General features: G+C 68.9%; 52 protein-coding genes (2 of these 52 only partly in view). 20 read left to right on the top strand and 32 right to left on the bottom strand.

What is annotated here, in order from left to right:
* From groES to WS54_RS17065, 10 genes are all read right to left on the bottom strand, one after another.
* A protein-coding gene (gene groES, locus WS54_RS17115; protein WP_004186661.1) for a co-chaperone GroES crosses the window boundary here: on the bottom strand, positions 1 to 174 show its 5' portion. It extends 120 nt beyond the left edge of the window; the window shows 174 of its 294 coding nt (coding positions 1-174); it begins with the start codon at positions 172 to 174; the stop codon falls past the left edge of the window.
* A gap of 402 nt (positions 175 to 576) precedes the next feature.
* The gene (locus WS54_RS17110) at positions 577 to 1,089 is read right to left on the bottom strand and encodes an SRPBCC family protein (RefSeq protein ID WP_059779430.1); all 513 of its coding nucleotides are present in this window, start codon (positions 1,087 to 1,089) and stop codon (positions 577 to 579) included.
* 43 nt (positions 1,090 to 1,132) lie between these two features.
* The gene (locus tag WS54_RS17105; protein WP_059499820.1) at positions 1,133 to 1,765 is read right to left on the bottom strand and encodes a LolA family protein; all 633 of its coding nucleotides are present in this window, start codon (positions 1,763 to 1,765) and stop codon (positions 1,133 to 1,135) included.
* The gene (locus tag WS54_RS17100) at positions 1,762 to 2,181 is read right to left on the bottom strand and encodes a hypothetical protein (RefSeq protein ID WP_059779791.1); all 420 of its coding nucleotides are present in this window, start codon (positions 2,179 to 2,181) and stop codon (positions 1,762 to 1,764) included. The genes WS54_RS17105 and WS54_RS17100 overlap by 4 nt, the downstream gene beginning before the upstream one ends.
* 26 nt (positions 2,182 to 2,207) lie before the next feature.
* A complete protein-coding gene (locus tag WS54_RS17095; RefSeq protein ID WP_059779428.1) occupies positions 2,208 to 2,990 on the bottom strand; it encodes an anti-sigma factor family protein in 783 nt (260 codons plus the stop codon).
* Positions 2,987 to 3,502: a sigma-70 family RNA polymerase sigma factor gene (locus tag WS54_RS17090; protein ID WP_034206563.1), complete on the bottom strand. Its 516-nt coding sequence runs from the start codon at positions 3,500 to 3,502 to the stop codon at positions 2,987 to 2,989. Before WS54_RS17090 ends, WS54_RS17095 begins: the two co-directional genes overlap by 4 nt.
* A 27-nt stretch (positions 3,503 to 3,529) precedes the next feature.
* Positions 3,530 to 3,889, bottom strand: coding sequence for a COG4315 family predicted lipoprotein (locus WS54_RS17085; RefSeq protein ID WP_059779425.1), 360 nt, complete (start codon positions 3,887 to 3,889; stop codon positions 3,530 to 3,532).
* A gap of 315 nt (positions 3,890 to 4,204) precedes the next feature.
* A complete protein-coding gene (locus WS54_RS17080; protein ID WP_059779422.1) occupies positions 4,205 to 7,324 on the bottom strand; it encodes a beta strand repeat-containing protein in 3,120 nt (1,039 codons plus the stop codon).
* Between the two features lie 510 nt (positions 7,325 to 7,834).
* Positions 7,835 to 9,079, bottom strand: a complete 1,245-nt coding sequence (locus WS54_RS17070; RefSeq protein ID WP_059779420.1) for an NAD(P)/FAD-dependent oxidoreductase — start codon at positions 9,077 to 9,079, stop codon at positions 7,835 to 7,837.
* Positions 9,080 to 9,146: 67 nt separating this feature from the next.
* Positions 9,147 to 9,926, bottom strand: coding sequence for an ABC transporter substrate-binding protein (locus tag WS54_RS17065; protein WP_059779418.1), 780 nt, complete (start codon positions 9,924 to 9,926; stop codon positions 9,147 to 9,149).
* A 373-nt stretch (positions 9,927 to 10,299) separates the two neighbouring features.
* Here WS54_RS17065 and WS54_RS17060 point away from each other — a divergent pair, with 373 nt between their 5' ends.
* The 5 genes from WS54_RS17060 (at position 10,300) to WS54_RS17040 (ending at position 15,645) form a co-directional block, all read left to right on the top strand.
* Positions 10,300 to 11,274, top strand: a complete 975-nt coding sequence (locus WS54_RS17060; RefSeq protein WP_059779415.1) for an ornithine cyclodeaminase family protein — start codon at positions 10,300 to 10,302, stop codon at positions 11,272 to 11,274.
* A complete protein-coding gene (locus WS54_RS17055) occupies positions 11,271 to 12,065 on the top strand; it encodes a helix-turn-helix transcriptional regulator (protein WP_059779412.1) in 795 nt (264 codons plus the stop codon). Before WS54_RS17060 ends, WS54_RS17055 begins: the two co-directional genes overlap by 4 nt.
* A gap of 185 nt (positions 12,066 to 12,250) precedes the next feature.
* On the top strand, positions 12,251 to 12,982 hold the full coding sequence (locus WS54_RS17050; RefSeq protein WP_059779409.1) for a DsbA family oxidoreductase: 732 nt from the start codon (positions 12,251 to 12,253) through the stop codon (positions 12,980 to 12,982).
* 134 nt (positions 12,983 to 13,116) lie between these two features.
* Entirely contained in the window at positions 13,117 to 14,556 is a 1,440-nt protein-coding gene (locus tag WS54_RS17045) for a DHA2 family efflux MFS transporter permease subunit (RefSeq protein WP_059779407.1), read from the top strand.
* 300 nt (positions 14,557 to 14,856) lie between these two features.
* Positions 14,857 to 15,645 carry a sulfite exporter TauE/SafE family protein gene (locus tag WS54_RS17040; RefSeq protein ID WP_059779789.1) on the top strand — a complete coding sequence of 263 codons (789 nt, stop codon included), beginning with the start codon at positions 14,857 to 14,859 and terminating at the stop codon, positions 15,643 to 15,645.
* 153 nt (positions 15,646 to 15,798) lie between these two features.
* Here WS54_RS17040 and WS54_RS17035 read toward each other — a convergent pair whose 3' ends face one another.
* The 3 genes from WS54_RS17035 to WS54_RS17020 form a co-directional block, all read right to left on the bottom strand.
* Positions 15,799 to 17,634, bottom strand: a complete 1,836-nt coding sequence (locus WS54_RS17035; RefSeq protein WP_059779405.1) for a S10 family peptidase — start codon at positions 17,632 to 17,634, stop codon at positions 15,799 to 15,801.
* A 616-nt stretch (positions 17,635 to 18,250) separates the two neighbouring features.
* The gene (locus WS54_RS17025; RefSeq protein WP_059779403.1) at positions 18,251 to 20,341 is read right to left on the bottom strand and encodes a D-(-)-3-hydroxybutyrate oligomer hydrolase; all 2,091 of its coding nucleotides are present in this window, start codon (positions 20,339 to 20,341) and stop codon (positions 18,251 to 18,253) included.
* Between the two features lie 138 nt (positions 20,342 to 20,479).
* Positions 20,480 to 20,845 (bottom strand): BON domain-containing protein, encoded by a 366-nt coding sequence (locus WS54_RS17020; RefSeq protein WP_059779400.1) that lies wholly within the window; start codon positions 20,843 to 20,845, stop codon positions 20,480 to 20,482.
* Between the two features lie 432 nt (positions 20,846 to 21,277).
* Between WS54_RS17020 and WS54_RS17015 the strand changes: the two genes are divergently transcribed.
* From WS54_RS17015 to WS54_RS17005, 3 genes are all read left to right on the top strand, one after another.
* Positions 21,278 to 22,720, top strand: coding sequence for a TAXI family TRAP transporter solute-binding subunit (locus tag WS54_RS17015; protein WP_059779398.1), 1,443 nt, complete (start codon positions 21,278 to 21,280; stop codon positions 22,718 to 22,720).
* A gap of 94 nt (positions 22,721 to 22,814) precedes the next feature.
* Entirely contained in the window at positions 22,815 to 23,453 is a 639-nt protein-coding gene (locus WS54_RS17010; RefSeq protein WP_059779395.1) for a 2-hydroxychromene-2-carboxylate isomerase, read from the top strand.
* Positions 23,454 to 23,522: 69 nt separating this feature from the next.
* Positions 23,523 to 24,470, top strand: a complete 948-nt coding sequence (locus WS54_RS17005) for a LysR family transcriptional regulator (RefSeq protein ID WP_059779393.1) — start codon at positions 23,523 to 23,525, stop codon at positions 24,468 to 24,470.
* Positions 24,471 to 24,526: 56 nt separating this feature from the next.
* Here the strand turns inward: WS54_RS17005 and WS54_RS17000 are convergent, their stop codons facing one another.
* The 4 genes from WS54_RS17000 to xdhA form a co-directional block, all read right to left on the bottom strand.
* Positions 24,527 to 24,928 carry a nuclear transport factor 2 family protein gene (locus tag WS54_RS17000; RefSeq protein WP_059779390.1) on the bottom strand — a complete coding sequence of 134 codons (402 nt, stop codon included), beginning with the start codon at positions 24,926 to 24,928 and terminating at the stop codon, positions 24,527 to 24,529.
* A 97-nt stretch (positions 24,929 to 25,025) separates the two neighbouring features.
* Entirely contained in the window at positions 25,026 to 25,694 is a 669-nt protein-coding gene (xdhC, locus tag WS54_RS16995) for a xanthine dehydrogenase accessory protein XdhC (protein WP_034206548.1), read from the bottom strand.
* An 87-nt stretch (positions 25,695 to 25,781) separates the two neighbouring features.
* Positions 25,782 to 28,145 carry a xanthine dehydrogenase molybdopterin binding subunit gene (gene xdhB, locus WS54_RS16990; RefSeq protein WP_059779388.1) on the bottom strand — a complete coding sequence of 788 codons (2,364 nt, stop codon included), beginning with the start codon at positions 28,143 to 28,145 and terminating at the stop codon, positions 25,782 to 25,784.
* 18 nt (positions 28,146 to 28,163) lie between these two features.
* A complete protein-coding gene (gene xdhA / locus WS54_RS16985; protein ID WP_059779386.1) occupies positions 28,164 to 29,774 on the bottom strand; it encodes a xanthine dehydrogenase small subunit in 1,611 nt (536 codons plus the stop codon).
* A 334-nt stretch (positions 29,775 to 30,108) separates the two neighbouring features.
* Here xdhA and WS54_RS16975 point away from each other — a divergent pair, with 334 nt between their 5' ends.
* Entirely contained in the window at positions 30,109 to 31,323 is a 1,215-nt protein-coding gene (locus WS54_RS16975; RefSeq protein WP_034206545.1) for an MFS transporter, read from the top strand.
* Between the two features lie 36 nt (positions 31,324 to 31,359).
* On the opposite strand, the gene WS54_RS16970 is transcribed toward WS54_RS16975, so the two are convergent.
* The 3 genes from WS54_RS16970 to WS54_RS16960 form a co-directional block, all read right to left on the bottom strand.
* Complete coding sequence (locus WS54_RS16970; protein WP_059779383.1) at positions 31,360 to 31,953, bottom strand: RES family NAD+ phosphorylase; 594 nt, start codon at positions 31,951 to 31,953, stop codon at positions 31,360 to 31,362.
* Positions 31,954 to 31,962: 9 nt separating this feature from the next.
* Positions 31,963 to 32,646 (bottom strand): hypothetical protein, encoded by a 684-nt coding sequence (locus WS54_RS16965; protein WP_236872796.1) that lies wholly within the window; start codon positions 32,644 to 32,646, stop codon positions 31,963 to 31,965.
* Between the two features lie 97 nt (positions 32,647 to 32,743).
* A complete protein-coding gene (locus WS54_RS16960) occupies positions 32,744 to 33,634 on the bottom strand; it encodes a DMT family transporter (RefSeq protein WP_059779378.1) in 891 nt (296 codons plus the stop codon).
* Positions 33,635 to 33,768: 134 nt separating this feature from the next.
* Here WS54_RS16960 and WS54_RS16955 point away from each other — a divergent pair, with 134 nt between their 5' ends.
* On the top strand, positions 33,769 to 34,704 hold the full coding sequence (locus tag WS54_RS16955) for an AraC family transcriptional regulator (RefSeq protein WP_059779375.1): 936 nt from the start codon (positions 33,769 to 33,771) through the stop codon (positions 34,702 to 34,704).
* 27 nt (positions 34,705 to 34,731) lie between these two features.
* On the opposite strand, the gene WS54_RS16950 is transcribed toward WS54_RS16955, so the two are convergent.
* The gene (locus tag WS54_RS16950) at positions 34,732 to 35,943 is read right to left on the bottom strand and encodes a pyridoxal-phosphate-dependent aminotransferase family protein (RefSeq protein ID WP_059779372.1); all 1,212 of its coding nucleotides are present in this window, start codon (positions 35,941 to 35,943) and stop codon (positions 34,732 to 34,734) included.
* 736 nt (positions 35,944 to 36,679) lie between these two features.
* On the opposite strand from WS54_RS16950, the gene WS54_RS16940 reads away from it, so the two are divergent.
* The 5 genes from WS54_RS16940 to WS54_RS16920 all read left to right on the top strand — a co-directional run bounded on the left by WS54_RS16940 (position 36,680) and on the right by WS54_RS16920 (position 42,249).
* Positions 36,680 to 37,663, top strand: coding sequence for a LysR family transcriptional regulator (locus WS54_RS16940; protein WP_059779369.1), 984 nt, complete (start codon positions 36,680 to 36,682; stop codon positions 37,661 to 37,663).
* Positions 37,664 to 37,693: 30 nt separating this feature from the next.
* The gene (locus tag WS54_RS16935) at positions 37,694 to 38,692 is read left to right on the top strand and encodes a 2-hydroxyacid dehydrogenase (RefSeq protein ID WP_059779366.1); all 999 of its coding nucleotides are present in this window, start codon (positions 37,694 to 37,696) and stop codon (positions 38,690 to 38,692) included.
* A 172-nt stretch (positions 38,693 to 38,864) separates the two neighbouring features.
* Positions 38,865 to 39,602, top strand: coding sequence for a 5,6-dimethylbenzimidazole synthase (bluB, locus tag WS54_RS16930; RefSeq protein WP_059779364.1), 738 nt, complete (start codon positions 38,865 to 38,867; stop codon positions 39,600 to 39,602).
* A 223-nt stretch (positions 39,603 to 39,825) separates the two neighbouring features.
* Entirely contained in the window at positions 39,826 to 40,995 is a 1,170-nt protein-coding gene (locus WS54_RS16925; protein WP_059779362.1) for an MFS transporter, read from the top strand.
* A 93-nt stretch (positions 40,996 to 41,088) separates the two neighbouring features.
* On the top strand, positions 41,089 to 42,249 hold the full coding sequence (locus tag WS54_RS16920) for an MFS transporter (protein WP_059779360.1): 1,161 nt from the start codon (positions 41,089 to 41,091) through the stop codon (positions 42,247 to 42,249).
* Positions 42,250 to 42,485: 236 nt separating this feature from the next.
* On the opposite strand, the gene fahA is transcribed toward WS54_RS16920, so the two are convergent.
* The 5 genes from fahA to WS54_RS16890 are packed head-to-tail and all read right to left on the bottom strand — an operon-like array spanning position 42,486 to position 48,405.
* Positions 42,486 to 43,790 (bottom strand): fumarylacetoacetase, encoded by a 1,305-nt coding sequence (fahA, locus tag WS54_RS16910; RefSeq protein ID WP_059779357.1) that lies wholly within the window; start codon positions 43,788 to 43,790, stop codon positions 42,486 to 42,488.
* Complete coding sequence (gene hmgA / locus WS54_RS16905) at positions 43,787 to 45,121, bottom strand: homogentisate 1,2-dioxygenase (protein ID WP_059779355.1); 1,335 nt, start codon at positions 45,119 to 45,121, stop codon at positions 43,787 to 43,789. Before hmgA ends, fahA begins: the two co-directional genes overlap by 4 nt.
* Positions 45,122 to 45,136: 15 nt before the next feature.
* Complete coding sequence (locus WS54_RS16900; RefSeq protein ID WP_059779353.1) at positions 45,137 to 46,498, bottom strand: MFS transporter; 1,362 nt, start codon at positions 46,496 to 46,498, stop codon at positions 45,137 to 45,139.
* A complete protein-coding gene (locus WS54_RS16895; protein ID WP_059779351.1) occupies positions 46,495 to 46,725 on the bottom strand; it encodes a DUF2783 domain-containing protein in 231 nt (76 codons plus the stop codon). The genes WS54_RS16900 and WS54_RS16895 overlap by 4 nt, the downstream gene beginning before the upstream one ends.
* Positions 46,726 to 46,752: 27 nt before the next feature.
* Positions 46,753 to 48,405, bottom strand: a complete 1,653-nt coding sequence (locus tag WS54_RS16890) for an FAD-dependent oxidoreductase (protein ID WP_059779787.1) — start codon at positions 48,403 to 48,405, stop codon at positions 46,753 to 46,755.
* A gap of 362 nt (positions 48,406 to 48,767) precedes the next feature.
* Here WS54_RS16890 and WS54_RS16880 point away from each other — a divergent pair, with 362 nt between their 5' ends.
* Positions 48,768 to 49,571 carry an EAL domain-containing protein gene (locus WS54_RS16880; protein WP_034206532.1) on the top strand — a complete coding sequence of 268 codons (804 nt, stop codon included), beginning with the start codon at positions 48,768 to 48,770 and terminating at the stop codon, positions 49,569 to 49,571.
* 189 nt (positions 49,572 to 49,760) lie between these two features.
* Here the strand turns inward: WS54_RS16880 and WS54_RS16875 are convergent, their stop codons facing one another.
* Positions 49,761 to 50,171 (bottom strand): GFA family protein, encoded by a 411-nt coding sequence (locus WS54_RS16875; protein WP_059779348.1) that lies wholly within the window; start codon positions 50,169 to 50,171, stop codon positions 49,761 to 49,763.
* Positions 50,172 to 50,330: 159 nt separating this feature from the next.
* Entirely contained in the window at positions 50,331 to 51,122 is a 792-nt protein-coding gene (locus WS54_RS16870) for an IclR family transcriptional regulator (protein ID WP_059779346.1), read from the bottom strand.
* Positions 51,123 to 51,335: 213 nt separating this feature from the next.
* Here WS54_RS16870 and WS54_RS16865 point away from each other — a divergent pair, with 213 nt between their 5' ends.
* Complete coding sequence (locus WS54_RS16865; RefSeq protein ID WP_059779344.1) at positions 51,336 to 52,523, top strand: acyl-CoA dehydrogenase; 1,188 nt, start codon at positions 51,336 to 51,338, stop codon at positions 52,521 to 52,523.
* Between the two features lie 125 nt (positions 52,524 to 52,648).
* Here the strand turns inward: WS54_RS16865 and WS54_RS16860 are convergent, their stop codons facing one another.
* Positions 52,649 to 53,287 (bottom strand): peroxiredoxin, encoded by a 639-nt coding sequence (locus WS54_RS16860; protein ID WP_006476788.1) that lies wholly within the window; start codon positions 53,285 to 53,287, stop codon positions 52,649 to 52,651.
* Positions 53,288 to 53,604: 317 nt separating this feature from the next.
* Between WS54_RS16860 and WS54_RS16855 the strand changes: the two genes are divergently transcribed.
* The 3 genes from WS54_RS16855 (at position 53,605) to WS54_RS16845 (ending at position 54,903) form a co-directional block, all read left to right on the top strand.
* On the top strand, positions 53,605 to 53,907 hold the full coding sequence (locus tag WS54_RS16855; RefSeq protein ID WP_006494044.1) for a DUF883 family protein: 303 nt from the start codon (positions 53,605 to 53,607) through the stop codon (positions 53,905 to 53,907).
* Between the two features lie 119 nt (positions 53,908 to 54,026).
* On the top strand, positions 54,027 to 54,416 hold the full coding sequence (locus WS54_RS16850) for a phage holin family protein (RefSeq protein WP_059501079.1): 390 nt from the start codon (positions 54,027 to 54,029) through the stop codon (positions 54,414 to 54,416).
* Between the two features lie 43 nt (positions 54,417 to 54,459).
* Complete coding sequence (locus WS54_RS16845; RefSeq protein ID WP_034206527.1) at positions 54,460 to 54,903, top strand: DUF3318 domain-containing protein; 444 nt, start codon at positions 54,460 to 54,462, stop codon at positions 54,901 to 54,903.
* A gap of 55 nt (positions 54,904 to 54,958) precedes the next feature.
* Here the strand turns inward: WS54_RS16845 and WS54_RS16840 are convergent, their stop codons facing one another.
* The 3 genes from WS54_RS16840 to WS54_RS16830 all read right to left on the bottom strand — a co-directional run.
* Complete coding sequence (locus WS54_RS16840) at positions 54,959 to 55,405, bottom strand: type IV pilin protein (RefSeq protein ID WP_059779342.1); 447 nt, start codon at positions 55,403 to 55,405, stop codon at positions 54,959 to 54,961.
* On the bottom strand, positions 55,402 to 55,929 hold the full coding sequence (locus WS54_RS16835) for a hypothetical protein (protein WP_179955218.1): 528 nt from the start codon (positions 55,927 to 55,929) through the stop codon (positions 55,402 to 55,404). Before WS54_RS16835 ends, WS54_RS16840 begins: the two co-directional genes overlap by 4 nt.
* Positions 55,930 to 56,072: 143 nt before the next feature.
* A protein-coding gene (locus WS54_RS16830) for a type IV pilus assembly protein (RefSeq protein ID WP_059779340.1) crosses the window boundary here: on the bottom strand, positions 56,073 to 56,454 show its final stretch. It continues 452 nt past the right edge of the window; only the last 382 of its 834 coding nucleotides appear in the window; its start codon lies beyond the right edge, outside the window; the stop codon is at positions 56,073 to 56,075.

Here is a 56,454-nt window from a genome sequence, read left to right as displayed (position 1 = left end):
GTCGAGTGCGATCGGCGCGCCCTTGTCGTCGCGCTTGCCCGGGCCGATGGCCAGGACTTCGCCCTGATCCGGCTTTTCAGCAGCGGCGTCGGGGATCACGATGCCCGAGGCGGTCTTGGTTTCCTGATCCAGGCGCTTGACGATCACGCGATCGTGCAAAGGACGAAGGTTCATATTCACTCCTCTCTTGACTGAGATTGAAGAACGCTTAGGGAAACTGCCCGGCTCGTCGCCCGGCAGAGAATTGTTAGCACTCTCGTGCAGCGAGTGCTAATTATATGGACGGGTTTTGACAAATTCAAGAAGGGGAACCGGGGGAATTTTCGACGCGGCGGGACGGTGGAAAAACACGGAAACACAACAAAAAACCTTTTAAAAACAATAATCTGAAGACCTCAATCGTCGCGACGGACGGCCCCGTGCAACCCGCCAACCTCATCCAGCCCCGATTGGACACCGGGTAAGCCCGGAGTTCCTGAGACCGGCGACATCGCAGCGAAAAAACCGTGCGGGCGCCGATTTCATCCGCCGCGACGCGTTCGTTCGCGTGCGTCGCCGCGTCAATCCTTGCGCGCCTCACGCATCGGCACAGTCCGCGCCCGACAGCGGCCGGAAGGTCCGGCCGTCCGTCTCGACGGCCGCGCCCAGCCGCCGCGCGAGCCCCTTCGCGCCTTCGCGCATCACGACGTCGTGATTCCATCGGAACAGCGGCCGTGCGAGCGGCTCCAGCCAGTTCATCCAGCCGTGCGTGCAAATGTGCCAGTCGTAGCGCACGACGGTGCGCGCGCCGTCGGCGGCGAACGACCAGCGTCCGTCGCCCTCGATCGCGCCGCTCGCACGGCCTTCGAGCACATGCGGCCGCTCGACGCGCCGCACGCGCATGTCGAAGGTCAGCCGGTACGGCAGCGCGCCCTTCCACGTATACCGGTGCAGCGCGCCGACGCCGCGCGCGTCGCCATGCTCGAGCTCGACGGTGCGCACGGCGCCCTTCCACCAGTCGGGCCAGCGATCGACCTGGTAGATCGCATCCCAGACCGCCGCGAGCGGCGCATCCACCCGCCAGATCGTCGAAAACCGGTACTCCGCCATGCAGCCTCCGGCATGCGCGTCAGGAACGCGGATCGGCGCGCCGTCAGGGCGCGAAGAAACGCTCGGGAAACGCGACGTCGATCTCCACGTCGTCGAGCGTCACGGTTTCGAGCGGCACGTCGTCGCCGTCCGCGTAGCTGACGACCTTCAGCGGAAAACCGTCCGCGGCGTCGAGCCACAGCCGGTAGCGATGCACGCCGTCGACCGCGTGCGCAGGCGCGCCCGTGACCAGCACGCGCAGCGCGGTCCGGCCGCCGACGGCCTCCTCGCCTTCGGTCACCGTCGCGCCGCCCTGCTGCAGCGCATGGACGTTGCGCAGCAGTTCGCCGACGTCCGAGCGGTCGACCCGGTGGCCGGTGCGGTCGCGCACGAGCGGATTGGACGGCGACAACGTCAGCGCGGGCGGCGCGTGCGTGCCGAACGGGCGCAACCGCACCTTGCCGTCGCCGGGATCGTACGCGAGCACCGCGCCGCGATGCGGCGACACGAAATCCATCCGGACGAAGCCCGGTTTCAGGTACGCGTAGCGGATTTCGGTGTGCTCGCCGTCGCGCGCCGACGAGCGAATCGTCGCGCGGTACGAGCGGACGTGGTCGAAATGCGCCTGCGCGACGGTCACGGGATCGGCTGTCATGCTCGCTCCTATCAGGCTCGCGGCCAGCAACGCGGCGATCACGGCGCCGCCTCGACATCGAGCACGCCTTCCATCCCGCGCTCGCGATGGCTTCTGAAAAACAGCAGCCGGTGCGTGCAATAGTAGGCGAATCGCCCCGGCTGCAGCGGCGTGAAACGAAACGTCCTCGGCGTCGTGCCGAGCTCGGTGCGTACCGCGATGCCGGCCTGCGGCGCGTCGATTTCGAAGCTGTGCGGCACCACGCCGGGCTCGGCCGACACGGTCAGCTCGACCGGCACGTGCGCGCGCACGATCACGTGGTTCGGCCGGAAGAAATAGCTGCCGCCGACGATCGCCACGCGCTGCACGCCATCGGCGTCGACCGGCACGCGCACGGGCGGGTCGCCTTCCGCTCGTGCAAGCGTCGTGCCCGCCAGGAACGCTGCCAGCCCGAGCGCCTTCATCATCGACCTCTTCATCGCTTGCTCCCTGCGAGCGCCGCGCGTCATCCCTTCCATGCGTCGGTCGGGCCGCCCAGCGCACCGCATGCGTCGATCGCGAGCTCGCGCAGGCGCCGTTCGTCGCCGCGGCCGGACAGCGCATAACCCATGCCGCGATCCGACCAGAAATACGTGTATCGTCCGCCGGCCGACATCGCCTGCGGCGCGAGGCGCCGCGCATCGTATGCGCTCATGTACAGCGTCACGCGCGCGCCGTCCGCGCGCTGGTACATGAGCTGCGCGGCCGGCCCCGCGTCGCCGGGCAGCACCCGGCCGCCCAGCAGCGCGTAACCGTATTCGTCGAGCGACGGTGCGCGCACCGGCCGGCCGACGCGCGCCGACAGCCACGCGGCGAGCCGCGCGGGATCGGCCGCACCGACTTCCACCGGATGCTCGCGGTCGGCGGCGTACACGGCGTATGCGACGTCGGCGCGCGCGGCGAACGCCGGTTCGCGGTCGAACGCCGTCCAGCCGGCATGCAGCGCGACACCGATCAGCAGCCCGGCCGCGAGCCCCGCGAACGCGTGCGTGACGGCGCGCCAGCGCGGCGCGCGGCGCTGCACGAACAACGCCGGCGCGGCCCCCGGCAACGGAAACAGCGCTTTCAACGCATCGCGCTGCGCGCGGTAATGCGCGAATCGTTCGGCTTCCTGCGGATCGGACTGCAGGCGCTCGAGCATCTCGCGCCGCTCGTCCCCGGACAACTCGCCGTCCAGCAGCGCGGACAGCAGTTGCGCCGACGCGTCGTCGTCCCCCCGATTCGAAGGCTTGCGCGGATCGTCCATCATGGCTTCCCGATCACCCGTAACGCGGCCGTGCCGTGCGCCGACGGCGCGTCCGACAGCAAGGCGCGCATCTGCGCACGCGCCCGCGCGAGTCGCGACATCACCGTGCCCACCGGCACGCCGAGCACCTGCGCGGCATCGCGATAGCTCAACTCCTCGAGCGCGACCAGCAACAGCACCTCGCGCTGTTCGACCGGCAGCCGGTACAGCGCGCGCTGCACGTCGCGCAACTCCAGCCCGCCGACCTCGCCCGCCGGCGCGGCCATCGTCTGCCACGGCGCGGTCGCGTCGTCGACCGCGATCTCGTGCCGGGCGCGCAACTGGTCGATGAAGCGGTGCCGCAGCAGCGTCAGCAGCCACGCGCGCAGGTGGGCGCCGTCGCGCGGCGGCCGGTTCAGCGCACGCTCGAGCGTGTCCTGCACGAGATCGTCGGCCCACGCGCGCTCGCCCGTCAGTGCACGCGCATAGCGCGTGAGATGCGGGAGCCACACCAGCAGGTCCGATTCATAGCTCATCGGAGCGCCTCGCGCGTCGCCGCGCGATCACGGCCGCGCGACGTGCCACATGCCGCCGACGCCGTCGCCGCCCGCGTCGCCGGCCTGGTGGTCCATCTTCCAGCGATACAGCGGGCGGCCACGGTACGCCCATTGCTTGTTGCCGTCGTCGCGGGCGACGAGGCTCAGCGCACCCGACGCCTTGTCGTACGCGTCGGCGAGCGCGGGCGGCCAGTTGGCCGCGCATGCGCCGTCGCACATGCTCTTGCCCGGCGCATCGCGATCGAACACGTACAGCGTCATGTGCGCTTCGTCGACCAGCTTCCCGTCGGCGACCTGCGGCGGTTCCGCAGCCGCCGGCCGCACGAACGCCGCCGTCAGCGCGGCGGCGAACAGCATCCGTTTCATTCCCGTTCTCCTTGGCGTCGTCTCGCGACACTGCGCCGCCGAACGGGACGATCGGCTGCGTCGCGATCATTATCCCGCCGGCCGGCCGTGCCGGAACTCGGTATGTAAACGGACGGCGACGGCCGGTTATTCCATCGCACGCCATGCCGTAACGCGGCACGACGAGCGGCGGCGATCCTTCATGCGACGAAAGAAAACGGGAAGCCCGAAATGACGACGCGGCACGACATCGCTGTCATGCCGCGTTGCGCGACCCGCGTTGCGCGACCGTTGCGCACGACGGCCGATGCGGCGCCGTCGTGCGGTTTCGGCCGGTTACCTCGGCAGTGCGCCGGTCAGCGACTGGAGCAGCGTCGTCACCGGTGCGAGCGGGTTGTTCGGCGAACTGTTGCCGGAATGCGGCGTCACCGACAGGCTCGGTGCGGAGCCGAGCACCGTGCCCGCCGACGTGCCGACCGCATTGACGACCGTCGCGGTCGAGTTGGCACCCGTCGTCAGCAGCGACCCCACCGCGCCCGCCGTGCCGCCGGCCGCATTCGCGCCCGAGCCGAGCAGACTGCCGCCTGCCGCTGCCGTCGAACCGGCCGCACCCGACAGCGCGCCGGCCACCTGGCCGAGCGCCGCCGGACCGGACGCGAGCGCGCCCGTCACCGAACCGAGCGCGCCGGTCAGTGCGCCGGCCGGGTTGGCGCCGCCCGTCAGGCCGCTCACGAGGTTCGTGATCGGCGCGATCGGGCTGTTGCCGGCCGCGCCGGACAGCGTGCCGACCACCTGGTTCACGACGCCTTGCACCGGCGCCAGCGGGTTGGAACCGCCGAGGTTGCCGAGAGCGCCCGTCACCGAGTTCAGCGCGCCCGTCAGGGCGCCGGCCGGATTGCCGCTGCCGAGCGTACCGACGACCTGGTTCACGACACCCTGCACCGGCGCCAGCGGGCTCGTGCCGCCGAGGGCGCCGAGCGCGCCCGCCACCGAGCCGACCGCATTGCCGATCGCGCCCGTGGCCGTCCCCACCGCGTTGCTCAGCGTGCCGGCCGCGTTGCTGCCGCCGAGCGTACCGACCACCTGGTTCACGACGCCTTGCACCGGCGCCAGCGGGTTGGTCCCGCCGAGATTGCCGAGCGCGCCCGTCACCGAACCGAGTGCGCCGGTCAGCGCGCCGGCCGGATTGCCGCCCGGCAGGGCGTTCTGCAGACCGTTGACGAGGTTCGTGATCGGCGTGATCGGGCTGCCGCCGCCCGCACCCGACAGCGTGCCGACGACCTGGTTCACGACACCCTGCACCGGCGCCAGCGGGTTCGCGCCGCCGAGCGCGCCCGTCACCGAGTTCAGCGCGTTCGTCAGCGCACCGGCGGGATCGCCGTTGCCGAGCGTGCCGGCGAGTTGCGTGACGGCGCCTTGCACCGGCGCGAGCGGGCCGCCTGCGCCACCGACGTTGCCGAGCGTGCCCGTGATCGTGTTGACCGCGTTGCTCAGTGCGCCGGCCGGGTTGCCGCTGCCGAGCGTGCCCGTGACCTGGTTCACGATGTTCTGGATCGGGGTGATCGGGTTCGCGCCACCGCCGAGGTTGCCCAGGGCGCCGGTTACCGTGCCGAGTGCGCCGGTCAGCGCGCCTGCCGGGTTGCCACCGCCGACGCCGCCCAGTGCGCCCGTTACCGTGCCGAGTGCGCCGGTCAGCGCGCCTGCCGGATTGCCGCCGCCAAGCGCACCCGTAACGCCGTTCACCACGCCCTGCACCGGCGCGAGCGGATTCGAGCCGCTGCCAAGGTTGCCCAGTGCCCCCGTGACCGTGCCAACGACACCGGCCAGTGCACCGGCCGGATCGCCGCCGCCGATCGTGCTCGTGAGGCCGTTCACGACACCCTGAACGGGTGCCAGCGGATTCGAACCACCGCCGAGATTGCCCAGTGCGCCGGTCACCGTGCCCACTGCGCCAGTCAGCGCACTCGCCGGGTTACCGCCACCGAGCGCGCCCGTTACCTGATTCACCACACCTTGCACCGGCGCCAGCGGGTTCGCGCCGCCACCGATTCCGCCCAGTGCGCCCGTTGCCGTGCCGAGCGCGCTGCTCAGCGTGCCGGTTGCCGTGTTCAGCGCGCCCGTCAGTGCACCGGCCGGGTTACCGCCGCTCAACACGCCCGTCACTTGATTCACCACACCCTGTACCGGCGCCAGCGGGTTCGTGCCACCTCCGATACCGCCCAGCGCGCCCGTTGCCGTGCCGAGCGCATTGCTCAGCGTGCCGGTTGCCGTGTTCAATGCACCGGTCAATGCACCGGCCGGGTTGCCGCCACTCAATGCACCGGTCACTTGATTCACCACGCCCTGTACCGGCGCCAGCGGGTTCGCGCCGCCTCCGATTCCGCCCAGTGCGCCCGTCACCGTGCCAAGTGCGCCGGTCAACGCTCCCGCCGGGTTGCCGCCACCGAGCGCGCCCGTTGCCGTGCCGAGCGCATTGCTCAGCGTGCCGGTTGCCGTGTTCAATGCACCGGTCAATGCACCGGCCGGGTTGCCGCCACTCAATGCACCGGTCACTTGATTCACCACGCCCTGTACCGGCGCCAGCGGGTTCGCGCCGCCTCCGATTCCGCCCAGTGCGCCCGTCACCGTGCCAAGTGCGCCGGTCAACGCTCCCGCCGGGTTGCCGCCACCGAGCGCACCCGTTACCTGATTCACCACACCTTGCACCGGCGCCAGCGGGTTCGAACCGCCTCCGATCCCGCCCAGTGCACCCGTTGCCGTGCCGAGTGCATTGCTCAGCGTGCCTGTTGCCGTGTTCAATGCACCGGTCAATGCACCGGCCGGGTTGCCGCCGCTCAACGCGCCGGTCACTTGATTCACCACGCCCTGTACCGGCGCCAGCGGGTTCGCGCCACCGCCGATCCCACCCAGTGCGCCCGTCACCGTGCCGATTGCCCCCGTCAACGCACCCGCCGGATTGCCGCCACCGAGCGCCCCCGTCACTTGATTCACCACGCCCTGTACCGGCGCCAGCGGGTTCGTGCCGCCACCGATCCCGCCCAATGCACCCGTCACCGTGCCGAGTGCGCCGGTCAACGCGCCCGCCGGGTTACCGCCACCGAGCGCCCCCGTCACCTGATTCACCACGCCCTGCACCGGCGCGAGCGGCTGCACCGTGCCGCCGCCACCGCCGAGTGCGCCCGTCACCGCCCCCACGGCGCCCGACAGCACTTGCCCCGGCTCCCCGAGCGACGTCTGGATCGCGCCCGACCCGCCCGCCGTCACGGTCACCGAGCCCAGCGGCGACGTGCCCGTCGCGACCAGCCCGACCGACACGCTGTTCGTCGGTGGATTGACGATCACCTGCGGGATCGGCAGCGCATCGAGGGCGCCCGCCATCGCGGAACCCGAAGCCAGCACCCCGAACACCGTCGCGACCGACAGCGCCACACCCGTCAATTTGAAGTTCTGTCCCATCGTTATTTTCCCCATCTCGGTTGGCACTACGTTGACAAAGCATGGGGACGGATTGCACGAAGCGTGCCAATTCCAAAAACCGGCCGTTTCGCCTATCTGTTGATCGTCAATAAGGCTTTTTTAATTGATTTCAAGCGAAATCGGTGGATTGCAGCGCCTTAATCGTCTGATGAAAAAGGCCTTCGGAACACGGATGTAACGTAACGTTTGCGAGCCCCGCGGTAACGTGTTCCGGTACATGCCGCGTACCGCCGGAGCATGCGGCCGCGATGGGACCTATACCGTCGGAGCCGGCTGCCCATTACGCATTTCAGCAATATGAAAATGCATTGATAAATCGCGAATTTGCTGATTTTCTTTTATCGCGAGATTTTCTTTCTTATCGATTACGCAGGTCATTTCAGATTGCGCGGATTTCGATAATCCGGACGGCAAAATGAAAAACTGTGAACGGCACGCATTGCTACCGATGCATGCCGGTGGCCGAAACCGCATCTGCGCGCCGCGGGTTCAACCGAAGCGTGCGGGCCGGTACGGATGGGGATCGATATAGGTCGGCGCACCCGTCATCATTTCGGCGAGCAGACGGCCGGTCGCGGGCCCAAGCGTGAGCCCGTGATGGCAGTGGCCGAACGCGAACCACAAATGGCGGTGGCGCGGCGCGGGCCCGATCACCGGACGCATGTCGGGCGTGCACGGCCGCATCCCGAGCCACGGCTCCGGATCGAGCCGCTCGCCGATGCCGAACGCGTCGCGCGCCAGCGGTTCGGCGCGTGCGAGTTGCACGCCGGTCGGCGGCGCGTCGCGCGGCGCGATCTCGACGCCGGTCGTGAGCCGCAGGCGGCCGCCCTCCATCGGCGCGACGACGAAGCCCTCCTCGGTATCGCACACGGGCACGTTCAGCAGCGTGCGGGTCGGCAGGTAATGCATGTGATAGCCGCGCTTCGCGCGCAGCGGAATCCGGTAGCCGAGCGGCGCGAACACCCGATCGGACCACGGCCCGAGCGCGACCACGGCCGAGCGCGCCGATATCGGCCCGTGCTCGGACCCGACCTGCCAGCCGTCATCCACCTGCGCGAGCGTCGTCGCGTCGCCGCGCACGAACGTGCCGCCGTCGCGCTCGAACAACCGCGCATAGGCCTTGGTCAGCCCGCCCGGGCTCGACACCGTCTTCGGGTCCTGCCAGTGGAAGGCGCCGCAGAAGGCGCCGCCGATACCGGGCTCGCGCGCACGCAGCGCAGGCGCGTCGAGCACGGTCATCCGCAGCCCGTGCGCGTCGGCCACGCGCTGCTGGGCGCGCGCTTCCGCATCGAACAGCGCGGGCGAACGAAACGCCTCGATCCATCCGCCGTCGTGCACGAGCGGCTGTGCGTCGGTGCGCGCGAGCAGCGCATCGTGCTCGACGACGCTCGCCGCGACGAGCGGCAGCAGGTCGCGCGCGGCGGCCGCGAGCCGCTGCGGCGACGATTCGCGCCAGAAGCGCGCGAGCCAGCCGGCGTACTCGGGCAGCGCCTTGTAGTCCCAATAGAGATCGACCGAACGGTTGCGCGCGTAGCGCAGCAGCGTGCCGAGCCGGCGCGGAAACGCATACGGCACGACCGACGAGCGCTCGATCAGCCCCGCATTGCCGTGGCTGGTTTCCTCGCCGGGCGCGCGCCGGTCGACGAGCGCGACGCGCAGCCCGCGATCCTGCAGATGCAACGCCGACGACACGCCGACGATGCCGGCCCCCAGAACGATGACGTCGAAATCCATGGTTCCCCGCACTGCGTCGAGATGGGAGGCGCCGTGCGCCGGCCCCGCGGCCGACGCACGGCGGCGCTTACTTCGCGATGATGTCGCGCTTGAAGTACTTCCGCGACAGCGCGCTCAGCGTGCCGTCCTGCTTCAGCGCGTCGAGCGCGCCGACGATCTTCGCCTGCAGCGCCTTGTCGTTCTTGCGCATCCCGAAGCCGGTGCCTTCGCCGAGCGTCGCCGGATCCTTCAGCGGCTCGCCGACGATCTGGTAGTCGCGGCCGGCCGGCTTGTCGAGGAACCCGTCCTGCGCGGTCTGCGCTTCCTGCACGGCCGCGTCGAGGCGCCCCGCGACGAGATCGGCGTAGATCTGGTCCTGATCCGCGTACGACACGACGGCCACGCCCGCGTCGGCCCAGTGTGCCTTCAGGAAATCCTCCTGCGACGAGCCTTGCAGCACGCCGACGTGCTTGCCGCGCAGGCTCGCGGCGTCGGGCTTCAGCGGCGAGCCGTGCTTCGCCACCATCACGATCGGCACCACGTAGATCGCCGGCGTGAAGTCGATGCTCTGCTTGCGCTTCGCGGTGATGTTCATCGCAGAGTTGATCGCGTCGAACTTGCGCGCCTGCAGCGCCGGGATCAGCCCGTCGAACGCATTCTCGACCCACACGCATTTCATGTTCAGCTTCGCGCACACCGCGTTGCCGATGTCGACGTCGAACCCCTGCAACCGACCGGCCGGCGTCTTGCTCTCGAACGGCGGATAGGCGGCTTCGATCCCGAAGCGCAGCGTGGTCTGTTCCGCATGGGCCGCGACGGCCGCGCACGCGAGCGCCGCAGCGGCGCAAAGGGAAAGTTTCCAGTTCATGACGGTCCTTCTGTTCCGGATTGAGGCTGAAGATCGGTCGCACGACGCCCTCGACCGGGCGCCAGGGCAGCATCCGACGCACGCAGCCGCGTGGCGGCGTGCCGGATCCTGCACGCGAAATATAGACTTAAAGTCTACTATAGACTATAGGGGATACGAGAATGCCGCGTCGTTTCTCGACGTCGGAATTTCGTCGCCTGCTTCCGGATGCCTTTGATTCCATGGCTTTTTCCATGAACCCGGCAACGACACGACGTCTCGAAAAGAAAAATCCTCCCGACTTCGTTTGTCTATATTAGACTTTTCGTCCATCACGAACCCGCCGGACGCCGTCTTTCGAGACTTTCTGTCCAGCCCGAACCGGAGATGTCCGATGACGCAAACCGTCCCCACCCCGCCGCTGATCGTCGACGAAGCCGCAGTGCGCGCGGCGCTGCCGTCGCTCGACGTGCTCGGCACGCTGCGCCGCATGTTCGCTTCGCTCGCCGCGGCGCGCGCGGTGCAGCCGCCGCAGACGCTCACGCTGTTTCCCGACCGGGCCGGCGACTTCATCACGTATCTCGGCGCGCTCGCCGATGCGCAGGTGTTCGGCGCGAAGCTGTCGCCGTACATCGTGGCGGGCGGCCAACCCGACGGGAGACCGATCGTCACCGCATGGACCGCGCTGATGTCGATGCAAACCGGCCAGCCGCTGATGTGGTGCGACGCGGGGCTCTTGACCGTCGAACGCACGGCCGGCACGACGGCGCTCGCGGTCGACTGCCTCGCGCCGCGCGACGCCCGTCGTCTCGCGATCGTCGGCACGGGGGCGGTCGGCATCGCGCACCTCAGGCACACGGCGGCGCTGCGCGACTGGGACACGATCCGCGTGTACTCGCCCGCGCTCGCCGGCGACGCCGCACAGCAAGCGGCCCTCGCCGCGCTCGACCCGCGCGCCCGCGCGGCGGCGAGCATCGAGGCCTGCGTGCGCGATGCGGACGTGGTGATGCTGTGCACGTCGTCGGGCACGCCCGTACTCGGCGACGGGATGCTCACGCGCCCCGCGCTCGTCACGTCGATCAGCACGAACGTCGCGCGCGCGCACGAAATCCCGCCCGCGTGGCTGCCGGACATGGACGTCTACTGCGACTACCGGCACACGACACCCGCGAGCGCCGGCGAGATGCAGATCGCGGCGGCCGAGCACGGCTGGGATGCCGGCCGGATCGTCGGCGACCTGCCCGCGCTCGTCGCCGGCACCTGCGCGGCGCCGTCGCGCACGCGTCACGCGTTGTTCCGCTCGATCGGCCTCGGGCTCGAAGACATCGCGATCGCGCATGCGCTGTACACGCATCTGACGCACGCATGAACGGCACGCGCACGCGGGGCCGATACAATGGCGCAACCGCCGCGGCGGCCGCGCGCGGGCGCACGGGCATGCCGGCCGACGGTGCGCCGGCTCGCCGCCCCGACACGCTGCCCGGCTTCCGCCCACCCGAGATCGCGACACCGATGCGCAAGAAGAAATCTCCCGTCAAAGACCTGCTGCTCACCCGCTATGCGCCGATCGCCGACGGTATCGCCGCACTGTTCTTCCCGTACGCGGAAGTCGTGATCCACGACCTGCACGACCAGACCGTGCTGTATCTCGCGAACAACCTGTCCAAGCGCGAGGTCGGCGACGATTCCGCGCTCGAGGAAATCGATCATTCGGCGCGCGAGCGCGTGATCGGCCCGTACGAGAAGCTGAACTGGGACGGCCGGCGGATGCGCTGCGTCAGCAACGTGCTGTTCGACGACGACAGCCGGCCGGCCGGGATGATGTGCATCAACTTCAACATCGCGGTGTTCGACGAAGTGCGCGCGACACTCGACCTGTTCATCAAGGGCGCGGGCGTCGTCGCGCAGCCCGACGAGCTGTTCCGCGACGACTGGCAGGAGCGCATCAACACGTTCCTGCACGGCTGGCTGCGCGAGCGGCAGGTCGGGCTGAACGGGCTCACGCGCGAGCACCGGCGCGAGCTCGTCGAGGCGCTGTACGCGGAAGGCGCGTTCCGCGGCAAGAGCGCGGCGAACTACGTCGCGAACGTGCTCGGGATGGGGCGCGCGACGGTCTACAAGCATCTCAAGCACCTGAAGGAAACGCAGGGCGACGCGTGAGCGCGACGCGGCGGGCGCCATCGCGGTAGCCCGGTCGTCGGTACCGGCCGGCAGTTCCACGCCCCTGCTTCGCGACACGCGGGCGCGCCCCTTTCGCACCGTGCCACGCGGTTGCGCGAGCGACGAAGCGTCGAAACATAAAGTGATATAGTCTCGGTTACATTTTTTTGCCGCCCGGACCGCCCATGACGACCGCTCCCGCCCCAACTGCCCGCCCGACCCTGACCGTCGAAATCTGGTCCGACCTGATTTGCCCGTGGTGCTGGATCGGCAAGCGCCGCTTCGACGAGGCGCTGGCCGCGTTCGCGCACGCCGACCGCGTCGACGTCGCGCTGCGCGCGTACCGGCTGATGCCTGGCCAACCCGTCGAGCCGGTCGAGGCGATGCTGGCCGGCAAATACCGGATGGCGCCTGCGCAGGTCGACCAGATGCTGCGCCAGGTGACCGATGCGGCCGCGAGCGTGGGGCTGCGCTACGACCTGCCCGGCACGCTCGTCGGCGACACGCTCGACGGCCACCGGCTCGTGAAGCTCGCGCAAGCGTCGGGCCGCGCGCAAGCGCTGACCGAGCGGCTCTACCGCGCCTATTTCTGCGAGCACGGCTCGCTGTTCGATCATGCCGAGCTGACCGAGCTTGCGGTCGAAGCCGGGCTCGAGCGCTCGGCCGTCGAAGCCGTGTTGCGCAGCGACGCGTATCGCGACGAAGTCGAAGCCGACATCGCGCGCGCCGCACGAATCGGCGGGCGCGGCGTGCCGCTGTTCGTGTTCGGCGACCGCTATGCGGTGTCGGGTGCGCAGCCGGCCGACGCGTTCGCGCAGGCGCTCGACCAGGCGTGGCGCGACGGCATCGTCGAGCCCGGCGGCGGCGACGCGGCCGCCTGCGGCCCCGACGGCTGCGAACTGCCGGCTCGGCCGTAACGCTCATCCCGCTCCACGCGCGCCGCAGCCGCGCGCGCCACTACGCGACGCTCCTGCCACAAACCGGCAGGAAGCGCGCGCCGCCGGCATCTACAATGCATCCTTTCAAATAACTATCGGAAGGCTGCAAGCCCATGACCCACGGGATTCACGGCGAGAAGCGCTGGTACGCGCTGATCGTGCTCTGCCTCGGCGTGCTGATGATCGTGCTCGACAGCACGATCGTGAACGTTGCGCTGCCGTCGATCAGCACCGATCTCCACTTCACCGAAACGGCCCTCGTGTGGGTCGTCAATGCATACCTGCTGACGTTCGGCGGCTGCCTGCTGCTCGGCGGCCGGCTCGGCGACCTGTACGGCCAGCGGCGCATGTTCCTCGCGGGCCTCGTCGCGTTCACGCTCGCGTCGCTCGCGTGCGGCCTCGCGCAATCGCAGGGGATGCTGATCGCCGCACGCGCGGTGCAGGGGTTCGGCGGCGCGGTCGTGTCGGCCGTCTCGCTGTCGCTGATCATGAACCTCTTCACGGAACCCGGCGAACGCGCACGCGCGATGGGCGTCTACGGTTTCGTGTGCGCGGGCGGCGGCAGCATCGGCGTCCTGCTCGGCGGGCTGCTGACAAGCTCGCTGTCGTGGCACTGGATCTTTCTCGTCAACCTGCCGATCGGCGTCGCCGTCTACGCGATGTGCGTCGCGCTGCTGCCGCGCACGCGTGCGCCGGCGGGCACCGCACGGCTCGACGTCGCCGGCGCGATCACCGTGACCGCGTCGCTGATGCTGGCCGTCTACGGCATCGTCGGCGGCAACGAGGCCGGCTGGCTGTCGACGCAGACCGTCGCGCTGATCGGCGCGGCCGTCGTGCTGCTCGTGCTGTTCATCGCGATCGAGTCGCGCGCCGCGCATCCGTTGATGCCGCTCACGCTGTTCGCCGCCCGCAACGTCGCGCTCGCAAACGCGATCGCCGTGCTGTGGGCGGCCGCGATGTTCGCGTGGTTCTTCCTGTCCGCGCTGTACATGCAGCGGGTGCTCGGCTACGGGCCGCTGCAGGTCGGCCTCGCGTTCCTGCCCGCGAACCTGATCATGGCCGCATTCTCGCTCGGGCTGTCGGCGCGCATCGTGATGCGCTTCGGGATCCGCGGCCCGATCGCCGTCGGCCTGCTGATCGCGGCGTGCGGCCTCGCGCTGTTCGCGCGCGCGCCGGTCGACGGCGCTTTCGTGTGGCACGTGCTGCCCGGCATGACGCTACTCGGCATCGGCGCGGGCGTCGCGTTCAATCCGGTGCTGCTCGCCGCGATGAACGACGTCGACCCGGCCGATTCCGGGCTCGCGTCGGGCATCGTCAACACCGCGTTCATGATGGGCGGCGCGCTCGGGCTCGCGGTCCTCGCCAGCCTCGCCGGCGCCCGCACCGACGCGCTCGCGGCGGCGCAAGCCGCGCCGCTCGACGCGCTGAACGCCGGCTACCGCGCGGCATTCGCGTTCGGCGCGGCGTTTGCGGCCGTGGCCGCGCTGATCGGTTTCGCGCTGCGGATCCGGCCGCCACGCGCGGTCGAAGGCGCCGGCCCCGCGATGCACTGACCGTCGGCAGCCGGGCGGGAACCGGCGTCGAATCGGGGCGCGCAGTGTCGCGCCCTTTTTTGCGCATGCCGGATGCGCGGCATACGCACCCGGCTCGTCTTACCGTTCAGGCCGACGATCCTCGGCCCGCCCCTGCTCAAACGCCCGTTTGACGCCCCGCCGGCGGCCGCCGCGTGAGCTCCCCCGCCGATTTTTAACGCAGTCGTACGTTGACGCGTCACTTTTGCGACAATGGCGGACTTTGATGCGCGCGCCGCGGCCGCGCGCCGCCGCCGAACGCCGCATAACCGCCTGCTTCCGATGTCGCTTCCCCATATCGATCTGCTGTACTCCCTGTCCGGCCTGTTCGTCGGCATCCTCGTCGGCCTGACGGGCGTCGGCGGCGGTTCGTTGATGACGCCGATTCTCGTGCTGCTGTTCGGCGTCCACCCCGCGACGGCGGTCGGCACCGACCTGCTGTACGCGGCCGCGACCAAGGCCACCGGCACGCTCGTCCACGGCCTGAAAGGCTCGATCGACTGGCGTATCACGGGCCGGCTCGCGGCGGGCAGCGTGCCGGCCGCGGCGCTCACGCTGTGGTGGCTGCACACGCACGGGATGAACACGCCGGGCACCGCGCGGATGATCCAGCTCGTGCTCGGCGTCGCGCTGCTGCTCACGTCGGTCGCGCTGATCTTCCGGCCGCAGCTCACGGCCTTCGCCGCACGCAACCCGCTCGCGCCGAACCCCGCGCGCACGCTGTGGTCGACCGTGCTGACGGGCGCCGCGCTGGGCGTGCTCGTGTCGATGACGTCGGTCGGCGCCGGCGCGATCGGCGTGACCGTGCTCCTGTTGCTGTATCCGCTGCTCGCGACGACCCGCATCGTCGGCTCCGACATCGCGCATGCGGTGCCGCTCACGCTGGTCGCGGGCATGGGCCACTGGCTGCTCGGCTCGGTCGACTGGTCGATGCTGCTGTCGCTGCTGCTCGGTTCGCTGCCCGGCATCGTGATCGGCAGCCTGCTGTCGGCGCGCGCGCCCGAGCGGCTGCTGCGCAACCTGCTCGCGTCGACGCTCGTCGCGGTCGGCGTGCGGCTCGTGCTGGCGTAAGCGGCGGGGCCGCCCTTTCCTCCGCGGTTACGCCCCTTCCCGTCCGGCGCACGACGCGCCGGCCCAGCGCGCGCCGCACAAGAAAAACAGCCCGACCGGCCTGCGCCGATCGGGCTGTCGTCCATCCGGGGCGGCGCGGGCCGCCCGCGCCGCTTACTGCCCCTGCTGCTGCAGTTTCTGCTGCTTCATCTGCTGCGTGCGCGCCTGCAGCTTCAGCACGCGCTGCAGCGCGGTGCGGTTCGCGAGGATGCCGTCGTAGAAGTTGGCGAGATCGCCCTTCAACGCGGTCCGCGACGCGTCGTTCAGGTAGATCATGTGGCCCGACGGGTAGTTCTTGATCGTCAGGTTCTGCGCCTTGAGCGTCGGATCGAGCGGCATCTGCGCGAGCGTCAGCTCCGTCTGGTGGAACGGCGTGACGGCGTCGAAATAGCCGTTCGCCGACAGCACCTTCAGGTCCGGGTTCACGCTCATCGTCGATGCGAGGTCGCCGGCCGTGTACAGCGTATTGCCGCCGCCCTTGTTCGCGCCGGTCGGATCCGTGTGGCTGAAGTCCCAGTTGTTGAAGACCTGGTCGTTCAGGTCCACGAACGACGACGTCGACGTGTACTTGAGGTCGGTGTTGATGTAGCTGTTCCACAGCACCGTGTACGCGCCGCCGACGTTCGTGATCGACGGATCGTTGCTGCCCGAGTTCGGCAGGATGTACGGCGCGATGCCCTTGCCCGTGAAGTTCGCGCGGCCGTCGTACTGCCCGATCTGCGTGCCCGGCACGAGCGTCAGGAAGAACGTGTACGGCGGGTTGTCGTCCGACGAAGGCACGTTGCCGAGCGCAGCCGGGTTGCCGAAGGTCTGGATCAGCGACGTCGGGTCCGTGCCGATGTACGAACCCATCTGCTGCGCGGTCTGCAGGTTCAGGTTCAGCCGCACGTTCACGAAGCCGCCGTCCTGCGGGTTCGGCTTCTGCGCGAGCGGCGCGAGCGTGTTGTCCGCGTAGTTGCGGGCCTGGACCATGTACGCGTCGAGATCGGTCGGCGTCGGGTTGAGCGTCGTCTTCTTCCAGTAGAACGCGTCGGCCGCGAGCGTCGGGAACGTGCCGACCGCGGACAGCGCGTTCGCGTAGTCGAGGATCGACGACTGCAGCGTGATCCCGTTCAGGTCGATGCCGTCCTCGTGCAGCACCCACGACACGACCGCGCTGCGCGCGGTGCCGTACGACTCGCCGTACAGGAACTTCGGCGAATTCCAGCGCGAGTACTTGGTCAGGTAGCGCTGGATGAAGCGGTCGATCGAGCGCGCATCCTGGTCGGTGCCCCAGAAGTCCTTGTTCTTCGCCGGCGCGATCGCCGTCGAGTAACCGGTGCCGACCGGGTTGATGAACACGAGGTCGGTGCGGTCGAGCAGGCTGTCCGGGTTGTCGAGCAGCTTGTACGGGGCCGGCGGCGTGAAGTTCGGGAACGACGACTGCAGACGCTTCGGCCCGTACGAGCCGAGCAGCAGGTAGACCGACGACGAACCGGGGCCGCCGTTGTAGAAGAACGTGACCGGACGCGGCTTCGACGGGTCCGGATTGTCCTGCGTGTACGCAACGTAGAACATCTTCGCGTTCGGCGCCGACGTGATCGGATCGATCGTCGTCAGGTGGCCCGTGGTGGCCGTGTACTTGATCGTCTTGCCGCCGATCGTCACCTGGCGGTGCACGACTGCCGCGCCTTCGGTCGAATCCGTGACCGCGTCGTTCGGCCCTGTGCCGTACACGTCGGTGTCGACGTACGGCTGGTCGGCCGCGGCGGCGGCCGTTGCGTCGGTATTGACCGACGTGCTGCCGCTCGACGTCGCGGCCGCGGTGGCGGCCGCCGCGCTCGGGCTCGGCCCGTCGTCGCCGCCGCACCCCGTGACGAGCAGCGCCGCGGCCGCTGCCGCGGCGAGCGGTACGCTCAGGGTCGTTCCAAATAGCGCGAAACCGTCTTTCAAGGACTTGCGTGTCGTCATTATTGCCTCTCGAACAGAACGATAAATACCGCCGGCCGCAAAGGATCGTTTGCGCCGGCGCTCCGCACCGGGAATGCATTCGTTATGCGACGCACTCCGAGTTTTTTACCGGATCGGCGAATACCGATCGGCACGATTTACCCCACCCATGTTTTTTTGCAACCGCACAATGGAATCAATTCCATTGCGAACGACCATTCAACGGTTCGCAGCAATACGAATTCATTTCGCGAATTCGCATGCGCACGAAATCGACGACAAGGCGACACCCTGCGAAGCCCGCCAGACAAGGCGCCTTCACTTCGAAAAGACGAACGATTCCGGTCGGCACGACACCGATTAATCGCGAAACGGCGATCAATCGCGGCTCGGGCCAACTGAATAAAATCGAAAGGATCGATTAACTAAAAGGAAAGGAATATTCTCGTATCTGGAATTTATTAAATTAAGTGAAAATACCGGCGCATAATAGGTTCCGGATTTATGGCCGTAAAGTAATAATTTGTTACGGCGCTCGCCATTCGGATAAAAGGCAGTACGGGACCGATTCCAGGCGATGCAAAGAAAAAAGCCGGACGGCTGCCCGGCTTCGTCGGAGGCGGCGCAACGGCCGCCGTCAGAGCGGCACGTCGATCGTGCCGACGCCGACGGAAATCGCGTTCGCGCCCGGCGCGGCCGAGATCGGCGGCAGGTTCGCGCTCGTCAGCGCGGGCGCGGCGCCCGGCGTGCCGCCGCGCGGCACCGTGCGGATCACCTGCGACGGCGGCAGCGGCGCGCCGTTCTTCAGGTGCTTCCACATCAGGTTCAGCGCCTGCACGTTGTAGTAGTGAACCGGCACGAAGCGCGTGTCGAAGCCCGGAACCGACAGGAATGCGTCGAAGTGCTGGCCGTTCGTCACTTCGTAGAACACCAGCTGGCTGCGCCCGGCTTCGCTGATGCCGTTCTGCGCGACGTACGCGCGCGATGCGTGGTTCACGGGCACGAGCGCGTCGCTGCGGCCCTGCACGATGATCGCCGGCTTGCCGTGCAGGTTCGCGTTCACGCGCACCGCGTCGACGTTCGCGGGCATGCCGAGCATCCCGTTCGTCCACAACTGGCGCAGGCACAGCGCGCCCGCGAAGCTCGCGTCGGGCGTCGCGAGCCGGTGGTCGACGCCCGCGCCGTTGTTGAACACGAGATTGATGCCAGCCGTCGGCGGCACGCCGTTGCCGGCGCCGAACACGGCCGGCATCGGCGACGCGGCGGGCGTCGCGACCGCGCCGGTCGCCGGGTTCGTCGTCGCGAAGCTGAAGTTGCACAGGTTGTCGGTCACGCGCGAGCGCGTGTACGCGTTCGCATAGGTGACCGCAATCGCCGGAATCGCCTGCGAATCCCACATCGGCGCCTGCAGCAGGTCGGAATCGGCCAGATAGCCGGCCGCATGGAGCTGCGCGAGCGCGTCGGCCGCCTGGCTCTGCGTGTCGGCGCCCGCCACCAGCCCGGCCGCGGCGAGCGTCGCGCAGCGCTGCGTGCGGATCGACTGCGTGGTCGCGGCCGGCAGCGCGCTCAGGTACGGCGCGGCGGCGAGCGACGCCGACGCGGCCGCGCACGGTTCCAGCAGGTTCGCGAGCGTCGCGTAATCGGCCAGCGGCCGGCCGAACGACGGCACCGGTTGGCCGCCGGCGCGCACGACCGCATTCGGCGCCATCCGCACGTTGATCTGCGGCTCGCCGACCACGACTGCGGTAATCCAGCCGCGGTCGTCCTGTTCGGCCGCCGCGAGCGACGCGCCGCCGCCGTTGCTGACCGACGCGGCGATCGTCGTGATGTCGCCCGCGCGATAGCGCACGCCGTGACGCGCGCCGTCGACCAGCGGTCCGAACTGCTCGTTGAGCGCCCAGTACGCGAACTCGACCGACTGCAGCGTCACGCGCCCCCAGTCCTGCTCGGGATTCTGCTGCGAATGCGCGTGCTTGAACGCATAGCGGTTCGGGAAGCGGCCGTTGAACGCGGCGAGATCGCCGCTCGTCACGTTCGCGGTGAACAGGCTCGCGGTGCCGGCCAACACCGCGTTGGCGAGCGTGCCGTCGATCAGCGTCACGGTGTCGGAGCCGAGCTCGTGCGCGCCGTTGCCGCCGCCCTTGTCGTTGTAGGCCACCGCGCAGCCGCGCTTGAGCGCCCACTCGCCGGCCGCGGAAATCGCGCCGTACACGCCGCGCGAGCCGGACGACGTCGCGGTGACGATGCACGGCTGCGCGGGATCGAAGCGCGCGGGCACCTGCACGAGCAGCGTCACGTTCTTCGCGCCGCTGCCGTCGTCGGCATACGCGAGATATTCGGTGCCGGCGATCTTGCCTTCGCCGAGCGTATCGTTGCCGTCGAGGTCGACGTTCGGCCCCCAGAAGCGCCCGTAGCCGCCGTTCGCGCTCATGTCGACGAGCGCGCGGTAGTTCGACCAGATCGCGAGGCGACGCAATTCGGCGCTCGTCGGCCGCGACGGGTTCGCGAAGCCGGGCGCACTCGCCGCGGCGAGGCCCGTCTTGCCAAGGCCGGCCGTCAGCAGGTCGTCGCTCGCGCCGTCGTAGGCCGTCGTGCGCACGCTGCCGGACACGAAGCCGGGCAACCGGTTGCGCTCGGCCGATTCGTCGCCGTTGCAGGCGCCGAGCATCGCGACCGCGGCCAGCACCGCTCCCCACACCATCCGCCTGCCCCACCCGAGCTTCGTCATCGCCGCCCCCACGATATCGTTATCGGTCCGCCGCCGCGCCGCGCGCGGCGCTCGGTCTCTGAAACGCAAACGGGCCCCGGCATGCCGGGGCCCGCCTGGAAACGGGCGCACGCGGCGCTCGCGCGCCGCCGCCCGGCGTTACTGCTGCTGAACGGTCAGCTTGTTCGTGACCGACGTCACGCCCTTCACGCTCTTGGCTGCCTCTTCCGCCTTGTCGATCTGTGCCTGGTCGGGCACCGTGCCCTCCAGCGAGATCGCGCCGCCCTTCGAACGCACGACGAGGTTCGCCACGTCGATGCCGCCCGCCTTCGTAATGGCCTTGCGCACCGCGTAGCCGAGCTTGCGGTTCGCCTTCTTCGCGGTTTTCGCGGCGGCCTTCGGCGCGCTCGCCGCGGCCGACGGCGCTTCCGTACCCGCTGCGTCGCTCGACTGCGCATACACGCTGCCCGACAGACAGGCCGCCACGGCGGCGACACCCAACGCTCTCAACACGATCGACTTCATGCTATCTCCTTATCACTCCGGAACGGCCGTGCACAGTACGGCCGGATACCCCCAAAAACAGCCGGCCCGCGCGCGAACGGGCGGGACAGCCGGTGTTTTCCACGGCGATACGAGAGAGGCGTCACGGGCCGGCGGCCGGCGCACGCGAAAGCGGGCCGGCCGGGCCGGACAGCCGCCGGCCGGACGCGCCCGGTCTCATGACGTGCCGGGTCGCGCGCGATTCGGGCGCGGCTGCGTCGCACAATGTAATCCAGCGCCCGCGGAAGCGCAAAGCTTTTGACGCGACGGCGCGCGCCGCTGCCGCCGCGCCGCCGTGCCATCCCGCCGCGACTCGCGCATGGGCGGCGAAACCGGGTACCATCGCCGCGAGCATCCGCGTCGTCCGGTGACGACCGTCACCGATGCGTCACGCCAGCGTCACTCGCCGATTCCATGAAGCCTGCCCGCCCTCGCCCGCCGCGCCGTATCCTCGCCCGCTTCGTCGCCGTCTCGTGGCGCGACCTCGCGCTGTCGATCGGCCCGACCGTGCTGCTCGCCGGCGCGGCCGTCTGGCTCGCGGTCAAGCTGATCCAGCCTGCGCCGCCGTCCACGCTCGTGATTTCGTCCGGGCCGCCCGGCAGCACCTACTGGAACGCCGCCCAGAAATACAAGGCGATCCTCGCGAAAAACGGCGTCACGCTCGACGTTCAATCGTCCGAAGGTTCCGCGCAGAACCTCGCGCGGCTGTCGAACCCGAACGCGCCGGTCGACGTCGGCTTCGTGCAGAGCGGCATCGGCCCGAAGGAGCGCGACGAGCATCTCGTGTCGCTCGGCAGCATCGGCTACGTGCCGCTCGCGATCATGTACCGCGGCCCGGTCGTCGGGCGCCTGTCCGACTTCAAGGGCAAGCGGCTCGCGCTCGGCGCGGAAGGCAGCGGCGCGCGCGAACTGAGCCTCGCGCTGCTGAAGATGAACGGCATCGTGCCGGGCGGCCCGACCGAGCTCCTGCCGACGGCCGGCGAGGACGCCGCGACCGCGCTGCTCGACGGCAAGATCGACGCCGCGTTCCTGTCGGGCGACTCGACGCAGATCCCGGTGATGGCGAAGCTGTTCCGCGCGCCGGGCGTGCACGTCTACTCGTTCACGCAGGCCGACGCGTATGCGCGGCGCTTTCCGTACCTGACCGCGATCACGCTGCCGATGGGCGTCTACGATCTCGGCCGCAACCTGCCGCCCGCCGACATCCACACGGTCGCGCCGACGATCGAACTCGTCGCGCGCGACTCGCTGCACCCCGCGCTGTCCGACCTGCTGATCGAGGCGGCGCGCGAAGTGCACGGCCACGCGACGATCCTGCAGCACGCGGGCGAATTCCCGTCGTCCGTCACGCGCGGCTTCCCGCTGTCCGACGATGCCGCCCGCTACTACAAATCAGGCAAGACCTTCTTGTACCGGCGGCTGCCGTTCTGGGTCGCGAGCCTCGTCGACCGGCTGCTGGTCGTCGTCGTGCCGCTGATCGTCGTGCTGATCCCCGGGCTGCGGCTCGTGCCGTCGCTGTACGGCTGGCGCGTGCGCTCGCGCATCTACCGCTGGTACGGCGCGCTGATCGCGCTCGAGCGCAGCGCGCTCGGCGAACATACGGCCGACGAGCGCGTCAAGCTGCTCGACGAGCTGGACGACATCGAGGAAGCCGTGAACCGGATGAAGATGCCGCTCGCGTACGCGGGACAGTTCTACGTGCTGCGCGAGCACATCGGTTTCGTGCGCGAACGGCTCACCGCGCACGACCAGGATGCGCCGGCGGCCCCGCCCGGCGCCGGCCATCCGCCGGCACGCACGGAAACCGACCCGCCGCCGGCCGGCGACGCCCCCCGGGCGACTCCCGGTTCCGCGTAAGCGAACGATCCGCGATCATTGCTGCATGCGCGCGCCGCCGCGTAACATGGAGGCCGCCGCCAGGCGCCGCACGCCCCACCCTCTGGAGAACGACATGACAACCGGCCTCGATACCGCCCAACCCGCCTGGTTCTTCGACTTCGTGTCGCCGTTCTCGTATCTGCTGCTCGAACAGCACGACAAATGGCCGGACGTGCCGTTCAACCCCGTCGCCGTCTCGCTGCCCGACCTGCAGCGCCACTGGGGCCAACGCCCGAGCGCCGACGTGCCGGCCAAACGCGTGTTCACGTACCGGCATGCGCTGTTTCGCGCGGAACAGCTCGGCATCCGCTTCAAGATGCCGCCCGCGCATCCGTTCGATTCCGACAAGGTCCTGCGCCTCGCGATCGCGCTGCGCGCCGATATCGTGACGGTGCTGGAAATGTTCCGCTTCATCTGGCGCGAAGGGAACGACCCGTCGACGCCGGAAGGCTTCGCGGCGCTGTGCGAACGCGTCGGCGTCGGCCACGGCGACGAGCTGATCGAATTCGAGGAAACCGCCGCGCAACTGACCCGCAACACGGCCGACGCGATCGCGCTCGGCGTGTTCGGCGTGCCCACCTTCTGGATGAACAAGCAGCTGTTCTGGGGCGAGGACGCGCTGCCGATGGTGCTGTACTGCGCGCGCACGCCGAACTGGCTCGAATCGCGCGAGGTCAAGCGGATCAGCACGCTGCCGAAGGGCCGCGCGTGATGGCCGGTATCACGCACGGCAACGCGCGGCTGCGGTAAGGTTACGCGTCACCGGACTCACCCCCAATCGATGGAAGACGACGACCGTACCGCCTCGCTCGACATCTGGCTCGTGCGCGTGTTGCGCACGCTGCTGCTCGAGCGCAGCGTCACGCAGGCCGCGCTGCGGCTGAACCAGACCCAGCCCGCGATCAGCACCGCGCTGCGCAAGCTGCGCGAGACGCTGAACGACCCGATCCTCGTGCGCGGCAAATCCGGCATGGTGCCGACCGAGTACGGCGCGTCGCTGCTCGACGCCGCATCGCGCGCGCTGCGCGAGGTCGATTTCATCGCGACGCCGCACGGCGACTTCGATCCGTCGTCCGCGCGGCGCACGTTCCGCGTCGCCGCGCCCGACTACCTGAACGATTTCTTCATGCCGACGCTGATCGAGCGCTTTCGCGATGCGGCGCCGCATGCCCATCTGGAGATCGATTCGCTGAATCCCGCGCTCGACCACGCGGGCGCGCTCGAATCGGGCGCGCTCGATCTCGTGATCGGCAACTGGCCGAAGCCCGACCCGCAGTTCGCGCGCCAGGACCTGTTCTCCGACACGATCGTGTGCCTGATGCGCGACGCGCATCCGCTCGCCCGCGTGCCGCTCACGCGCGACGCGTATGCGTCGGCCGCGCACGTCGCGCCCACCCCGTACACCGGCGACAAACGCAACGCGATCGAGATCGGCCTGGCGCGCGCCCGCCTCACGCGGCGCATCGTGACGACGCTGCCGTACTTCGGGATCGTGCCGCAGGTGCTGCTGCAGTCGGACCTGATCTTCACGACGACGCGCCGCTTCGCGACGCACTATGCGCAACTGCTGCCGCTCGTCGTCGTCGCGCCGCCCGTGCCGTTCCCGCGCATCAAGAGCTACCTGCTCACGCATCCGCAGCCCGATCGGCCGACCGACATCGCGTGGCTGTGCGCGCTGATGCAGAGCGTGTCCGACGAACTGACGGTCGCCCGCGGGCGCAAGCGCTGAAGCGGCGCGACGCGCGACGCGGGACGCCCCCGCGCACGATCACGCCGCGCGGCCGCTCAGGCCGTGCAGAACGTTTCCTGAAGATGGGTCCAGCGCACGACGCCCGCCGCGTCGCGCTCGAACACGGCCGTCGCGCGCCGCGCGGGCAATTCGCCCGAGGCCGCATGCTGCGCTTCGACGTAGGTGAGCGTCACGTGCGACGCGCCGGCGACGAGCACGCGAATGTCCGACAACGCGATCCGCAACCCCGGCTTCGCGCCGCCGAGCTGCGCGAACAGCGCACGTAGGCCATCGCGATCGAGCAGGCGGCCGTCGGTCAGAATCATCGTGAAACCGGTGGAGAAAGACGCGAGCAGCGCATCGAGCGCCGCGGGCGCGGTATCCGCGCCGGACAGCCAGCGCTCGATGGCGACGACGCTCGCATCGAGCGCGTCGAGATAGACCCGGTGATCGGACATGGTGCGTGCACGAAAGACGCGCGGCCCGATGCCGCGCGATCCGTGCAGTGTAGGCAAAAACGCGCCGGCGTGCGCCGGGCGTATCGGCCACGCGTCGTTATCGTGCGCAGCTGACGTCGTCGCGCGCGCGGCCCGCGGCGGCGGCCTTCGCATCGGCCACCGGCATGCCCGAGCGTGCCTGCAGCAGCTCCGCGCAGACGGCCACCGCGATCGCGCCCGGCGCCTTGTCGACGATGCCGGCGACACCGATCGGACACACCATCTCGACGAGCCGCGCCGGGTCGACGCCGCGCGCGGCGAGGCGGCGCTCGAACTTCACGCGCTTGGTGCGCGAGCCGATCATCCCGAAGTACGCGTAGTCGCGCCGCCGCATGATCTGCGCGGCGAGCGAGAAGTCGAGCGCGTGGTTGTGCGTCATCACGAGGAAGTACGCGCCGGGCGGCGCCGCGTCGACGACGGCCTCCGGCGTGTCGGTCGGCTCCGGCTGCACGTTCGGCGGACATTCGTCCGGGAACAGCTCGTCGCGCGTGTCGACCCACTGCACGACGCACGGCAGCGCGCCGAGCAGCGTGACGAGCGCGTGGCCGACGTGCCCGGCGCCGAACAGCACGATGTGCATCGGCGCCGGCGGCGCGGTTGCGCGGTTGCGCTGGCCGGTGCCCGGCGCGAACGGCTGCAGTTGCGACGGCGCGCTGCCGCACACGCCGTCGCATCCCGCGGCGGGTGCCGGCGACGCGGCACGCGGCGAACGAGCGCGGCCGTTCATGCCGGCCTCCCGCGGGCCATCCCGACGGCGTCGACCGCACCGTCGAGCCGAGCGCACGAAGCGAGCGTGGAGCGGCGGTTCATCGTCTCACCCTGCCCGAGCGGCGCTCGCCGCCCGTACCGCCTGCACCGCGCGCAGGATCGACTCGCCGGTGGCCGGCGCGTCGAGCGGCGGATTCACCCGGTAATCGCCGACTGCCGCGATCGCATCGCGCACCGCGAAGAACACCGAGAACGGCAGCAGCAGCGGCGGCTCGCCGACCGCTTTCGAACGGTGGATGCTGTCCTCGACGTTGCGGTTCTGGAACAGCCGCACGTTGAACTCGGGCGGCGTGTCGTTCACCGTCGGAATCTTGTACGTGGAGGGCGCGTGCGTCATCAGCTTGCCGCCCGCGTTCCACCACAGCTCCTCGGTCGTGAGCCAGCCCATCCCCTGAATGAACGCGCCTTCGACCTGACCGATGTCGAGCGCCGGGTTCAACGACGCGCCCACGTCGTGCAGCGCATCGACGCGCAGCGTGCGCATCTCGCCCGTGAGCGTGTCGATCACGACTTCCGATACCGCCGCGCCGTACGAGTAGTAGTAGAACGGGCGGCCCTGCAGCTTCGACTGATCCCAGTGCAGCTTCGGCGTCGCGTAGAAACCGTCGGACCACAGCTGCACGCGCGCGAGATACGCCTTCGCGATCACCTCGCCGAACGGCACGCTCGCGCCGCCGACCCACACGACGTCGTTGCCGAACTTCACGTCGGCCGCCTCGACCTTGCCGTCGCCGAACTGCTTCGCCGCGAACGCCGCGAGCCGCTCGCGCAACTGGCGCGCCGCATCCTGCGCGGCCTTGCCGTTCAGGTCCGAGCCCGTCGACGCGGCGGTCGCGGACGTGTTCGCGACCTTGCTCGTGTCGGTCGCCGTCACGCGGATCCGGCCGAAGCGGATGCCGAGCTCGTGCGCGACCACCTGCGCGACCTTCGTGTTGAGCCCCTGCCCCATCTCCGTGCCGCCGTGGTTCACGAGCACCGAGCCGTCGGTGTAGATGTGCACCAGCGCGCCGGCCTGGTTGAAGTGCGTGACGTTGAACGCGATCCCGAACTTCACCGGCGTGAGCGCGATGCCCTTCTTCAGCACCGTGTTGCGTGCGTTGAATGCGCGCACGCCCGCGCGCCGCGCGCGGTAGTCGCTCGTCGTCTCGAGTTCGCCGAGCAGCTCGTGCAGCACGTTGTCCTCGACCGTCTGCCCGTAAGGCGTCACGTTGCGTTCGGTCTTGCCGTACAGGTTCGCGTAGCGCACGTCGAGCGGATCGCGGCCGAGCGAGCGCGCGATGTCGTCGAGGATGTATTCGATCGCGAACGCGCCCTGCGGGCCGCCGAAGCCGCGGAACGCGGTGTTCGACTGCGTGTTGGTCTTGCCGCAGTAGCCGGCGATGTCGACGTCGCCGAGCCAGTACGCGTTGTCGAAGTGGCACACCGCGCGCGTCATCACCGGGCCCGACAGGTCGGCCGAGAAGCCGCAGCGCGACGTCATGTCGAGTGCGACGCCGTCGATGCGGCCGTCGTCGTCGTAGCCGACGTCGAAGCGGTAATGGAAATCGTGCCGCTTGCCGGTGATCATCATGTCGTCGTCGCGGTCCGGACGCAGCTTCACCGGGCACAGCAGCTTCCACGCGGCAAGCGCCGCGCAGCACGCGAACAGGCCCGACTGCGATTCCTTGCCGCCGAACCCGCCGCCCATCCGGCGGCATTCGACCAGCACGTTGTGCGACGCGACGCCGAGCACGTGCGCGACGAGGTGCTGCATCTCGCTCGGGTGCTGCGTCGAGCAGTACACGTGCATCCCGTCGTCGTCCTTCGGCACCGCATACGCGATCTGCCCTTCCAGGTAGAACTGCTCCTGCCCGCCGAGCAGCATCTCGCCCGACTCGCGGTGCGGCGCGGCAGCGAGCCGCGCGGCCGCGTCGCCGCGCGCGAGCTTCAGCGGCGGAATCACGTAGGTTTCGGCCTTGCGCGCTTCCTGCGCGGTCAGGATCGCGGGCAGTTCCTCGTAGTCGACCTGCGCGCGGCGCGCGGCGAGCCGCGCGGTTTCATGCGACGTCGCGACGACGATGAACATCGGCTGGCCGACGAACTGCACGACGCCCTTCGCGAGCACCGGATCGTCGTGGATGATCGGCCCGCAATCGTTGACGCCCGGGATGTCGTCGGCCGTGAACACGGCGACCACGCCCGGCGTCGCGCGCACCGCGTCGAAGTTCATCGACACGATCTTCGCGTGCGGCTTCGCGGACAACCCGAGCGCCGCATGCAGCGTGCCGGCGACGAGCGGGATGTCGTCGGTGTAGGTGGCGCGCCCGCTCACGTGCAGGTGGGCGGATTCGTGCGCACGCGACACGTGCACTTGCGCGGCGTCGGCCTGCGGGTCGACGGTGCTGAGGAACGGTTCTGCTTGCTGGTTCATGTTCGGTGTTCTCCGTCTTCAGACGCGCGCCGCGTCGTCGGCAACTTCGGCGGCCACTTCGCGCACGTTCAGCGCCTGCGGCGGCAGCGGGTCGTGCGGACGCGTCTCGAGCCAGAAGCGATACATCAGGTTCTTCGCGGTATCGAGACGATACGCGCTCGTCGCGCGCATGTCGGACAGCGGCTGGTAGTCGCGCTCGAGCGCCTGCATCGCGGCCTGCGCGGTGGCTTCGTGCCACTGTGCGCCGTCGAGCACGGCTTCCGTATGCGTGGCGCGCTTCGGCGTCGCCGCCATCCCGCCGAACGCGACGCGCGGCTCGCGGATCGTGTCGCCGTCCGCGATGAACGCGAACGCCGCGCACACGGCCGAGATGTCGGAGTCGAACCGCTTCGACAGCTTGTAGGTGCGGAACTGCAGCTTCGCGCGCGCGCCGGTGCGGGTCGGCACCTTCAGGCCGACGACGAACTCGTGCGGCGCCATGTCCTTTTGCTGATAGCCCGTATAGAGCGCCTCGAGCGGAAGCTCGCGCACCGTGTCGCCGCCGCGCAGCACGACGCGCGCGCCGAGCGCGATCAGGCCCGGCATCGAATCGCCGATCGGCGAGCCGTTCGCGACGTTGCCGCCGATCGTGCCCGCATTGCGGATCGGCAGCGACGCGAAGCGCTTCCACATCTCGGTCAGCTCCGGGTATGTGCGGGCGAGTGCCGCATAGGCCTTCTCGACCGTCACGCCCGCGCCGATCTCGATCCAGTCGTCGCCATCCACGACCTGCTGCAGTTCGGCGATCTGGCCGACGTAGATCAGATCGTCGAGGCGGCGCATCTGCTTGGTGACCCACAGGCCGATGTCGGTGCTGCCCGCGAGCATGCGCGCGTCGGGACGCTCGGACTTCAGCGCGGCCAGCGCGTCGAGCGTGCGCGGCGCGGCGAAGCGCGCGCCGTTGGCCGCCGTGTAGTCGAACGTGTCGTCGCGCTTGAGCGATGCGAGCGTGCGGGCAAGCGCCGCCGTGTCGACCACCGCCGACGCACGTTCGCCGGCCGCGCCTTCGCCGGTCGCACCTTCGCCGGTCGCACCTTCGCCGGTCGCACCTTCGCCGGCCGCGTCGAACATCCGCACCGCCGCATCGACGATCGGGCGATAACCAGTGCAGCGGCACAGGTTGCCGGTCAGCGCATCGGCGATCTCAGTGCGCGTCGGCACGTCCTTCGCCTTCGCGCACGCGTTGCCGCAGCCTTCGTGGCCGTGCTTCTCGTACAGCGCCCACATCGACATCACGAAGCCGGGCGTGCAGAACCCGCATTGCGAACCGTGGCAATCGACCATCGCCTGCTGCACCGGATGGAGCGCGCCGTCCGGCTGGCGCAGGTCCTCGACTGTCAGGAGCGCCTTGCCGTCGAGCGTCGGCAAGAACTGGATACACGCGTTGACGGCCTTGAACTCGACCGCACCGGCGTCGGTCAGTTCGCCGACGACGACCGTGCACGCGCCGCAGTCGCCTTCCGCGCAGCCTTCCTTGGTGCCGGTGCAATGCGCGTCCTCGCGCAGGTATTGCAGCACGGTGCGGGTCACGTCCGCGCCGCTCACTTCGCGGATCGCGTGACGATGGTAGAAGCGGATCGGCTCACTCATGTCTCGGTGTTTCTTCAAATTGGGGGCTAGGCGGCCTGCGCGGAGCGCTCGACCGACGTTTTTCCGACAGTTTGCACGCTATCACCGTCAAATTCCGCAACCCATAGCCCATCGCGCATGCGGCTCATATCACTGCCGCGATATGCGCGCCCGACCGCCCGCGCCCCTTGCCGCACGGTGCGCCGCGCCCGTTTCCGACGCCTGCGACCGCCGGTCGTCTTCACGAACGGCAGGCAGTTAACTAAACGGTACCTGCGTGAAAACCGGTTCCATGGGAAAATCCCGATTCCCTTTTCCGCCGTTTTCCGTTCGATCCGTCATTCGTTCCGACCCCATGTCAACCGATTCCGCCACACCGCCGCACAGCGGGTTCGCAGTCACGCTGCAAATCGTGTCCGTCGTCTGCTTCACGTTCATCTGCTACCTGACCATCGGCCTGCCGCTCGCGGTGCTGCCGGGCTTCGTCCACGACGACCTCGGCTTTTCCGCGATCGTCGCGGGCGGCGCGATCAGCGTCCAGTATTTCGCGACGCTCGCATCGCGGCCGCTCGCCGGGCGGCTCGCCGATACGCTGGGGCCGAAGCAGACGGTGCTGCGCGGGCTGGTCGGCTGCGGCGTGTCGGGCGTGCTGCTGCTCGTCGCGCTGCTGCTCGCGCACTGGCCGGTCGCGAGCCTCGTGCTGCTGATCGCGAGCCGGCTGGTGCTCGGCGTCGGCGAAAGCCTGTGCGGCACCGGCGCGATCCTGTGGGGCATCGGCCGGGTCGGCGTCGCGCACAACGCGAAGGTGATCTCGTGGAACGGCATCGCGACCTACGGCGCGCTCGCGCTCGGCGCACCGGTCGGCGTCGCGATCGCGCATACGCTGAATCCGGCGCTGATCGGCGTGATCGTGATCGCGCTGGCCGCGCTCGGCTTCTACCTCGCCCGCCTGATCGCCGCCGTGCCGCTCGTGCACGGCGAACGGATGTCGTATGCGAGCGTGTTCACGCGCGTGCTGCCGCACGGCCTCGGCCTCGCACTCGGCTCGGCCGGCTTCGGCTCGATCGCCACGTTCGTCACGCTGTACTACGCGGCGCGCCACTGGCCGAACGCCGCGCTGTCGCTGACCGTGTTCGGCACGCTGTTCATCGGCGCGCGCCTGCTGTTCGCGAACACGATCAAGACCCACGGCGGCTTCCGCGTCGCGATCGTGTCGTTCGCGTTCGAATGCGCGGGCCTAGTGCTGTTGTGGCTCGCGCCGGTGCCGCACGTCGCGCTCGTCGGCGCGGCACTGACGGGCTTCGGCTTCGCGCTGATCTTCCCGGCGCTCGGCGTCGAGGCCGTCGCGCTCGTGCCGCCCGCGAGCCGCGGCGCGGCGCTGTCCGCGTATTCGGTGTTCCTCGACCTGTCGCTCGGCATCACCGGCCCGCTCGCCGGCTATGTCGCGGGTGCGTTCGGCTATCCGCAGGTGTTCCTGTTCGCGGCGGTGGCCGCCGCCGGGGGCGTCGCGCTGTCGATGGTGCTGTATCAGCGGCAGGCGCGCGTGGCGGGAAGCGGCGCGGCGGCCTGAGAGACGCGACACGTGTTGGCGCACGCGCAACGCGCGTCAACGCAGCAGCACGTTGAAGTCCCGCAATACGCGGGCCGCATCGGGGTGATGCCTGAACGGAACGGCGTTCCCGAGCGAGAGCTTGTGCTCGGCACGATCGAAGAGCACGAGCGCTTCCGACGTGTTGAGATGGCGCGACATGTACAAAAATCCGTCGACGCGACGGGGATGCCGGTGGACGGCTAGCGACCATTGTTGCGGCACGTCGTACGGCACGATGGTCGACAGCGCGCCGTCGCCCCCGAGATTTTTCAGCGGCAAGCCGTGCAGGACGGCGACGCTCAGCGGCGCGCCGTCGAATGAAAGGACGTGGCGATCGAGTTCGGTCGTCACGAGCGGAAAACCGCCCAGCACCAGATCGGCGACTTCGTCATGCAGCACCGTCTCCGCGAATGCGCAATGCAGATCGAAGCCGAAATAGCTGGTGCCGTACCGCCGCCGCTTGCGCGGATCGTCGAAACGATTGCCGCCCGACTTTCCGAAGTACGGCTCGCCGGTCGCATATCGCGAGATGCGCACCAGCGTTGCCGGCGCGACCTCGCGGATGACGAGCGCCGCGCTCGCGAAATGTTCGCCCGGTGCCGTCAGCAAGCGCGGCTCCTAGCGTTCGCGGAATGCCGCAGCGGCACGTTCGACATCGTCGAGCTTGCCCCGCGACAGCGCGACGAGCGGGGTGACGTTGCCCAGCGACGCCTTGGGCGTCGTGAAGAACTGCCATTTGCTCCAGCCGGGCAAATCGCCAAGACACTGCGTGACCCGCCCCAACGTCTTGCGGTCGACGTCTCCCGCCAGATAGAAAGCCGGATAGTACTGTGCGGCGCCGACATCGACCGCGAAGATGCGGCCCGACCCGACCGCCTTGCTCAGCGCCTGCCGCGTCATGCCGAGCCCCGTCCACGTCTGCGCGGCGGACAGCAGCCGGCCATCGGCAACCAGCGCGTGCCGTTCGGCCTGCACCTGCCGCTCGAGATCGGCGACGCCGGCATCCGCGCGTGCAGCCGTCCCCCGCTTCTGCCGGGCGGCCGGCTTCCTGTCGCGTGTCGCGGCAGCGGCGATGCCGAAGGTGATCGTGCCGGCCAGATCGATGACCTGCGCGATGCCCACCTTGAACAGGTGCCCCAGTTGCTCGTCCGACAGCGCGAGCAGTGCGCGGGCGCGATCGGGGCCGAGCATGGTCGCGGCGCCGACCGCGCTGCGCAGCGCCTCTTCCGTCTCGACATCGAGAACCGCAGCCGCGCCTTCGAACACATGAGCTTGCGTGACCATCCTGACCTCCTGATCCAACCGGACGATCAAGCGTAGCCCCGAATCGAAACCAAGTCAACCAAGTCAACCAGACGGAACGGCTTTCCGAGCTTCCGGCATCGCCGTCGGCATTGCGTCACGCCGTCCGCAGAAACAACCGGCGCGTGAGATCGAACGCGACGAGATTGCCGGCCACCACGAGCAGCAGCCCGATCACCGCGAGCGGCGACCACCGGTAGCCCTCGAACACCGTCGACACGGCCAGCGCGACGATCGGGAACAGCACCGTGCAGTACGCGGCGCGCTCCGGCCCGATCCGGCCGACGAGCGTGAGGTAGGCGGTAAAACCGATCACCGAGCCCGGCACGGCCAGGTACACGAGCGCGCCGAGATAGCGCGGGCTCATGTCGAGCGTGAACGGCATGCCGGCCGCCGCGCTGCCGACGGTCAGGATCGCCGCGCCGATCAGCATCGCCCAGCCGTTGGTCGCGAGCGGGTGCAGCCCCATCGACTGCATCCGGCTCGACAGCAGGTTGCCCGCCGAGAAGCACATCGTGCCGGCGAACGCGATCGCGAGCCCGATCCACGTCGCGTGGTCGTCGAGATGGCCGGCCATCTGCTGCCAGAACAGGCATGCGATGCCGGTCAGGCCGAGCAGCGCGCCCGCGATCGCCGACGGCCGCAGCGGGCGGCCCATGAACAGCCGGCCGTTGATCGAGTTCAGCAGCGGCGCGGTCGAGAAGATCACTGCGACGAGCCCGCTCGGCACGACTTGCTCCGCATAGTAGAAGCACAGGAAATTCAGGCAGAACAGCGCGAAGCCCTGCGCGACGAGAAAGCGCCACGCTTCGCGCGGCGGGCGCACCGGCCGGCGCATCGCGCGCAGCAGCGCGAACAGCACGGCGGCCGCGAGCCAGAAGCGCCATGCGATCGACACGGGCGGCGGCACCGAGCCGAGTTGCCACTTGATCGCGATCCAGGTGGTGCCCCAGATCAGCACGGTGACGAAATAAAGCGACAGGTTCATGGCGGCAATTCGGGAAATCGGGTGAATCGGGATCCCGACTATGCGGCCGCCCCGCGCATGCCGATTGTCCGGAATTGCGGTCTTTTTCGGGACGCCGCACACGCCGTCGCGCGGCCGCTTATACTCGGCGCATCATGAGTCTCTCCCTCTGCGCCCCGCCCGTCGACCGCGCCGCCGCCCTGGCCGGCGGCGAGCTGCCGTTCGGCCTGCAGTCGGTCTGCCGCACCCTCGCCGACGCGAACGCGACGCTCGAGCGCTTCGCATGGCTCGGCGACCATCTCGCGATCGCCGAATGGACGCGGATCACCGACGAAAGCGAGACGATCTACGAGCAGCCCGGGCACCACACGCTGTCTTGCTACCTCGACGGCGGCTACCGGACCGAGCGTCAGCGCGTGCCGCGCTACGGCGCGCCGAGCCTGCTGTGCGCATTGCCGGGCGACCATGAATCGCGCTGGTGGGTGCGCGGCGAAATGCATTTCGTCCACCTGTATTTCCTGCCCGAACACTTCACGCAGCGCGCGATCCGCGAGCTCGACCGCGAACCGCGCGAACTGAAGCTGGCCGATCGCACCTATTTCGAGGATGCGCGCGTCGCCGCGCTGCTGCGCTCGCTCGCGCTCGACGGCTGGGACGATGCCGACGACCGGCTACGCGCGAACGAAACCGCGCATGACGTGCTGAGCCTGCTGCTGCGCGGCCAGAGCATGACGCGCACCGACACGTCGTTCCGCGGCGGGCTCGCGCCGGCCGTGCGCCGCCGCGTGCGCGACTACATCGACACGTACCTGACGCAGCCGCTGACGCTCGGCGAACTCGCCGAGGTCGCCGCGCTGTCCGAATACCACTTCTCGCGGATGTTCCGGCTGTCGTTCGGCCGTGCGCCGCACGCCTGGGTGGCCGAGCAACGGCTCGCCCGGGCCCGCGAGCTGCTGCGCACGACGGCGCTGCCGCTCGCGCAGATCGCGGCCGAGTGCGGCTACGCGAACGCCGGCCACTTCAGCCATCGCTTTCGCGACGCGCACGGCACGACGCCGAATACCTACCGGCGCGCGATGCAGGGCCGCTGAGCGCGGCCCCGTGCCGCTTTTGCGCGCTTACGCGCCGCGCCGCGACAGTTCCTGTTCGAGCGCGGCGACGCCGGCCGGCAGATCGACCGGCACCTTCAGGTCGACCATCGTGCGGCCGAACGCATGCAGCGTGCGGAACAGGTTGTGTTCGCGGCACTGCTCGCCCATCTGTCCGATCCGCACGATCGGCAACCCGAACGACCCCGAGATCTCGACCTGGTACTGCTTCGAGATATGGCCGCAGACCATCCCCGGCGTGAGCCCCTCGGGCGTCTCGATCCCGACCACCGAATTGAGCCGGCAGTCCTTCGGCGCATAAAGCTTGAGCCCCATCGATTCGACGCCCGCCTGCAGCGCCAGCGAGCAGCGCAGGTGGCGCGCGAAGCGGCTTTCGAGCGTCTCCGCGCAGACGAGCCGCAGCGCCTCGTGCAGCGCAAGCACGCCCGACACGGGCGCCGTGTAGTGATAGCCGGCGTTGTGCCAGAAGTTCTCCGCGAGCGCCATGTCGAGGCACCAGTGCGCATTCGGCTCGGGGCGCTGCTTCATGCGTTCCCACGCGGCATCGGAAAACGCGATCAGCGACACGCCCGGAATCGACGACAGCCCCTTCTGGCCGCCGGTGATCACCGCGTCGATACCCCACGCGTCCATCTCGAGCGGCATCGTCGACAGCGTGCACACCGCATCGACGACCACCAGCGCGCCGGCCGCCTTCGCGAGCGCGGCGATGTCGCGCAGGTCGCGGTTCCATACCGTGTTCGACGTCTCGCCCTGCACGATCGTGACGATCTCGGGCCGCTCGCGCGCGATCGCGTCGGCGATCTCGTCGAGGCTCGCGACCGTGCGGTCGGCGACTTCGAGCGTCGCGACGTCGGCGCCGACACGCGTGGCCATCTCGGCCATCCGCGCGCTGAAGAAGCCATTGCGGATCGACAGCACGCGCGTGCCGCGCCACGCGAGGTTCGAGATCGCCATTTCCATCGCGGCCGAGCCCGGGCCCGCGACGCCGAGCACCCACTTCGTGCGGGTCTGAAACACGTAGCGCGCCATCTCCTTCACCTGCTCGATGATCTTCGCCATCGTCGCGCCAAGGTGATTGATCACGATCGTGTTCGCCTTGGCCACGGCGGCCGGGATCGGAACCGGGCCAGCCCCCATCATCAGCAGCGGTTCTTCGGGCAGGATCGCGTCGAGCGGCACGACGACGGGACAGGGAATCGGCGAATAATCGATGGACATGGCTGGAAAATGATGAGGGAAGAAAAATGCCCGGACGCCGGCGGCATGGCACGGCGAACTGGTCGATCATTCCCCGTTCCGCCGGCCCGCGCAAGAGGCACGCACGCGCGGACAGCGCGACGCCGGCCGGTCGCCGGACCGGGCCAGCCGGTCGCGCCACGACCTGCCGGATCGAAAAAGGGAGTGCGGGCCGTTTCCGAAACGGTTCCATTCGGGTTCCGCCCGCACGATTTTCTCCGCCAATATCGGCAACGGTTCGCCGAAACCGGCGGTTCAGTCCGATTCTCGGATCGAACGAAATGGAGCGGCCACCTGATACAAATCGCGGAGCGAATTCGATACACGAAATCCGAACGTGGAAAAAACATCCACCATTGCGGCATGTATTGGGGAGCGACGCCGAAATCGCCCTGTGTCGGTTCGCGCGAATTTAACCCAACACGTTGATTGAAATAGGGAATCCCGGCCGAGTCGACGCATATTCCAATATCGCGCCGTTTTCCCTCGACGTTCTTGCTGCATTGCAGCGTCAAACCGGTACTCGCGATTTCGATTTTACGCAAGCCGCCCCTTTTCTCAGGTTGACGGATATCGCTTCCGTATTGAACAATCGTCTGCGGAATCGAAATTCGATTTTCGATACGAGGGAGAGCTGGGGCCGCGCAATGCGCTTTCGATGTCGTGCGGCGATAAATCACAACCAAAATCAATCAACCGGGCCAGAAATACGCAAGCCATGAACCAGATTCAGACCATGCGTGTATTCGTCTGCGTCGCCGAACAGCAAAGCTTTCGGCGCGCGGCGCACCATCTCGGCGTGTCCAATGCGCTCGTCACGCGTTCGATCGCGATGCTCGAGGGCCACCTGAACACACGGCTGATCCATCGCACCACGCGCAACCTGTCGCTCACCGAAGCCGGCGTGCGCTACCTCGATGGTTGCCGTGCGCTGCTCGAGGAATTCGACCACCTCGAATCGTCGGTCGCGCATGCGGTGCGCGAACCGGCCGGCACGCTGCGCGTCGTCGCGTCGGGGCTGCTGTCGCCGCTGGCGCTGACGCCGCTCGTCAGCAGCTTCCGGCACCGCTATCCGGAGCTGCGCGTGCAGCTGACCGTCGCCGAAGGGCCGCTCGACGTGCTCGATTCGGGCTACGACGTCGGCATCGTCACCGGCACCCGGCTCGACGGCAACCCGTCGCTGATCGGCCATGCCCTCGCGCCGAATCCGTTCGTCGCGTGCGCGGCACCGGCCTATCTCGACCGTCGCGGCGAGCCGCGCGTGCCCGACGATCTACCGGGCCACGACTGGGTCACGCTCGCGCCGCACCAGCACGCGCCGACGTGGCAACTGGTCGGTCACGACGGCGTCGCCCATTCGGTCACGGTGCGCCCGGCCTGCACGGTCAACCAGCTCGCGCTCGTGCAGGCGGCGGCCGTGGCCGGCGCCGGCATCGCAGTGCTGCCCGAGCCGTGCGTGGCCGACGCGCTCAACCACGGCACGCTCGTGCGGCTGATGGCCGGCTACCGGATCGACGATCCCGACGCGCAGTTGTCGCTCGTCTATCCGAACCGCCAGTACGTGCCGGCCCGCACGCGCAGCTTCGTCGAGCATGCACTCGAGCACTTCGGCGCGTCGTCCGCCCGCGAACGGACGGACTACGGCTTCTTGCGGCCGGCGCGCGGGCCCGAACACGCCGACATCGTCACGGGCCTGCAGTAAACTGCGCGCGTCAGCCATCGGAGGTGCAGCGTGCGCGTGATCCTGTTCAGCAGCCGGCAGTACGACGACGATTCATTCACCGCCGCCAACCGGCAGTTCGGCTATCGGCTGCACTTCCAGCCGTCGCACCTCGACGCGGAAACGGCGATCCTCGCGCACGGCTATGACGTCGTCTGCCCGTTCGTCAACGACACCGTCGATGCGGCCGTGCTCGAGCGGCTCGCCGACGGCGGCACGCGGCTGATCGCGCTGCGCTCGGCGGGCTTCAACCATGTCGACCTCGCCGCCGCCGAACGGCTCGGCGTCGCGGTCGTACGCGTGCCCGCGTATTCGCCGCACGCGGTCGCCGAGCACGCGGTCGCGCTGATCCTCGCGCTCAACCGCCGCCTGCCGCGCGCCGTCGCGCGCACGCGCGAAGGCGATTTCTCGCTGAACGGCCTGCTCGGCTTCGACCTGCACGGCAAGACCGTCGGCGTGATCGGCACCGGCATCATCGGCAGCGTGTTCGCGAAGATCATGATGGGGTTCGGGATGCACGTGCTCGCGCACTCGGTGCCGCCGTACAACGACGAGCTGATCGCGTTCGGCGCGCGCTACGTCGAGCTCGACGAGTTGCTGCATCACGCCGACATCGTCAGCCTGCATTGCCCGCTGCTGCCGTCGACACACCACCTGATCAACGAACGCACGCTCGCGCGGATGAAGCACGGCGCGATGCTGATCAACACGGGGCGCGGCGGCCTCGTCGATGCGCAGGCGCTGGTCGACGCGCTCAAGAGCGGCCAGCTCGGCCATCTCGGGCTCGACGTGTACGAAGAGGAAAGCGGGCTCTTCTTCGAGGATCACTCCGACCTGCCGCTGCAGGACGACGTGCTCGCGCGCCTGCTGACGTTCCCGAACGTGATCGTCACGTCGCACCAGGCATTCTTCACGCGCGAGGCGCTGGCCGAGATCGCGCACACGACACTGTTGAACATCGAGGCGTGGCATGCGGGCGCTCCGCAGAACGTCGTCACGCCAAACCGTTGAGAAACAGCCCGTTTGACGGCCAGCAGCGCATCCGCAATCGTTTGCTCTTGCCCGTTGCTGCACACCGCACCCAACCTCGCCAACAATTCAGCGCATTGTTTCGCGTGAAGTAACGTTTCGTGCGCGCCGTCTGTTATCGTTGCGCCGACGTCCTTCCCTGCCTTTGCCGCTCATGCGTTTCGACGATTCCGACATCGCCGCCGTCTATCGCGCCATCTTCGAACGGCGCGACATGCGCCACTTCACGCCGGCGCCCGTCGAGCCGGCCGTGCTCGCGCGGCTGCTGCGCGCGGCGCACCACGCACCGAGCGTCGGCTTCATGCAGCCGTGGCGCTTCATCCGCGTCACCGATCCCGCGTTGCGCACCGCCATTCACGCGCTGGTCGAGGCCGAGCGCCGCGCGACCGCCGACGCGCTCGGCGAGCGCCAGGACGAATTCATGCGGCTGAAAGTCGAGGGCGTGCGCGAATGCGGCGAGCTCCTGGTCGTCGCGCTCGCCGACGGCCGCGAACGCCATGTGTTCGGCCGCCGCACGCTGCCGGAGATGGATCTGGCGTCCGCCGCGTGCGCGATCCAGAACATGTGGCTCGCGGCGCGCGCGGAAGGCCTCGGGATGGGCTGGGTGTCGCTGTTCGACGTCGATGCGCTGCGCACGCTGCTGCGAATGCCCGACGACGCGAAGCCGATCGCCGTGCTGTGCATCGGGCACGTCGATGCGTTCTATGCGAAGCCGATGCTCGAAGCAGAACGCTGGGCCGCGCGGATGCCGATCGAAGCCTGCCTGTTCGAGAACGGCTGGGACGCGCCGGCGGCGATCGACGGGGCCGGATCGGCTGCGTCGCCGACGGATACCGAAATGAAAAAGAATTCGGGCGCGATGCCCGACGGAACGCCCGAACGCATCGCCTGATGCACGGTTCGGCAGTCGCCATCGCGCCGCCGCCGAATCGCCGCCGATCCAACCGGATGAGCCTCCCGCCCGCCGCCCCGTCGCACGCCGGCAACAACCGTTTTGGCCCCAAGCATAGGGGTTTTCACTGAAGTAGAATCGCGGCTGACGTTCGCCTGACCGACCGCCCGTCCCGCGCATCCCGCGCCCGGCTCGAGCGGCATCCTTTCTCGAGCCTACCGCGATGCCCCTGCCTCTTTTCGCCCTTGCCGTTGCCGCATTTGGAATCGGTACCACCGAATTCGTGATCATGGGCCTGCTGCCGAACGTCGCGCGCGACCTCGGCGTGTCGATCCCGGCCGCCGGGATGCTCGTGTCGGGCTATGCGCTCGGCGTGACGGTCGGCGCGCCGATCCTCGCGATCGTCACCGCGAAGATGCCGCGCAAGCGTGCGCTGATGGGCCTGATCGGGCTGTTCATCGCGGGCAACCTGTTCTGCGCGATCGCGCCCGGCTACGCGGTGCTGATGGCCGCGCGCGTCGTCACCGCGTTCTGCCACGGTGCGTTCTTCGGCATCGGCTCGGTGGTCGCGAGCAACCTCGTCGCGCCGAACCGCCGCGCGCAGGCGATCGCGCTGATGTTCACCGGCCTCACGCTCGCGAACGTGCTCGGCGTGCCGCTCGGCACCGCACTCGGCCAGGCGTTCGGCTGGCGCGCGACGTTCTGGGCCGTCACCGGCATCGGCATCGCCGCGGCCGCCGCGCTCGCGGCGTGCCTGCCGAAAAACCTCGCGATGCCCGACACCAGCATCACGCGCGAATTCAGCGTGCTGAAGCACCCGCAGGTGCTGATGGTGCTCGGCATCAGCGTGCTCGCGTCCGCGAGCCTGTTCAGCGTGTTCACGTACATCACGCCGATCCTCGAGGACGTGACGGGCTTCTCGCCACGCCAAGTCACCTACGTGCTGCTGCTGTTCGGCCTCGGCCTGACGGTCGGCGGCACGCTCGGCGGCAAGCTCGCCGACTGGCGCCGGATGCCGTCGCTGATCGCGACGCTCGCGCTGATCGGCATCGTCCTCGCGCTGTTCGCGGGCACGATGCATCTGCCGTTCGCCGCGCTCGCGACGATTTTCGTGTGGGGCATCCTCGCGTTCGCGATCGTGCCGCCGCTGCAGATCATGATCGTCGATCGCGCGAGCGACGCGCCGAACCTCGCATCGACGCTGAACCAGGGCGCGTTCAACCTCGGCAACGCGACCGGCGCGTGGCTCGGCGGCATGGCGATCGGCTCCGGCGTGTCGCTCGTGAACCTGCCGTGGGTCGGCGTCGCGATGGCCGTCGCCGCGCTCGCGCTCACGCTGTGGTCGGCGTCGCTCGAACGCCGCCCGGTGGCCGTGCCGACCGAGTACGTCTGACATCGCCCTCATGCGATCGTTGCGGACACAACGCCATCCGAACCTGATGGCCTTCATGGACCTTTCAACGATCGCGGTGTAGCATCGCGGCCGATGAAAGCCATTCTCAATCGCGATTTCCTCGCGCTGATCCTGAGCGTCGCGGTGGTCGGCCTCGGCACCGGCGCCACGCTGCCGCTCACCGCACTTGCACTGACCGAAGCCGGACACGGCACCAACGTCGTCGGCATGCTGACGGCCGCGCAGGCCCTCGGCGGCCTCGCGATCGTCCCGTTCGTCACCGCGCTCGCACGGCATATCGGCGCGCGCCGCGCGATCGTCGTGTCGGTCGTGCTGCTCGCGGCCGCCACCGCGCTGATGCAGTTCACGTCGAACCTGGTCCTGTGGGGCGTGCTGCGCGTGCTGTGCGGCGCCGCGCTGATGCTGCTGTTCACGATCGGCGAGGCGTGGGTCAACCAGCTCGCCGACGATTCGACGCGCGGCCGCGTCGTCGCGATCTACGCGACCAATTTCACGCTGTTCCAGATGGCAGGCCCCGTGCTCGTCAGCCAGATCGCCGGTGCGACGAGCATCCGCTTCGCGCTGTGCGGCGCGCTGTTCCTGCTCGCGCTGCCGACGCTCGCGACGATCCGCCGTGCGCCGCTCGCCGGCGACGACGCGCATCACGACGCGCGCGGCCGCTGGCTCGACGTGCTGCCGCGCATGCCCGCGCTGATCATCGGCACCGGCTTCTTCGCGCTGTTCGATACGCTCGCGCTGTCGCTGCTGCCGCTCTACGCGATGGATCACGGCGTCGCGAGCGCGACCGCCGTGCTGCTCGCGTCGATCATGCTGTTCGGCGATACCGCGATGCAGTTCCCGATCGGCTGGCTCGCGGACAAGCTCGGCCGCGAACGCGTGCATCTCGGCGCCGGCTGGATCGTGCTCGCGGGCCTGCCGCTGCTGCCGTTCGTGATCGCGAACCCGTGGCTGTGCTGGCCGCTGCTGTTCGTGCTCGGCGCGGCGGCCGGCAGCATCTATACGCTGTCGCTCGTCGCGTGCGGCGAGCGTTTCCGCGGCGCGGCGCTCGTGACCGCGAGCTCGCTCGTGTCGGCGTCGTGGAGCGCCGCGAGCTTCGGCGGCCCGCTGGTGGCGGGCGCGCTGATGGAGCAACTGGGCAGCAACGCGCTGGTCGGCGTGCTGGTCGCTTGCGTCGCCGCGTTCGTCGCGGCCGCGTTGTGGGAACGACGCGCGGCGGTGCAACGCGCGACCTGATGCAGATTGGCGTTGGCGTTGGCGTTGGCGTTGGCGTTGGCGTTGGCGTTGGCGTTGGCGTTGGCGTTGGCGTTGGCGTTGGCGTTGGCGTTGGCGCGCAACATCATGCATCGATACGCGTCGGCCCGCTCGCACCCATGCTCCGCTCAACGAAAAACGGCCCGCGCAATGCGGACCGCCCCGTCATGCCGTACTAGCGTGGCCGGCCTGCGCGTGACTTCTCGCGCTGCGGTCCGTCAAGCACGCCGCGCCGGCAAAATCTTGCCGGCACACGTGCCGAAGCCGACGCGATAGCCGTCGCCCTGGCACCATCCCGTCAGTGTCAGCTCGTCGCCGTCCTCGATGAACGTGCGGCTGCCGCCGCCGTTCAGCGCGACCGGCTCCTTGCCGTTCCACGTCAGTTCGAGCAGGCTGCCGAACGAATCCTGGGTCGGCCCGCTGATCGTGCCCGAACCCATCAGGTCGCCCACGCGCGTGTTGCAGCCGGCCACCGTGTGATGCGCCAACTGCTGCGCCATCGTCCAGTACATGTGCTTGAAATTCGTGCGGCAGATCGACGTCGCTTCGGCCGCCCCCTCGGCGCGCAGCGTCACTTCGAGCGCGATGTCGAATGCATGCTTGCCCGCATGCCGCAGATACGCGAGCGGCTGCGGCGACTGCTCCGGCTGCGCGACGCGGAACGGTTCGAGCGCGTCGAGCGTGACGATCCACGGCGAGATCGTCGTCGCGAAGCCCTTCGAGTTGAACGGCCCGAGCGGCACGTACTCCCACTGCTGGATGTCGCGCGCGCTCCAGTCGTTCAGCAGCACCATCCCGAAGATATGCGCTTCCGCGTCCTCGCACGCGATCGGCTCGCCGAGCGCATTGCCTTGGCCGACGATGAAGCCCGTCTCCAGTTCGATGTCGAGCTTGCGGCATGCGCCGAACACCGGACGCTCCTGGTCGGGCAGCTTCAGTTGCCCGTTCGGGCGCCGCACCGGCGTGCCGCTCACGACCACCGACGACGCGCGGCCGTTGTAGCCGATCGGCATCTCCGACCAGTTCGGCAGCAGCGCATTCTTCGGATCGCGGAACATCGAGCCGACGTTGGTCGCGTGCTCCTTCGACGAATAGAAATCGGTGTAGCCGGGAATCTCGACCGGCAGATGCAGCGTCGCATCGCGCTGCGCGACCAGCACCTGCGCGCGCAGCGCCGCATCGTCGCGCAGCCGCGCGTTGTCGCGCGAGAACAGGTCCGACAACTGCACGCGCACGGTGCGCCACGCGTCGCGGCCGAGCGCGATGAACGCGTTGAGCGTCGGCGCGGCGAACGCATCGGCGCCGGCCGGCAGCGTCACGAGGCCCGCACGCGCGAGCGCGGCGAGATCGACGATCCGGTCGCCCAGCGCGACGCCCGCACGGCGCGCCGGTTGCTTCGCATCGCTGAAGATCCCGAACGGCAGGTTCTGGATCGGGAAATCGCAGGCGGGATCGTTCGCGGTCTCGACCCAGCTCTTGCGAGCCGGGTCGAGCGTCGCGCGCCAGTCTTGGGTATCGCTCACTTTTGCTCCGGATTGAAGTGTTTCTTGATGCCTTGCCAGCATTCGAAGTAATCGGCCTGCAGCTGCGCGGTGTCGAGCGCGTAGCGCGTCGGCCGGATCAGCGTGCGGGTTTCGAACATGAACGCCATCGTCGCGTCGACCTTGTGCGGCTTCGTCGTGTCGCTCGCGGACGCCTTCTCGAACGTGTCCGCATCGGGTCCGTGGCCCGACATGCAGTTGTGCAGGCTCGCGCCGCCCGGCACGAAGCCTTCGGCCTTCGCGTCGTACGCGCCGTGCACGAGCCCCATGAACTCGCTCGCGACGTTGCGGTGGAACCACGGCGGGCGGAACGTATCCTCGGCCGCGAGCCAGCGCGGCGGGAAGATCACGAAGTCGATCGTGTCGACGCCCGGCGTGTCGCTCTGCGCCTGCAGCACGAGGAAGATCGACGGATCGGGATGGTCGAAGCTGATCGAGCCGATCGTATTGAACAGGCGCAGATCGTATTTGTACGGTGCGTAGTTGCCGTGCCACGCGACGACGTCGAGCGGCGAATGGCCGATGTCCGCGCGCCAGAGGCGCCCGTTCAGCTTCGCGATCAGCTCGAACGCACCTTCGCGGTCTTCGTAGGCGGCCTGCGGCGTCAGGAAGTCGCGCGGGTTCGCGAGCCCGTTCGAGCCGATCGGGCCGAGATCCGGCAGGCGCAGCAGCGCGCCGAAGTTCTCGCAGATGTAGCCGCGCGCGTCGCCGTCCGGCAGCGCGACGGCAAAACGCACGCCGCGCGGAATCACCGCGATCTCGAACGGCTCGACGTCGAGCCGGCCGAATTCGGTCGCAATGAACAGGCGCCCCTGCTGCGGCACGATCAGCAGCTCGCCGTCCGCGCTGTAGAAGAAGCGGTCCTGCATCGAGCGGTTCGCCGCATACAAGTGGATCGCGCAGCCGTTCATCGCGGCGGCCGAGCCGTTGCCGGCCATCGTCACGAGGCCGTCGACGAAGTCGGTCGGCTCCGCCGGCATCGGCAGCGGATCCCAGCGCAACTGGTTCGGCGGCGTCGGCGGCACGTCGGCCGAATCGCCGAAATCCGACACGAGCCGCTGCGGGCCCGCGTACGGCTCGAATGGCCGGTGCACGGCGGCCGGGCGAATCCGGTACAGCCACGAGCGGCGGTTGTGGCCGCGCGGCGCGGTAAACGCGGTGCCCGACAACTGCTCCGCGTACAGCCCGTACGGCGCGCGCTGCGGCGAGTTGCGCCCGTGCGGCAACGCGCCGGGCAGCGCCTCGGTCGCGAATTCGTTCGCGAAACCGCTCAGGTAGCCGGCGGTCGCCGGTTTCGACAGGTCAAGCGTCATCGTTTCCTTTCTCCATCAATTCAGGGCGGCGTTCGGCGCCTGCGCGCCGCTGCGCCGCGTGACACCGGCCAAACCCAGCACGAATAGCGCCGAGCACAGCACGGGCACCGCGGCCGCGTGGAACAGCGCGCCGTTGGTCCAGTTCAGTGCAATCAGTTGTCCGCCGACGAGCGGCCCGAGCACCGAGCCGATCCGGCCGATGCCGAGGCTCCAGCCGATGCCGGTCGAGCGCAGCGACGTCGGGTAATACTGGCCCGCGAGCGCGTTCACGGCCGGCTGCCCGCCGACCACGCAGAACCCGCCCGCGAACACGACGACCAGCAGCCACGGCAGCGCATGCGCGACCGAGCCGATCAGTCCCACCGACACGGCCGCGCACGCGAAGCACGCGAACAGCACGCGCACGAAACCATGACGTTCGATGAACCAGCCGAGCGACAGCGTGCCGATCACGCCGCCCGTCTGCAGCACCGTGCCGACGATCACCGCCGTGCTCGGCGAATAACCGGCGTCGCGCATCACGGTCGGCAGCCAGTTCGACAGGAAGTACAGGTCGATCAGGTTCATGAAGCTGATGGCCCACAGCAGCAGCGTGACCGGCAGGCGGCCATGGCGGAACAGCTCGGCGACCGGCGCGCCGCTCGCGGCACGCTCGCGCACGACGAGCCGCGTATTCGCATCGATGCCGGCTTGCGGCGCGAACCGCGCGAGCCAGTCGCGCGCCTGCGCGACGCGCCCTTTCAGCACCAGGCACTGCAGCGACTCGGGCAGCCGCGCGAGCATCGCGATCGTCAGCACGAGCGGCACCGCGCCGCCGACGAAGAACACCGAACGCCAGCCCAGCGCCGGAATCAGCGCGGCGCTGATGAAGCCGCCGACCGCCGCGCCGAGCGTGAAGCCGCACGACACGATCATCATCCGCTTCACGCGATGCGCGGCCGGGCTGAACTCGCCGACCAGCGCCATCGCGTTCGGCATGATGCAGCCGAGGCCGAGGCCGGTGACGAAGCGCAGCGCCATCAGCACGGGGATCGAGCGCGCGAACGGCGTCGCGAGCATCGTCGCCGCGAAGAACAGCGTCGAGCCGATCAGCACCGGGCGCCGGCCGATCCGGTCGGCCAGCACCGACAGCCCGAGCGCGCCGAGCAGCATCCCGAACAGGCTCGCGCTGAACACGGGCCCGAGCGCCTGCTTCGGCACGCCCCATTCGGCGATCACGCTGGGCGCGACGTAGCCCATCGCCTGCGCATCGAAGCCGTCGATCACGAGGCATAGCCCGCACAGCATCAGCAGCATCCAGTGAAAACCCGGGCGATGGGTCTCGTCGATCACGCGCTCGACTTCGAGCACGCGCGCGTCGGCCGGCGCCGCGCTCATTGCGCGACCTCGGCGGCCGGATGCACGGGCGGCGTCACGCCCTGGCGCGCGAGCGCCATCGCTTCGCGCAGCACGTCGGCGTCGCCGACCTGGTTCGCGAGCAACAGGATCAGCTTCGCGTTGACGAGCTGGCTGTCGGCGTCCGACAGGTCGCGATGCATGTCGATCAGCGCTTCGTAGAACGCGTCCGGGTCGGCCAGGCGCGGGCGGGTATCGAGTAGGGGCATGACGGTGTCTCCGGTGTCTTTGTCGTATCAGCGGGCGCAGGTCGCGCGCGCCAGTGCGTCGGCAATCGCCTGACGGTCGAGCGTGCGCGTGCGTGCGCAGACGTGCTGGTCGGGGCGCAGCAGATAGAACGTGCCGGGCTGCGCGTCGTAGCGCCGCGCGGCGAGCCCGTCGACGTCCTCCACGACGTCGACGCCGGCCGCCGGCTGCGCGTGCCCGGCCGGCACGACGAGCACGGGACGCACCGGCAGCGCGAGACCGCCGACGGCCTGCGCGAGCGCCGACGCATCGCCCGGCAAGCCGAACAGCACCCCGGTGAAGCCGCCGCGCAGATGCTGCAGCAGCCAGCCCGGCGCGCCCTGCACGCGCACCGGCGCATCGGCCGCCGCCGCGCCCGGCCGCATCGCGCACGCGAATGCGTCGCCGACGCGGTCCGGCGTGTTGAGCGGCGAATCGGCGAGCACGGCCGGCACCGACAAGCGCCCGCTGTTCACCAGCTTGCGCGCGAACTCGCAGTCGCGCGCGAGCTTGAGCGTCGCATCGCGGAACACGCGCGACACCGCACTCTTCGGCGTGATGAAGTCGGTCGAGCGCGTCGAATTGCGGATGTTCTCGTCGGCCGCGAATTCGCGCTCGCTCGCATAAGTGTCGAGCAGGCGCTCGTGAGCGCGGCCGTCGAGCACCAGCTTCAGCTTCCACGCGAGGTTGTCCGCGTCCTGCACGCCGCTGTTCGCGCCGCGCGCGCCGAACGGCGACACGCCGTGCGCGGAATCGCCGGCGAACAGCACGCGGCCGTGACGGAACGTGTCCATCCGCTGACAGCGGAACGTATAGACGCTCACCCACTCGAGCTCGAACTCGACGTCCGGCCCGAGCAGCGCGCGCACGCGCGGGATCACGCGCTCCGGCTGCTTCTCGGCGACGGGATCGGCATCCCAGCCGAGCTGGAAGTCGATGCGCCACACGTTGTCGGGCTGGCGGTGCAGCAGCACCGACTGGTTGCGGTGAAACGGCGGATCGAACCAGAACCAGCGCTCGGTCGGAAACTCCGCCTTCATCTTCACGTCGGCGATCAGGAAGCGGTCCTTGAACGTGCGGCCGCGACTTTCCAGGCCCATCATCGTGCGCATCGGGCTGCGCGAGCCGTCGGCCGCGATCACGTACTGCGCGCGCAGCGTCGCGACGCCGTCCGGCGTCTCGACGGTCAGCACCGCGTGTTCGGCCGACTGCTCGATACCCGTCACCTTGTGCTTCCAGCGGATGTCGATGTTCGGCAGCTCGAACGCGCGATCGGCCAGATAGCCTTCGACGTAGTACTGCTGCAGGTTGATGAACGCGGGGCGCGCATGCCCTTCCTCGGGCAGCAGGTCGAACGCGTAAAGCTGCTCGTCCTGCAGGAACACCTTGCCGACGTGCCAGCTCACGCCCTTGTCGACGAAGCGCTCGCCGCAGCCGAGCCGGTCGAAGATCTCGAGCGTGCGCTTCGCGAAACAGATCGCGCGCGAGCCGGTCGACAGCGTGTCGTCGTCGTCGAGCAGCACGACGGGTACGCCCTGCTGGGCGAGGTCGATCGCGGCCGCGAGGCCCACCGGGCCCGCGCCGACGACGATCACCGGATGGACGGCCGGGTCGTGCGCGCGGGCGCGGTACTCGAACTTCAGCGTCTGGTAATCGATGCTCATGGTCGCCATCCGCTCCTCACCCGCGCCGTGCGCGCACCGCCGCGCCCGTCGCCCCGTCCGTCTCCTGCCGGCGCGCCTGCCCGCCTGTCCTGTCAACCGCCACGTCTCGCTCCTTGCTTCCTGTTGATTCGTCAACGGCGCCGTTTCGCGGCGCCCGCATGCCGCATTGCCTGATCGGCGACACATTCTGGATTTACGAATAGTAAAACCAATTACGAATAGTGAAATCAACGTAAACCCTAGGCATCGGCGCGGGGACGGGATAACCATATGAGCGAAACGCCAAGCCGAGCGCGGCGCGCACTGCTAATATCAAGTCGACGAGGCGGCCCTTTCGGCCGCCATTTTTCCTTCTCACGCCGATGATTCCGCCTACCATCCCCGAGCTGGTCGCCCGTGCCGGGCAACTGCCGTATCTGCGGGAACACCTCGCGCTTGCCGAGGGCGGCACCGCGTGCGCGAATCTGCCCGAGCGCACGCTCGCCAGCGCGTACGAGCCGATCTACGACGTGACGATGCCCGGCTCGCCGCAATCGACGTCGTTCGCCGACGCGATCGAGCGCTACGGCGACGAGCTCGGCTTCCAGGCCGTCACGCTCGTCACGGGCGCGCAGCACGATCCTGTCGACGCGGCCGTCGACGATCAGACGCTGGTCGCGATCGACCGCCTGTCGCGCGCGCTGCACGCGATCAATTTCTTCGGGGCGCAGCGCCACGGGCTGTTGTTCCTGCGCGTGCACGAGCGGCTGCTCAAGAGCGTGAAATACGACCACGGCAAGCATTTCTCGTCGGTGCTGCAGCGCTTCGGGCTGCCGCCCGAGCGGATCGTGATCGAGCTGCCGGCGGTCGCGGTCGCCCACAAGACGTTCCTCGGCTACCTGACGCGCAGCTACCAGCATCACGGGTTCAAGGTCGCGGACAAGCTGCCGGACCCGGGCCGCATCCTCGCGGTCGAATCGGACATGGCGCGCCCCGACTACATCAAGATGGATGCGGGCATCGCGTTGCGCGACGGGATGGTCAAGGCGCTCGTCGCCTACGCACAGCGCGTGCGGATTCCACTGATCTTCGACGGCGTCGTCGACGAGACGCAGTGCGAGCTGCTGCGCCAGCACGACGTGCGGTTCATGCAGGGGCCGGTGTTCGCGAAGGTCGTGACGGCCTGAGCGACCGACGGGGAAGGCGCGCGCGGGCAGCGCGCCGGATGGCGGACTCCGGTGTCGTGTCGCTTCGCGGATCGGGTTTCAGCACGCAGCGCGGCGCGACGCCGGTCGGTTCCCGGTTCGTTCATGCAGCAAGGCCGAGCGCGTTTGTGCGCGCCCCACACCACCGGTGCAGCGACGCCGATGTCGCGCCTATTCCGGTCCGCCGTCGTCGTACTTCGGTAGACCGTCGCCGATCTCGATGCCGGGGAATCGATCCCCGTACCAGACATGCCACGCCGGACGCAGCCTCGACGGTTCGTCGAGCGTCGCGTAATTGATCTCGACCGTCTGCGGCGCGTCGGAGCGCCGGTATTCGAGCTGCGCGCCGCAACGGCCGCAGAAGCGCCGCTCACCCCACGCGCTCGATGCATAGACGGTCGGTTCGCCCTGCAGGTATTCGAATGCGCCGATCGGCACTGATGCCGACGCAAGGACCGCCGCGCCGGTCGTGCGCTGGCACAGCCGGCAGTGGCAAAAGCCCGCGTCGGTGGGAACGTCGGCGATACGGTAGCGGATCGCGCCGCACGCGCATCCGCCTTCCATCGGTTCGGAGTGCGTCATTGCAAACCTCGTCGTCGGGAAGCACGCGAACGATGATGAGCGCGGTTCTCCCGTCGCGCAATACCGCAATACGCAACGGCGCCGCGCCGCCTCCGCACCCCACGCCGCCCCGGCACGCACGAACCGGTTGCCGCGCGACGGCAACGCCCGCGCGCTTGCTCAGATCGTCGGCCCGAGCCGCTGCGCGAGCGCCTTCAGTCGCGGTCCGACCCGCGTGCGAAACACGTCCTCGTCCATCGACGACGCGGGGCCGCTGCAGCTCAGGATCAGCCAGCGCCCCTCGCGCAGCTCGCGAAACGGCACGGCCGCCGCGTTCACGTCCATGTGCCACGCGCGGAACGAATAGCAGCAACCGCCCGTCGAGAACTCGGCCACCGCGCGCTGCGCGGCCTCGACGAGCGCATCGGCGTCGGCCGCGCCGCCGGCCGCGCGGTGCAGCTCGGCATAGAGCGCGCGGCGCGCGTCCTCCGGCTGCACGGCCAGGTACGCGCGCCCCATCGAGCTCGTCAGCATCGACAGCCGCGAACCGGGCGCGAGCCCGAGCGTCAACGCGGTCTCGCTGCGGATCGTCTCCAGGTAGATCATGTCGAGCCCGTCGCGGCAGCCGAGCGACACGGCCGCGCCGATCTCGCGCGCCAGCGCCTGCATGTGCGGCCGCGCGAGATCGATCGTCCCCGAGCCCGACAGCAGCGCGTAGCCGAGCGACAGCACGCCGGCGTCCAGCGCATACTTTCCGAGCGTCTCGTCGTAGCGCAGATAGCCGAGCACCGTCAGCGTATAGGCGAGCCGGTTCACCGTCGCCTTCGGCAGGCCCGTGCGTTCCGCGAAATCACGATTGCCCAGCATCGTCTCGCCGGGCCGGAAGGCGCGCAGCAGGTCGAGCCCGCGCGCGAGCGCGACGACGAACTTGCGCTCGTCGATCGGGGTGTCGTCGATGGTTGAAAGTGTCATCCGGTGCTACACTGAGTTCGATTTGCAAAACATTGTTCCGCACAGCGGAACGCAAGTCAAGCGAACTTCACGCACCAGCCCGGAGCAGGCACCGAAGGCCCCTCTGCCCGACCGAAAAACACGGGGGCGGAGTCGACGCCGAGGCGCCCGCTCCGACCGACCGCAAAGCATGGGGCCGAGTCAGCGCCACTCGGGCCGACAGGAGATGAGACGATGAGTGCTGCAACTTTTCATTGGGACGATCCGCTGCTGCTCGACCAGCAACTGACCGAGGAAGAGCGAATGGTCCGCGATGCCGCGCAGGCGTACGCACAGGACAAGCTCGCGCCGCGCGTCACCGAAGCGTTCCGCCACGAACGCACCGACGCGGCCATCTTTCGCGAGATGGGCGAGGTCGGCCTGCTCGGCCCGACGATTCCCGAGGAATACGGCGGCCCCGGCCTCAACTACGTGAGCTACGGGTTGATCGCGCGCGAAGTCGAGCGTGTCGATTCGGGCTACCGGTCGATGATGTCCGTGCAGTCGTCGCTCGTGATGGTGCCGATCCACGAATTCGGCTCCGACGCGCAGAAGCAGAAATACCTGCCGAAGCTCGCGACCGGCGAATGGATCGGCTGCTTCGGCCTGACCGAGCCGAACCACGGCTCCGATCCGGGCAGCATGGTCACGCGCGCGAAGAAGGTGCCGGGCGGCTACTCGCTGTCCGGCGCGAAGATGTGGATCACCAACTCGCCGATCGCCGACGTGTTCGTCGTGTGGGCGAAGCTGGAAGAAAACGGCAAGGACGCGATCCGCGGCTTCATCCTCGAGAAGGGCTGGAAGGGCCTGTCGGCGCCGGCGATCCACGGCAAGGTCGGGCTGCGCGCATCGATCACCGGCGAGATCGTCCTCGACGAGGTGTTCGTGCCCGAAGAGAACCTGATGCCGAACGTGAGCGGCCTGCGCGGCCCGTTCACCTGCCTGAACTCGGCGCGCTACGGGATCGCGTGGGGCGCGCTCGGCGCCGCCGAGTCGTGCTGGCACACCGCGCGCCAGTACGTGCTCGACCGCCAGCAGTTCGGCCGGCCGCTCGCCGCGAACCAGTTGATTCAGAAGAAACTCGCCGACATGCAGACCGAAATCACGCTCGGCCTGCAAGGCGTGCTGCGCCTCGGCCGGATGAAGGACGAAGGCACGGCCGCCGTCGAAATCACGTCGATCATGAAGCGCAATTCGTGCGGCAAGGCGCTCGACATCGCCCGCCTCGCGCGCGACATGCTCGGCGGCAACGGCATCTCCGACGAATTCGGCGTCGCGCGCCACCTCGTGAACCTCGAGGTGGTCAACACGTACGAAGGCACGCACGACATCCACGCGCTGATCCTCGGCCGCGCGCAGACGGGTATCCAGGCATTCTTCTGACGATCCGGCCATGACGCGCGCGGCAGCGATGCCGCGCCCGCGCACGCCGCCACGGAAAAGGCCCGCCCGGCATCGCTGCCGGGCGGGCCTTCGTCGTCGCAGCCGCGGCTCCGGGCAGCCGCTGCTTACTTGTTCGGCTGCGGCGTCAGGCGCAGATACGGACGCACCGCGTTGAAGCCCTTCGGGAAGCGCTTCTTCAACTCTTCCGGATCCTGCAGCGACGGCACGATCACGACGTCGTCGCCGTCCTTCCAGTTGCCGGGCGTCGCGACCTTGTAATTGTCGGTCAGTTGCAACGAATCGATCACGCGCAGCACTTCGTCGAAGTTGCGCCCCGTGCTGGCCGGATAGGTGATCGTGAGCCGCACCTTCTTGTTCGGGTCGATCACGAACAGCGAACGCACCGTCAGCGTTTCGTTCGCGTTCGGGTGAATCATGTCGTACAGCTGCGATACCTTGCGATCCGCGTCGGCGATGATCGGGAAGCCCACGACCGTCGACTGCGTTTCGTTGATGTCGTTGATCCAGCCCTTGTGCGATTCGACGCCGTCGACCGACAGCGCGATCACCTTCACGTTGCGCTTCTCGAATTCGCCCTTCAGCTTCGAGGTCAGCCCGAGTTCGGTCGTGCACACCGGCGTGTAGTCGGCCGGATGGGAGAACAGGACACCCCAGCTGTTGCCGAGCCACTCGTGAAACTTGATGGTGCCCAGGCTCGATTCCTGCTCGAAATCCGGTGCGATGTCGCCAAGACGCAGACTCATGATGTTCCCTCCTCGAACGATGCTGGTTGAAACCGCGCGCCGGACAGCGCGAGGCAGTCCATCAGCTTACGGGAAGCAATGGGCCGTGCGAACGATTATTCCGTTTGATATTCATACTTTTTTGTCATTTTTACCCGGCGTCGTCGCGGGGCGGAGGGCCGCGAGGGAAACTTTTCAATCCTTTGTCGCTCTGTTCATGATTACAAGTCGTTTACCATGCAGTCTTGCGCTGCCGCCGTGTGTCTTCCCGGCTCGCCAGCAGGCAGGGGTTTCGCTACGATGTGAACCTGCAGCATGACAGCACGAAGGGAGTTGCAATGTCGGAAATCAACAAGGAGAAACTGATGTCGGATATCAAAACCGTTCTCTCGGACGCCGAAGACCTGCTCAAGCAAGCGGCGAGCAGCACGGGCGACCGTGCGGCCGAGCTGCGCGAGAAGGCCATGTCTCGCCTGAAGCAGGCCAAGGAAAAGGCGGCCGACGTCCAGGTCGTGGTGGTCGAGAAAGGCAAGAAGGCCGCGCGCGCGACCGACGACTACGTGCACGAGCATCCGTGGACGTCGATCGGCGTGGCCGCCGGCGTCGGCGTGCTGATCGGCCTGCTGATCAACCGCAAGTAACACGCTCAGCGCCGTTTCGTCCCGCAGGCCGCGTCGCGCGGCCCGCGGGCGTCGAAGCCAGCCGGCTGCGCCGGCCGGCTTTGTCCTAGCTGCTCACTGCACGCGCAAGCCCCTCATCCATGACGACAGACACCCCCTCGCAGCCGTCCGGTCAAGGACCGCTGCGCCGCCTCGTCGGCTCCGCCATCGGCCTTCTGCAGACGCGCCTCGAACTGGTGGGCATCGAGCTCGCCGAGGAGAAGGAGCGCCTGATGGGCGTGCTGTTCCTCGGACTCGCCGCGATGATGCTCGCGACGATGGCGCTCATCAGCCTGACCGTGCTGGTCGCGATCGCGTTCTGGGATACCTACCGCTGGCAGGCGCTCGCCGCGATCACCGCGCTGTATGCCGTTGGCGGCATCGTGTGCGCGCTGAAGGCCCGCTCGGGCCTGCGCGACGCGCCGACCGTGTTCGAGGCCACGCTCGCCGAACTCGAGAAAGACCGCGACCTGTTCCGCGGCAAGTCGTGAACGCCCTCGCGCTCATCCCTCCCACCTATCTCGCCGACGCGCCATGAGCCAGAACATCACGGGCAATTCATCCCGCTCCCATTCGTCGCGATCGAACTGGAGCGCATCGCAGCACCGCGCGCTCCGCAAGGAATTGCTGATCCTGCGATCCGAAGTCGAGCGGCTCGAACTCGCGGAAGCCGCCGCCGAAATGCGTCAGGCCGTCACGCGTTTCAGCTGGCTCAAGGTGTTCATCCCCGGCCTGTCCTCCCACAAGTTCGGCCAGTCGGCCAAGAACCTGAACGCAAGCCTCGGTCAGCTCGTCAACCAGTATCCGATGCTGAGCTCGCTCGCATCGCTCGTGCTGGCGAAACCCGTTCGCTCGCTGCTGCGCGCGAGTGCAGGCCCCGCGTTGAAGTGGGGCACGCTCGGCTTCGCCGCATGGGAGGTCTACCGGATTTGGAAACAGTCCCGCGACGAGCGCGGGCTCGACGCACACGACGACTGACCGTCGGCATCCCCCGCGCGCACGGCCATGGCCGCTGCGCGCCTTTCTTGCGAACTCAGCGCCCGCCCCAGCAGACCGCGCGCGGCTCATCGGCGCCATCGTTTCCTGCATTGCCCTTCGTCCCGTCCGAGCGCAGCGTGAACGTGCCGCATGCATCGTCGCGCATCGGGCCGGTGTCGAGCGGCGTCGCTGCCAGTTCATAGCTCACCGGCGAATCGTCGCCGTCGGGCCGCCCGAGCGTCAATCGATACACGGCATGCCCGTCCGGCGGCGCATGCGCGAGCGCATCCGGCAGTGCCGCAGGCGGCGCACCGTCCAGCGTTTCGAGATATTGGGCCGCACGGTACAGCGCGGACACCGCCGACGCGCGGTGAACACGCACGACATGCTCGCGATACGACGGAATACCCCACCCGGCCAGCACCGCGACGATCGCAAGCACGATCATCAGTTCGATCAGCGTGAATCCGGCCGCTCGGCACATCGACAGGCGGCCTTTCATCGAAGCACCGCCGCGACACGACGCCAGCGCAGCACGACGATGTGGCCGTCGCGTATCGCGACCTGGTGTTGCAGCCACACGGCGCTCGACGTGTGCGCGCCGACGCCGCGCGCAGTGACCAGATAAGTGCGGTCGCCGGCCTGCCCTGCCGGACGCCGCCACGCCTCGATCAGGCATCGCGGCGGTTGCGCGGCCGTCGGCCAACCGGCGAATGGCGCGAACGCTTCGACCGCCGCCAGCGGCGGCATGCGTCGCCACGCGTCGGGTTCCGCATGCGATTCGCTTTCGTTCACATACGGCGCCGAGCCGCGCAGCAATCGCCAGGTGCACGCGGCAAGCGCGGCATCGGCCGCATGGAATGCGATCAGCCGATCCGACAACGCGCGAGTGCGGCGCGACTCCGTCAATGCCGCGTCGAACCATGTGCCGGTCAGTGCCGCGATCGCTGCGCCGACCGCGATCACCGCGGGCAACGCAAGGCCCGCGTCGCGACGCCAAGCGCGGCGGGTTGAGCGCAAACGCATATGCGGCTCGCGCGGGCTCGTCGCCGAACGGCCCGCGCATGCTCTCTGCTGCCGGTCGCCGCCGCTTGCGACCGTGCGCTCATGCGCGTGGCCTGGGTCAACGCATCGGGAGATGGCGTCCCGCGCGTACTGCGCTGCTCCGCTCATCGCACCACCCCGCTTGCTCGAGTTGCATCGTGCAACGCTACGTCGGGTGGGAGCGCGACGTTCCGCAACGCGACGATTCGATCGAGCGTCAAGCGTGCACGGCCGTCCGGCGCCGAGGCGGCGCGGCCGTCGCAGTCGACATGCGGCGTCGGTTCGCGCATCGGCTCGCCGCGCGCCCGCACGCAGACATGCACGGCCACGACCTCGCGCCAGTCGTCGGCACGCATCGCATCGGCGTCGACAAACTGCGTGGCGCCGCGACGCAAATAGCGCATGCGCAATTGATCGATTCCCGCCACGACGGGCTGCGGCGTACCCGGCAGGCCGCTTCCTTCGCAATATAGTTCGGGCTCGCCCGTCGACGGGCTGATATGCGCG

The sequence above is a fragment of the Burkholderia sp. NRF60-BP8 genome (genome assembly GCF_001522585.2).
Taxonomy (GTDB): Bacteria; Pseudomonadota; Gammaproteobacteria; order Burkholderiales; family Burkholderiaceae; genus Burkholderia.
This window is presented reverse-complemented; position numbering and strand designations above follow the sequence as displayed.

Excerpts from the sequence above, each read along its gene's own strand:
- WS54_RS17110 (WP_059779430.1), bottom strand. The coding sequence starts at position 1,089 with ATGGCGGAGTACCGGTTTTCGACGATCTGGCGGGTGGATGCGCCGCTC.
- WS54_RS17100 (WP_059779791.1), bottom strand. The coding sequence starts at position 2,181 with ATGAAGAGGTCGATGATGAAGGCGCTCGGGCTGGCAGCGTTCCTGGCG.
- WS54_RS17095 (WP_059779428.1), bottom strand. The coding sequence starts at position 2,990 with ATGATGGACGATCCGCGCAAGCCTTCGAATCGGGGGGACGACGACGCG.
- WS54_RS17090 (WP_034206563.1), bottom strand. The coding sequence starts at position 3,502 with ATGAGCTATGAATCGGACCTGCTGGTGTGGCTCCCGCATCTCACGCGC.
- WS54_RS17085 (WP_059779425.1), bottom strand. The coding sequence starts at position 3,889 with ATGAAACGGATGCTGTTCGCCGCCGCGCTGACGGCGGCGTTCGTGCGG.
- WS54_RS17080 (WP_059779422.1), bottom strand. The coding sequence starts at position 7,324 with ATGGGACAGAACTTCAAATTGACGGGTGTGGCGCTGTCGGTCGCGACG.
- WS54_RS17070 (WP_059779420.1), bottom strand. The coding sequence starts at position 9,079 with ATGGATTTCGACGTCATCGTTCTGGGGGCCGGCATCGTCGGCGTGTCG.
- WS54_RS17065 (WP_059779418.1), bottom strand. The coding sequence starts at position 9,926 with ATGAACTGGAAACTTTCCCTTTGCGCCGCTGCGGCGCTCGCGTGCGCG.
- WS54_RS17060 (WP_059779415.1), top strand. The coding sequence starts at position 10,300 with ATGACGCAAACCGTCCCCACCCCGCCGCTGATCGTCGACGAAGCCGCA.
- WS54_RS17055 (WP_059779412.1), top strand. The coding sequence starts at position 11,271 with ATGAACGGCACGCGCACGCGGGGCCGATACAATGGCGCAACCGCCGCG.
- WS54_RS17050 (WP_059779409.1), top strand. The coding sequence starts at position 12,251 with ATGACGACCGCTCCCGCCCCAACTGCCCGCCCGACCCTGACCGTCGAA.
- WS54_RS17045 (WP_059779407.1), top strand. The coding sequence starts at position 13,117 with ATGACCCACGGGATTCACGGCGAGAAGCGCTGGTACGCGCTGATCGTG.
- WS54_RS17040 (WP_059779789.1), top strand. The coding sequence starts at position 14,857 with ATGTCGCTTCCCCATATCGATCTGCTGTACTCCCTGTCCGGCCTGTTC.
- WS54_RS17035 (WP_059779405.1), bottom strand. The coding sequence starts at position 17,634 with ATGACGACACGCAAGTCCTTGAAAGACGGTTTCGCGCTATTTGGAACG.
- WS54_RS17025 (WP_059779403.1), bottom strand. The coding sequence starts at position 20,341 with ATGACGAAGCTCGGGTGGGGCAGGCGGATGGTGTGGGGAGCGGTGCTG.
- WS54_RS17020 (WP_059779400.1), bottom strand. The coding sequence starts at position 20,845 with ATGAAGTCGATCGTGTTGAGAGCGTTGGGTGTCGCCGCCGTGGCGGCC.
- WS54_RS17015 (WP_059779398.1), top strand. The coding sequence starts at position 21,278 with ATGAAGCCTGCCCGCCCTCGCCCGCCGCGCCGTATCCTCGCCCGCTTC.
- WS54_RS17010 (WP_059779395.1), top strand. The coding sequence starts at position 22,815 with ATGACAACCGGCCTCGATACCGCCCAACCCGCCTGGTTCTTCGACTTC.
- WS54_RS17005 (WP_059779393.1), top strand. The coding sequence starts at position 23,523 with ATGGAAGACGACGACCGTACCGCCTCGCTCGACATCTGGCTCGTGCGC.
- WS54_RS17000 (WP_059779390.1), bottom strand. The coding sequence starts at position 24,928 with ATGTCCGATCACCGGGTCTATCTCGACGCGCTCGATGCGAGCGTCGTC.
- xdhC (WP_034206548.1), bottom strand. The coding sequence starts at position 25,694 with ATGAACGGCCGCGCTCGTTCGCCGCGTGCCGCGTCGCCGGCACCCGCC.
- xdhB (WP_059779388.1), bottom strand. The coding sequence starts at position 28,145 with ATGAACCAGCAAGCAGAACCGTTCCTCAGCACCGTCGACCCGCAGGCC.
- xdhA (WP_059779386.1), bottom strand. The coding sequence starts at position 29,774 with ATGAGTGAGCCGATCCGCTTCTACCATCGTCACGCGATCCGCGAAGTG.
- WS54_RS16975 (WP_034206545.1), top strand. The coding sequence starts at position 30,109 with ATGTCAACCGATTCCGCCACACCGCCGCACAGCGGGTTCGCAGTCACG.
- WS54_RS16960 (WP_059779378.1), bottom strand. The coding sequence starts at position 33,634 with ATGAACCTGTCGCTTTATTTCGTCACCGTGCTGATCTGGGGCACCACC.
- WS54_RS16955 (WP_059779375.1), top strand. The coding sequence starts at position 33,769 with ATGAGTCTCTCCCTCTGCGCCCCGCCCGTCGACCGCGCCGCCGCCCTG.
- WS54_RS16950 (WP_059779372.1), bottom strand. The coding sequence starts at position 35,943 with ATGTCCATCGATTATTCGCCGATTCCCTGTCCCGTCGTCGTGCCGCTC.
- WS54_RS16940 (WP_059779369.1), top strand. The coding sequence starts at position 36,680 with ATGAACCAGATTCAGACCATGCGTGTATTCGTCTGCGTCGCCGAACAG.
- bluB (WP_059779364.1), top strand. The coding sequence starts at position 38,865 with ATGCGTTTCGACGATTCCGACATCGCCGCCGTCTATCGCGCCATCTTC.
- WS54_RS16925 (WP_059779362.1), top strand. The coding sequence starts at position 39,826 with ATGCCCCTGCCTCTTTTCGCCCTTGCCGTTGCCGCATTTGGAATCGGT.
- WS54_RS16920 (WP_059779360.1), top strand. The coding sequence starts at position 41,089 with ATGAAAGCCATTCTCAATCGCGATTTCCTCGCGCTGATCCTGAGCGTC.
- hmgA (WP_059779355.1), bottom strand. The coding sequence starts at position 45,121 with ATGACGCTTGACCTGTCGAAACCGGCGACCGCCGGCTACCTGAGCGGT.
- WS54_RS16900 (WP_059779353.1), bottom strand. The coding sequence starts at position 46,498 with ATGAGCGCGGCGCCGGCCGACGCGCGCGTGCTCGAAGTCGAGCGCGTG.
- WS54_RS16895 (WP_059779351.1), bottom strand. The coding sequence starts at position 46,725 with ATGCCCCTACTCGATACCCGCCCGCGCCTGGCCGACCCGGACGCGTTC.
- WS54_RS16890 (WP_059779787.1), bottom strand. The coding sequence starts at position 48,405 with ATGAGCATCGATTACCAGACGCTGAAGTTCGAGTACCGCGCCCGCGCG.
- WS54_RS16880 (WP_034206532.1), top strand. The coding sequence starts at position 48,768 with ATGATTCCGCCTACCATCCCCGAGCTGGTCGCCCGTGCCGGGCAACTG.
- WS54_RS16875 (WP_059779348.1), bottom strand. The coding sequence starts at position 50,171 with ATGACGCACTCCGAACCGATGGAAGGCGGATGCGCGTGCGGCGCGATC.
- WS54_RS16870 (WP_059779346.1), bottom strand. The coding sequence starts at position 51,122 with ATGACACTTTCAACCATCGACGACACCCCGATCGACGAGCGCAAGTTC.
- WS54_RS16865 (WP_059779344.1), top strand. The coding sequence starts at position 51,336 with ATGAGTGCTGCAACTTTTCATTGGGACGATCCGCTGCTGCTCGACCAG.
- WS54_RS16860 (WP_006476788.1), bottom strand. The coding sequence starts at position 53,287 with ATGAGTCTGCGTCTTGGCGACATCGCACCGGATTTCGAGCAGGAATCG.
- WS54_RS16855 (WP_006494044.1), top strand. The coding sequence starts at position 53,605 with ATGTCGGAAATCAACAAGGAGAAACTGATGTCGGATATCAAAACCGTT.
- WS54_RS16850 (WP_059501079.1), top strand. The coding sequence starts at position 54,027 with ATGACGACAGACACCCCCTCGCAGCCGTCCGGTCAAGGACCGCTGCGC.
- WS54_RS16845 (WP_034206527.1), top strand. The coding sequence starts at position 54,460 with ATGAGCCAGAACATCACGGGCAATTCATCCCGCTCCCATTCGTCGCGA.
- WS54_RS16840 (WP_059779342.1), bottom strand. The coding sequence starts at position 55,405 with ATGAAAGGCCGCCTGTCGATGTGCCGAGCGGCCGGATTCACGCTGATC.
- WS54_RS16835 (WP_179955218.1), bottom strand. The coding sequence starts at position 55,929 with ATGCGTTTGCGCTCAACCCGCCGCGCTTGGCGTCGCGACGCGGGCCTT.